Source organism: Pseudarthrobacter adonitolis (genome assembly GCF_055412845.1).
The window spans coordinates 1-57,671 of the sequence record NZ_JBVAYW010000022.1; the positions used below are offsets into that span (position 1 = coordinate 1).

Annotated in this window: 39 protein-coding genes and 1 pseudogene; 25 read left to right on the plus strand and 15 right to left on the minus strand. The window is 66.3% G+C overall.

What is annotated here, in order from left to right:
• Positions 1–611 (plus strand): CBM96 family carbohydrate-binding protein (locus ACZYZ4_RS16590; RefSeq protein WP_463862631.1); only part of this gene is annotated, 611 nt, incomplete at its 5' end.
• A gap of 544 nt (positions 612–1,155) precedes the next feature.
• Here the strand turns inward: ACZYZ4_RS16590 and ACZYZ4_RS16595 are convergent.
• The 3 genes from ACZYZ4_RS16595 to ACZYZ4_RS16605 are packed head-to-tail and all read right to left on the minus strand — an operon-like array spanning position 1,156 to position 6,414.
• Positions 1,156–2,718: an FAD-dependent oxidoreductase gene (locus ACZYZ4_RS16595; RefSeq protein WP_463862633.1), complete on the minus strand. Its 1,563-nt coding sequence runs from the start codon at positions 2,716–2,718 to the stop codon at positions 1,156–1,158.
• The gene (locus ACZYZ4_RS16600) at positions 2,715–4,940 is read right to left on the minus strand and encodes a molybdopterin oxidoreductase family protein (protein ID WP_463862635.1); all 2,226 of its coding nucleotides are present in this window, start codon (positions 4,938–4,940) and stop codon (positions 2,715–2,717) included. Before ACZYZ4_RS16600 ends, ACZYZ4_RS16595 begins: the two co-directional genes overlap by 4 nt.
• A 1-nt stretch (position 4,941) precedes the next feature.
• Complete coding sequence (locus ACZYZ4_RS16605; RefSeq protein WP_463862636.1) at positions 4,942–6,414, minus strand: MFS transporter; 1,473 nt, start codon at positions 6,412–6,414, stop codon at positions 4,942–4,944.
• Positions 6,415–6,685: 271 nt separating this feature from the next.
• Here ACZYZ4_RS16605 and ACZYZ4_RS16610 point away from each other — a divergent pair, with 271 nt between their 5' ends.
• Positions 6,686–8,098 (plus strand): MFS transporter, encoded by a 1,413-nt coding sequence (locus ACZYZ4_RS16610; protein ID WP_463862638.1) that lies wholly within the window; start codon positions 6,686–6,688, stop codon positions 8,096–8,098.
• Between the two features lie 147 nt (positions 8,099–8,245).
• Here the strand turns inward: ACZYZ4_RS16610 and ACZYZ4_RS16615 are convergent, their stop codons facing one another.
• The 6 genes from ACZYZ4_RS16615 to ACZYZ4_RS16640 all read right to left on the minus strand — a co-directional run bounded on the left by ACZYZ4_RS16615 (position 8,246) and on the right by ACZYZ4_RS16640 (position 15,384).
• Positions 8,246–8,977: a glutamine amidotransferase gene (locus ACZYZ4_RS16615; RefSeq protein ID WP_463862640.1), complete on the minus strand. Its 732-nt coding sequence runs from the start codon at positions 8,975–8,977 to the stop codon at positions 8,246–8,248.
• Positions 8,978–9,073: 96 nt separating this feature from the next.
• On the minus strand, positions 9,074–9,514 hold the full coding sequence (locus tag ACZYZ4_RS16620) for a YybH family protein (RefSeq protein ID WP_058929593.1): 441 nt from the start codon (positions 9,512–9,514) through the stop codon (positions 9,074–9,076).
• A 19-nt stretch (positions 9,515–9,533) separates the two neighbouring features.
• Positions 9,534–11,354: an acetyl/propionyl/methylcrotonyl-CoA carboxylase subunit alpha gene (locus ACZYZ4_RS16625; RefSeq protein ID WP_463862643.1), complete on the minus strand. Its 1,821-nt coding sequence runs from the start codon at positions 11,352–11,354 to the stop codon at positions 9,534–9,536.
• A 129-nt stretch (positions 11,355–11,483) separates the two neighbouring features.
• Positions 11,484–12,170, minus strand: a complete 687-nt coding sequence (locus tag ACZYZ4_RS16630; protein WP_463862645.1) for a Maf family protein — start codon at positions 12,168–12,170, stop codon at positions 11,484–11,486.
• 9 nt (positions 12,171–12,179) lie between these two features.
• Positions 12,180–14,705: an MMPL family transporter gene (locus ACZYZ4_RS16635; protein WP_463862646.1), complete on the minus strand. Its 2,526-nt coding sequence runs from the start codon at positions 14,703–14,705 to the stop codon at positions 12,180–12,182.
• A gap of 1 nt (position 14,706) precedes the next feature.
• A complete protein-coding gene (locus ACZYZ4_RS16640; RefSeq protein WP_463862648.1) occupies positions 14,707–15,384 on the minus strand; it encodes a TetR/AcrR family transcriptional regulator in 678 nt (225 codons plus the stop codon).
• A 208-nt stretch (positions 15,385–15,592) separates the two neighbouring features.
• On the opposite strand from ACZYZ4_RS16640, the pseudogene ACZYZ4_RS16645 reads away from it, so the two are divergent.
• Positions 15,593–16,448, plus strand: a pseudogene (locus tag ACZYZ4_RS16645) (Na+/H+ antiporter NhaA); the annotation flags it as partial.
• Between the two features lie 78 nt (positions 16,449–16,526).
• On the opposite strand, the gene ACZYZ4_RS16650 reads toward ACZYZ4_RS16645, so the two are convergent.
• Complete coding sequence (locus ACZYZ4_RS16650) at positions 16,527–18,050, minus strand: SulP family inorganic anion transporter (RefSeq protein ID WP_463862650.1); 1,524 nt, start codon at positions 18,048–18,050, stop codon at positions 16,527–16,529.
• Positions 18,051–18,229: 179 nt separating this feature from the next.
• Here ACZYZ4_RS16650 and ACZYZ4_RS16655 point away from each other — a divergent pair, with 179 nt between their 5' ends.
• The 3 genes from ACZYZ4_RS16655 (at position 18,230) to ACZYZ4_RS16665 (ending at position 21,301) form a co-directional block, all read left to right on the plus strand.
• A complete protein-coding gene (locus ACZYZ4_RS16655) occupies positions 18,230–18,613 on the plus strand; it encodes a MerR family transcriptional regulator (protein ID WP_463862652.1) in 384 nt (127 codons plus the stop codon).
• A 160-nt stretch (positions 18,614–18,773) separates the two neighbouring features.
• Complete coding sequence (locus tag ACZYZ4_RS16660; RefSeq protein WP_463862654.1) at positions 18,774–19,682, plus strand: ABC transporter ATP-binding protein; 909 nt, start codon at positions 18,774–18,776, stop codon at positions 19,680–19,682.
• Positions 19,682–21,301: an efflux permease Rv1217c-related protein gene (locus tag ACZYZ4_RS16665; protein WP_463862656.1), complete on the plus strand. Its 1,620-nt coding sequence runs from the start codon at positions 19,682–19,684 to the stop codon at positions 21,299–21,301. Before ACZYZ4_RS16660 ends, ACZYZ4_RS16665 begins: the two co-directional genes overlap by 1 nt.
• Positions 21,302–21,789: 488 nt before the next feature.
• On the opposite strand, the gene ACZYZ4_RS16670 is transcribed toward ACZYZ4_RS16665, so the two are convergent.
• The 4 genes from ACZYZ4_RS16670 to ACZYZ4_RS16685 all read right to left on the minus strand — a co-directional run bounded on the left by ACZYZ4_RS16670 (position 21,790) and on the right by ACZYZ4_RS16685 (position 26,990).
• Positions 21,790–23,253 (minus strand): dicarboxylate/amino acid:cation symporter, encoded by a 1,464-nt coding sequence (locus ACZYZ4_RS16670; RefSeq protein ID WP_463862658.1) that lies wholly within the window; start codon positions 23,251–23,253, stop codon positions 21,790–21,792.
• A gap of 234 nt (positions 23,254–23,487) precedes the next feature.
• Entirely contained in the window at positions 23,488–25,173 is a 1,686-nt protein-coding gene (locus ACZYZ4_RS16675; protein WP_463862660.1) for a DUF885 domain-containing protein, read from the minus strand.
• Between the two features lie 9 nt (positions 25,174–25,182).
• Positions 25,183–25,410, minus strand: coding sequence for an acyl-CoA carboxylase subunit epsilon (locus tag ACZYZ4_RS16680; protein WP_463862662.1), 228 nt, complete (start codon positions 25,408–25,410; stop codon positions 25,183–25,185).
• Positions 25,407–26,990, minus strand: coding sequence for an acyl-CoA carboxylase subunit beta (locus tag ACZYZ4_RS16685; protein ID WP_463862664.1), 1,584 nt, complete (start codon positions 26,988–26,990; stop codon positions 25,407–25,409). Before ACZYZ4_RS16685 ends, ACZYZ4_RS16680 begins: the two co-directional genes overlap by 4 nt.
• Before the next feature lie 235 nt (positions 26,991–27,225).
• On the opposite strand from ACZYZ4_RS16685, the gene ACZYZ4_RS16690 reads away from it, so the two are divergent.
• The 14 genes from ACZYZ4_RS16690 to ACZYZ4_RS16755 all read left to right on the plus strand — a co-directional run bounded on the left by ACZYZ4_RS16690 (position 27,226) and on the right by ACZYZ4_RS16755 (position 53,381).
• Entirely contained in the window at positions 27,226–28,143 is a 918-nt protein-coding gene (locus tag ACZYZ4_RS16690) for an SDR family oxidoreductase (RefSeq protein ID WP_463862666.1), read from the plus strand.
• 67 nt (positions 28,144–28,210) lie between these two features.
• Positions 28,211–29,119, plus strand: a complete 909-nt coding sequence (locus ACZYZ4_RS16695) for a biotin--[acetyl-CoA-carboxylase] ligase (RefSeq protein WP_463862668.1) — start codon at positions 28,211–28,213, stop codon at positions 29,117–29,119.
• Positions 29,112–29,711 (plus strand): PH domain-containing protein, encoded by a 600-nt coding sequence (locus ACZYZ4_RS16700; RefSeq protein ID WP_463862670.1) that lies wholly within the window; start codon positions 29,112–29,114, stop codon positions 29,709–29,711. The genes ACZYZ4_RS16695 and ACZYZ4_RS16700 overlap by 8 nt, the downstream gene beginning before the upstream one ends.
• Positions 29,701–30,825, plus strand: a complete 1,125-nt coding sequence (locus ACZYZ4_RS16705) for an adenylate/guanylate cyclase domain-containing protein (RefSeq protein WP_463862672.1) — start codon at positions 29,701–29,703, stop codon at positions 30,823–30,825. The genes ACZYZ4_RS16700 and ACZYZ4_RS16705 overlap by 11 nt, the downstream gene beginning before the upstream one ends.
• A gap of 119 nt (positions 30,826–30,944) precedes the next feature.
• Positions 30,945–37,127 carry an Ig-like domain-containing protein gene (locus tag ACZYZ4_RS16710; protein ID WP_463862673.1) on the plus strand — a complete coding sequence of 2,061 codons (6,183 nt, stop codon included), beginning with the start codon at positions 30,945–30,947 and terminating at the stop codon, positions 37,125–37,127.
• Between the two features lie 31 nt (positions 37,128–37,158).
• Positions 37,159–38,130, plus strand: a complete 972-nt coding sequence (locus tag ACZYZ4_RS16715) for an AAA family ATPase (protein WP_463862675.1) — start codon at positions 37,159–37,161, stop codon at positions 38,128–38,130.
• A 53-nt stretch (positions 38,131–38,183) separates the two neighbouring features.
• Positions 38,184–39,515, plus strand: coding sequence for a DUF58 domain-containing protein (locus ACZYZ4_RS16720; RefSeq protein WP_463862676.1), 1,332 nt, complete (start codon positions 38,184–38,186; stop codon positions 39,513–39,515).
• The gene (locus tag ACZYZ4_RS16725) at positions 39,512–42,118 is read left to right on the plus strand and encodes a transglutaminaseTgpA domain-containing protein (RefSeq protein WP_463862678.1); all 2,607 of its coding nucleotides are present in this window, start codon (positions 39,512–39,514) and stop codon (positions 42,116–42,118) included. The genes ACZYZ4_RS16720 and ACZYZ4_RS16725 overlap by 4 nt, the downstream gene beginning before the upstream one ends.
• 218 nt (positions 42,119–42,336) lie before the next feature.
• Complete coding sequence (locus tag ACZYZ4_RS16730; RefSeq protein WP_463862679.1) at positions 42,337–43,662, plus strand: RDD family protein; 1,326 nt, start codon at positions 42,337–42,339, stop codon at positions 43,660–43,662.
• Positions 43,659–44,561 (plus strand): PP2C family protein-serine/threonine phosphatase, encoded by a 903-nt coding sequence (locus ACZYZ4_RS16735; RefSeq protein ID WP_463862681.1) that lies wholly within the window; start codon positions 43,659–43,661, stop codon positions 44,559–44,561. The genes ACZYZ4_RS16730 and ACZYZ4_RS16735 overlap by 4 nt, the downstream gene beginning before the upstream one ends.
• 1 nt (position 44,562) lies before the next feature.
• Positions 44,563–46,311, plus strand: coding sequence for an FHA domain-containing protein (locus ACZYZ4_RS16740; RefSeq protein WP_463862682.1), 1,749 nt, complete (start codon positions 44,563–44,565; stop codon positions 46,309–46,311).
• Positions 46,308–48,173 (plus strand): serine/threonine-protein kinase, encoded by a 1,866-nt coding sequence (locus ACZYZ4_RS16745; RefSeq protein WP_463862684.1) that lies wholly within the window; start codon positions 46,308–46,310, stop codon positions 48,171–48,173. The genes ACZYZ4_RS16740 and ACZYZ4_RS16745 overlap by 4 nt, the downstream gene beginning before the upstream one ends.
• Before the next feature lie 61 nt (positions 48,174–48,234).
• Positions 48,235–48,939, plus strand: a complete 705-nt coding sequence (locus ACZYZ4_RS16750) for a hypothetical protein (RefSeq protein WP_463862686.1) — start codon at positions 48,235–48,237, stop codon at positions 48,937–48,939.
• Positions 48,936–53,381 carry a type VII secretion EssC family protein gene (locus tag ACZYZ4_RS16755; RefSeq protein WP_463862687.1) on the plus strand — a complete coding sequence of 1,482 codons (4,446 nt, stop codon included), beginning with the start codon at positions 48,936–48,938 and terminating at the stop codon, positions 53,379–53,381. Before ACZYZ4_RS16750 ends, ACZYZ4_RS16755 begins: the two co-directional genes overlap by 4 nt.
• Before the next feature lie 383 nt (positions 53,382–53,764).
• On the opposite strand, the gene ACZYZ4_RS16760 is transcribed toward ACZYZ4_RS16755, so the two are convergent.
• Entirely contained in the window at positions 53,765–54,004 is a 240-nt protein-coding gene (locus ACZYZ4_RS16760) for a hypothetical protein (protein WP_463862689.1), read from the minus strand.
• Between the two features lie 108 nt (positions 54,005–54,112).
• On the opposite strand from ACZYZ4_RS16760, the gene ACZYZ4_RS16765 reads away from it, so the two are divergent.
• The 5 genes from ACZYZ4_RS16765 to ACZYZ4_RS16785 all read left to right on the plus strand — a co-directional run bounded on the left by ACZYZ4_RS16765 (position 54,113) and on the right by ACZYZ4_RS16785 (position 57,653).
• Positions 54,113–54,331 (plus strand): DUF2283 domain-containing protein, encoded by a 219-nt coding sequence (locus ACZYZ4_RS16765; protein ID WP_463862698.1) that lies wholly within the window; start codon positions 54,113–54,115, stop codon positions 54,329–54,331.
• A gap of 217 nt (positions 54,332–54,548) precedes the next feature.
• Positions 54,549–54,800, plus strand: coding sequence for a hypothetical protein (locus tag ACZYZ4_RS16770; protein ID WP_463862690.1), 252 nt, complete (start codon positions 54,549–54,551; stop codon positions 54,798–54,800).
• A gap of 398 nt (positions 54,801–55,198) precedes the next feature.
• Positions 55,199–55,849 (plus strand): hypothetical protein, encoded by a 651-nt coding sequence (locus ACZYZ4_RS16775; RefSeq protein WP_463862691.1) that lies wholly within the window; start codon positions 55,199–55,201, stop codon positions 55,847–55,849.
• A gap of 83 nt (positions 55,850–55,932) precedes the next feature.
• Positions 55,933–56,778, plus strand: a complete 846-nt coding sequence (locus ACZYZ4_RS16780; RefSeq protein ID WP_463862693.1) for a S26 family signal peptidase — start codon at positions 55,933–55,935, stop codon at positions 56,776–56,778.
• Positions 56,775–57,653 (plus strand): LamG domain-containing protein, encoded by an 879-nt coding sequence (locus ACZYZ4_RS16785; RefSeq protein WP_463862695.1) that lies wholly within the window; start codon positions 56,775–56,777, stop codon positions 57,651–57,653. The genes ACZYZ4_RS16780 and ACZYZ4_RS16785 overlap by 4 nt, the downstream gene beginning before the upstream one ends.
• Positions 57,654–57,671 lie beyond the last annotated feature (18 nt).

Below are 57,671 nucleotides of genomic sequence, written 5' to 3' on the forward strand. Positions count from 1 at the left end.
CGGCGGGTACGACGTACACGGCGACGATCAAGGGCGGCACCGCTGGGGTGAAGGATGCTGCCGGTAACGCGTTGGCGGCGGACAAGACATGGACCTTCACCACGGCTCCCGCGGGCGGCGGCACATCGGAGACCGTCACTCTCACGGCCACCGCTGACAGCTACGTGTCCAACGGGACGGGGCTGGCGCTGACGAACTATGGCACGAGCACCATATTGGGTGTGGACAACAGCCCGGTGGAGGTCACGTACTTGAAGTTCGACCTGTCGGCGTACGCGGGTAGGACGCTGGAGAGTGCGACGTTGCAGCTGCGTAGCGCCGGGAGTGGGTCGACGGGTACGCAGAACGTCAAACTGGTCGCTATTGACGACTGGACCGAGGGTGGGATCACGTACACGAACCGTCCGGCGCTCGGCACCAGCATCGGCACGCTCGGCCCGACAACGACCAATACCAACTACAGCGTTCCGCTGACGGTCAGTGGCCTGACCGGTGAGCTCGGCCAACAGCTCTCACTGGGCTTGGACTCCAGCAGCAGCGACGGCCTGGACCTCAACTCCAAGGAGGCCGGCAGCACGGTCGCACCCAAGCTGGTGCTCACGGTGAAGTAGGTCGCGGCTGGCATCAGACGCAAAGTGCTGGGACCTCATCCGGGAGGATGCGGTCCCGGCACTGCTTTGTACACCTGCAATCGGTAAGCCCAGTGGTGATGCGGCCTGGTGTAGCAGCTCAGCGCCACATTGAGATTTCGGCGGCGGCGTGCTGGGGCGCCTGCCCGTGCCGGAGACCCGCTGGCTCGATGTGCTGGCGAAGTGGGCGAGTCAGCGAAGGAAGTTGTCCGGCCCGGCGAGGCTGAGCAGAACGTCCCCACTGTCCCCGAGCAGGCCGAACTGGACCATTTTGCGGAGTCAATCTGCGTTCCTTAGACGATGAGTACGATCTGACGTCAGTAGCGAAACGGTTCTCGTCCCCGAAGAACGAGCTCTATCACCACCACAGCTTCGCCACCCGGCAGGACGCGAGGCGGGCGGCCATGCGCCAACTTGTTCTGGGCCCGGTCGGCACCTACCACGGCAACGTTGCCAAACGCGGACGTCCCCGGACCGCGTATACCACGTTTGAATAAATTTAGGCCTTTCCTGCCGTCAGGACAGCTCAGGCGGCGGGAGCCGCCTGGAAGTGTTTTTCGATGAGCCCCTTGATGTCGTCGTGGCAGCCGCCGCAGCCGGTGCCGGCCCGGGTTGCCTTGGACACCTCGGCCACCGTGGAGCAGCCATCCGCCACGGCACCCTGGATCTTGGTGCCGCTGACTCCGGCGCAGCGGCACACGGTTCCCTCCGGATCGGCGGGACCGGACGCGGCCAGCTGGTCCGGGCCGTCCAGGCGAAGCAGCAGGGACCTGTCGGCCGGCAGTTCCGCGCCGCGCTCGAACAGCCCCACGAGCTCCGCGGCGGTCCGCGGCATGCCCACGGCTACAAGACCTTCCAGCACTCCGCCACGGGTGGTCATCTTGACGTAGCGGCCATGCTCGGGATCGGCCCACTGGGCGATCTGCAGACGCTGCCGGCCGTTTACGGCGCCCGCGGTGAGCGCCTCTTCATCCCACGGTTCGGCACCGTTGTCGCCGGCGACGGCCATGTTCATGCCGCGTGCCTTCAGGACAATCACGCCGGCTTGTTCCTGGGGCAGCTCCTGCAGCGCGTCGGCTTCCTCCTGTGTGCCGGTGGCCAGCAGCGTCAGGTATTCGGCCAGCCATCCGGCCTGCCGCCACCCTGGACCCACCAGGCCCAACGGGCCCTTGGCGTTACGGCATTCCGGGCACGCCGGATCCGGGCAGCGCACCTCGGCACAGTCGCCGATCGCGAAGATGTGCGGCTCGTGGTGGGCACGCAGCTGGTGGTCCACCAGGATGCCGATGCCGGTGGACAGGCCGCAGCCCTCGGCGAGCTCGGTCCGGGGACGGACGCCGCAGGAGAGGACCAGGAGATCGCCGTCGATCGCCGAACCGTCGTTGAGCAGCAGCGCCGAGAACCCGCCGTCGGGCGCGTTGTGCTCCACCCCCGTGGACCGGGCGTTGCCGGCCATCCGGACGCCGCAACGGCGCAGGCTGGCCGCGAGGACCGCCCCGCCGCCGCGGTCGATGTTGCGTCCCAGCGGGTGCGGCCCGTTGTGCACCACCGTGACGGTGGCACCTTCCTCGGCAGCGGCAAGGGCTGTTTCGAGGCCAAGGACGCCGCCGCCCAGCACCACGACGCGCTTGCCGCCGTCCACTGCCTGCTTGAGAACGGCGGCGTCACGGAGGTCACGGAGGGCGGTGACGCCGGCCGGAAGGACGGGGGAGGCCGGGTCCGGGTTGATGCCGGTGAGGTTGGGGATGACGGGCCGGGAACCGGTGGCGAAGACCAGACGATCATAGTGGGCGGTGGTGCCGTCGGTGAGGATCACCTGCTGGCGGGCGCGGTCCACACGGCGGACCCGCACGCCAAGCCGGACGTCCACGCCGTCCGATGCCAGGGCGGCCGCGTCGGAGAGGGCCAGGGCGTCGGCAGTGGTGCGTCCGACGCCCAGATCGGCTACCAGCACACGGTTGTACGCGGCTTCGGCTTCTTCGCCCACCACTGTAAGGCTGACGTGCCCGTCGCGGACCGCGGGCAGCAGTTCATCGATCAGGCGGGCAGCCGCCGGGCCGAAACCAACAACGACTATCTGCTCACTCATGATGCCTCCGATGTCTGAAGAACACTGTTCTGAAGCGCGTTTGCGACCGCCCGGACCCACACCTTGTTGAACTTGAATTCGGGCATCCCGGAAATGGGATCCGTTGCCGCCTCGGTGAGGCGATTGGCGCTTTCAAGTTCCGGAAAATGGAACGGCAGGAAGACTGTCTCGGGACGGATCGCGGTGCTGAGTTCCGCCCGGCAGACCACCTCGCCGCGTTCATTGGCCACCGAGACTAAAGCACCCTCGGTGATGCCCAAGGCGGCCGCGGCAGCGGGGTGGATCTGCACTTTCGCCCCGGGCTGGGTGGCCAGCAGCTCGGCCACCCGCCGGGTCTGCGCCCCGGACTGGTAGTGCTCCAGGAGGCGGCCGGTGATCAGGGTCATGGTTTTCGCGGCCGGGTCCGGGTTGGTGGCCGGCGTACGACGGCGGCGGGGAGTCACCGGGGTCATGACCGCCTTGCCGCCGGCGTGGGCAAACGTGTCCAGGAACAGCCGGGGCGTGCCGGTGCTCCCCACAGGGTAGGGCCAGTAGGCGGCTTCGCCGCGGTCCAGCATGGCGTAATCAATGCCGGAGTAGTCGGCGTGCCCGCCGGCCGAGGCCAGCCGCAGCTCCTCAAAGACCGTTTCCGGATCTTCGCTGTACGTGGACGGGGCCTCAAGCGCTTCAGCGAGCCGGGCCATGATCCACAGTTCACTGCGTGAGCCGGCGGGCGGCTGCAGGGCCCGGCGGCGGCGGAGCACACGTCCCTCCAGGTTGGTGAGCGTGCCTTCCTCCTCGGCCCACTGCAGGACCGGGAGGATGAGATCGGCTTCGGCGGCGGTCTCAGACATAAAGAAGTCGCAGACCACCAGGAAGTCCAGGCTGCGGAGCCCGGCGATGACGGCGTTCGCGTCGGGGGAGGCCACCGCGATGTTGGAGGCGTGCACAAAAAGGCACCGGACGCCGTCGGGCTGTCCCAGCAACTTCAGCAACTGGACGGCGGGCAGTCCCGGCCCGGGAATGGTTTCCTCCGGGACGCCCCAGACGCCGGCCATGTGGGCGCGCGCGGCGGGGTCGGTGATCTTCCGGTAGCCGGGGAGCTGGTCGGCCTTCTGGCCGTGCTCGCGGCCGCCCTGGCCGTTGCCCTGGCCGGTGAGGGTGCCGTAGCCGCTGCGGCGTGAGCCGGGCAGGCCCAGCAGGAGGCTGAGGTTGATCGCGGCGGTGGCGGTGTCCGTGCCGTCCACGTGCTGTTCCACACCGCGGCCGGTGAGGATGTAACTGCCGCCCTTGCCCGCGCCGTCGGCGAGCCTGCGGGCGGTTTCCCGGATGAGCGCCGCCGGGACGCCGGTGAGGGACTGGACGCGTTCGGGCCAGAACGAGTTGACGCTGCGGACCACGGCCTCATAGCCGGTGGTGCGCGCCGCGATGAAGTCTTTGTCTGCCAGGCCCTCGTGGATGATCACGTGCGAGAGACCCAGCAGGAGGGTGAGATCCGAGCCCGGCAGGGGCTGGAGGTGAAGGCCGCCGCCGTCGGCGGTGAAGTTTGCTGTGGCTGAACGGCGGGGATCCACCACGATCAGCCCGCCGGCGTCGCGGGCGCCCTGGAGGTGCTGCACAAACGGCGGCATGGTTTCGGCCACGTTGGAGCCGAGCATCATGATGGTGCTGGCCGAGTCCAGGTCTGTCAGCGGGAACGGGAGGCCGCGGTCCAGGCCGAAGGCGCGCATCCCGGCGGCCGCGGCGGAGGACATGCAGAAGCGGCCGTTGTAATCGATGCGTGAAGTGCCGAGGGCCAGGCGGGCGAACTTGCCCAGCATGTAGGCCTTCTCGTTGGTCAGGCCGCCGCCACCGAAAACCCCGACGGCGTCTGCACCGTAGCGGGCCTGCGTGTCCTTCACAGCGGTGGTGACCAGCGCCAGGGCCTGGTCCCAGCCGATGGGGCGATGGACGCCGTCGGCCCCCTTGAGGAGCGGTTCGGTGACCCGTCCGGGGTGGTTCAGGAGCGTGGCTGAGGTCCAGCCTTTGCGGCAGAGGCCGCCGCGGTTGGTGGGGAAGTCCCGGCCGCTGACTTCGAGGAGGGGGGCTTTCAGGGTGGCTTCCGCAGCGGCCAGCGCCGCGGATTCAGCCGGCACGGGGACTGACCCCGGCTCGGAAGCCGGGGCCAGTTCCGCTGGTGACGTGAGCGTCATGGCGCACTGCAGGGCGCAGTAAGGGCAGTGCGTGTCGGCGCTTTTGGTCATGTTAGACGTGTCCCATCGCGTTTCGGTTGGCGTTGCGGATGTAGCAGAACCAGCAGACGGCCAGCATCACTACGTAGGCTCCGACGAAACCGTAGAAGGCCGGGGTGTAGGAGCCGCTGGCGGTGTTGGAGGCGTTCAGCACCTGCGGGATAACGAAGCCGCCATAGGCGCCGATGGCCGAGATGAGGCCGAGGGCCGAAGACGCGAGCCGCTGGGTTTGCACCGTGCTGGCACCGGACTTCGCCGCCCGGCTGGATGTGGCGAAGATGATGGGGATCATCCGGTAGGTTGCGCCGTTGCCGAAGCCGCTGGCGGTGAAGAGCATCAGGAACAGGACCAGGAAGAGCCAGAAGTTCTTCAGCGGCAGGGTCCAAATCATGGTCAGGGTGATGACGGCCATGGCGGCAAACGCTGCGACAGTCATCCGGGCCCCGCCCATGCGGTCAGCCATGCGTCCGCCGTAGGGGCGGGCGAGTGAACCGACCAGCGGGCCGAGGAAGGCGAGCGAGAGTGCCACGGTGCCGACACCGATGGAGGAGAAGGCCGGGAAGTAGTCCTTGATGAGCTTGGGGAACACGCCGGCGAAGCCGATGAACGAACCGAAGGTGCCGATGTACAGCAGCGCCATGATCCACAGGTGCGGTTCCTTCAGTGCTGCGACCGAGCCGGCCACGTCACCCTTGGCGCTGGTGAGGTTGTCCATGTACTTCCAGGCACCGAAGGCGGCGATCAGGATGAAGGGGATCCACATCCAGCCGGCCATCGGCAGGTTGACGCTGCCGACGGCGAGCAGGGTGATCGCAATCGGGACCGCGAGCTGTGCGACGGCGGCACCCATGTTGCCGCCGGCGGCGTTCAGGCCGAGGGCCCAACCCTTCTCCCGTGCGGGGTAGAAGAACGTGATGTTGGCCATGGAGCTGGCGAAGTTGCCGCCGCCGAAGCCTGCAAGTGCTGCCACCAGCAGCATCACACCGAACGGGGTTTCCGGATTGGAGACGCAGAGTCCCAGGCCGACGGCGGGAATCAGAAGGAGGAGCGCGGACACGATGGTCCAGTTCCGGCCGCCGAAGCGGGGAACCATAAAGGTGTAGGGGATCCGGAGCGTGGCGCCTACCAGGCTGGGCATCGAGATCAGCCAGAAGATTTCCGAGGTGGTGAACGTGAAGCCGGCTGCCGGAAGCTGGACCACCACAATGGACCAGAGCTGCCAGACCACAAAGCCGAGGAACTCGGCGAAGATGGACCAGTTCAGGTTGCGGCGGGCGATGGCTCGGCCGGCGGACTCCCACTGCTCCTTGTTTTCGGCGTTCCAGTTGGCGATCCAGCGGCCAGGACGGAATTCCAGGGCGGGGGCGTCGGTTGTACGTGCGGAGGGCTGCGCGCTGGCGGATGAGGACACGCCTCCGTGCAGCGGGTCGGTGTCTATATCTACGGAATTGCCGGTGCCGGCATTTGCGCTGCGGTCAACAGTCACGGTGGACCTCCTCATGGGGGATGTTGTTCTTCCACGGTAGAGAAGGTGCGTTTCACGGACGGTCGCGGTTTGTTAACGCGCTGTGACATTTGCCTATCGGCAGCCGGCCAGCGGCGTGAGGAGAGTTAACGGACCGAAGAATGAGACATGAGCCACAAGTCCACATGGTGGACCTTTTGTCCATTGACTGGATAGTCGGAACTAATATTGAGCTCTAACTACTGCATGCCGGACCTTACCGGGCCCGGCCGGTTCTCAGGAAAGTGTTCATATGTCATCTACCAAAACCACCGCGGAGCCAGGATCCCCCAAGGCGGTGAACTCGCGCGGCCGCGTGATTGTGGCCAGCCTGATCGGCACCACCGTTGAGTTCTACGATTTCTACGTCTACGCGACCGCCGCCGTGCTGGTCTTCCCGGCATTGTTCTTCCCCAACCAGAACGAGACCACCCAGCTGCTCAGCTCCTTCGCTGTCTTCGGTGTGGCCTTCGTTGCCCGCCCGCTGGGATCCATCGTCTTTGGCCACTTCGGCGACAAGTTCGGCCGCAAAGGCACCCTGGTGGCCTCGCTGCTGACCATGGGCATTGCCACCTTCCTGATCGGCTGCCTGCCCACCGCGCTCGTCCCGGGCTGGGAATTCTGGGCTCCGGCACTGCTCGTTGTTATGCGCTTCGCCCAGGGCCTCGCCCTCGGCGGCGAATGGAGCGGCGCTGCCCTGCTGGCTACCGAAAACGCCCCCGCCAATAAGCGCGCCATCTACGGCACGTTCCCGCAGCTCGGTGCACCCATCGGCTTCATCATCGCCAACGTGATCTTCCTGGTGGCCAGCTATGCACTGACACCGGCCGACTTCCTGGCCTGGGGCTGGCGCGTGCCGTTCCTGCTCAGCGCCGTCATGGTGATTATCGGCCTGTACGTCCGTCTCAAGCTGATCGAAACTCCGGCCTTCACCAAGGTCCTCGAATCCAATGAGGTGGCCAAGCTGCCGCTGGCCCGGGTCTTCAAGTCCAGCCGGCGTCCGCTCATCCTGGGCACGTTCATCATGCTCGCCACGTACGTGCTCTTCTACCTGATGACCACGTTCACGCTGACCTACGGCACCCGAGCCTCCAGCCTGGATGCCGCCAAGGCTGTCGCCGAGAAGGCCGGCAAGCCGATGTCCGAGGCCGCCGCGGCGGCGTTTGTTCCCGGCTTGGGCTTCACCCGCAACGACTTCCTCTGGATGCTGATTGCCGGCGTCGTCTTCTTTGGCATCTTCACCCTCGTTTCCGGACCGCTGGCGGAGAAGTACGGCCGCCGCAAGATGCTGCTGGCTGTCACCGGTGGCATCTTCGTCTTCGGCCTCCTGTTCGTCCCGCTGTTCAGCGGCGGCTTCGTGGGCACCATGGCGCTGCTGGTCATCGGCTTCTCGCTGATGGGCCTCACGTTCGGTCCTATGGGTGCGCTGCTGCCGGAACTGTTCCCCACCAACGTGCGCTACACAGGATCCGCCGTCAGCTACAACGTGTCCAGCATCCTGGGCGCTGCGGTGGCTCCGTTCATCGCCGTCGCGCTCTGGGAGCTGGCTGACGGCAGCCCGGTCCTGGTGGGTGTCTACCTGACCGCGATGTCAGTGCTGACGCTGATCGCGCTGTTCGTGAGCAAGGAAACCCGCGACCTGGACTACGAGAACAACGTGGCCTGACGCCCCGCCGTCGGACGTTCCAGCCCGGTTGTTGACAGAACTGCCCGGCGTGTTCCCTGATATTCCGGGGAGCGCGCCGGGCATTGCTGTGCCCGGGCGGGACTAAGCGGGCAGGAACGAACGACGGCGGGGCTCCAGCCGCCGCTGTCAGTTACCGTAGTAGGCCACGAAGTTCCGGAGGATCTTCATAGGTTCCGTGGCGGTGTATCTCCGGGCGTCAGCCATGAGCTCGTCGGCGGACTCCGGCGGGAAGTATCCGGCATGCCGGTAGATGTCGATCCTTGTGACCAGCCCCTCCGCGTCAAGTTCCGGGTGAAACTGTGTGGCGTACAGGTTCTGTTTGATGCGGAACATGTGGACGGGGCAGGCCTGGGAGGACGCCAGCAACACCGCGTGGGAGGGTAATCTGGTGCAAGCCTCCTTGTGCCCGGTGAAGGCGGTGAAACGCCGTGGCATCCCGTGCAGCAGCGGATCCGAGAGCCCGGCCTCCGTTAGCTCGATTTCCACCCCGCCCAGCTGTTCGCCAAACGTCCTGTCAATCATGGCGCCCTGGTGCGTGCCCAGCGTCCCCACGCCGTAGCAGGCGCCCAGAAACGGGAAGTCCTCAGCCACGATGCGGTCCAGCAGTCCGGCCAATTCCCGCTCCACGCGGTGCTGGGTCTGGCTCTTATGGTCGGCCGGGTCGCTGGATGTAAAAGGACTGCCGCCCACAATCACACCTGAGTATTCGGCCAGGTCCAGGTCCGGCAGGGGAGCCGCTTCAAGCCGGACACGTCGGAGCTGTTCAGGTGCCAGGCCGCCATACCTCAGGTACGCGGCGTACTCGTCTTCGGCGGCGGCGTCTTCGGCGCGGGAGGCCAGGAGCAGGAAGGGCTTCACACGCTAAGTGTGCCTTCGGCCGCAGCTCAACGCCAGAGCAGCCCCAGCGCGGGGGTGCGGCGCAAGGTCAGGCCGCACCCCGGCACCAGAGCGATGTCAATGGCTGGCAGGCTGCGCGAAGGATCGCCGGGACTGCGGCTGCGCGGCCGGGTCTGCGTGGCGGTGGACCAGCTTCCAGTAGCCTTCTTCGCGCCGGAAGATGCTGGTCACGCGGAGCGCAAATTCCTCCGGCGCTGCGGCGCTCTCCAGACGGGCCCGGAAGTGTTCCGTTTCCACCAGGTAGGCCGTGTCGCGTGCGGTGTAGGACGTGATGGTGTCGAACCCGAGCATCTCGCCGTCCTGGAACTGCCGGGACGCCTGATCCAGCCGCGCCTCCACCTGGGCCCAGCCACGTGCGATACCGCCGAACGGGTTGGCCAGCGTGACGTCGTCGAGCCTGGAATACAGGTCCTTGACGGCACCGGGATTCCCGCGCGTGATTTCCGGAACCGCCAGGTGGTACCGGTCTACTTCTTCTTCAAAACTGGGTGCAAGCATGGGGTGCCTCCGGCAGGGTCTAGTCTTCGATTGTGGCGATCACGGCGCCGGCCGAAACCGTCTCACCGGCCGCTGCGCTGAGTCCGGTGATGGTTCCGGAACGGTGCGCGGTCAGGGGCTGTTCCATCTTCATCGCTTCGAGAACCACCACCAGGTCACCCTCGGCCACAACGTCGCCGTTGGCCACGGCAACCTTGACGATGGTGCCCTGCATCGGGGAGGTCAGCGCGTCGCCCGCGGCGGCCGCAGCCGCACCGCCCGAACGGAGGCGCTTCTTGGACTTGCCGGACTTGGCTCCGGAGCCGGCGGCGGAACCCGCCCCGATCGAACCCAGGGAGGCGGGCAGGACAACCTCGAGGCGCTTGCCCCCTACTTCAACCACCACACGCTGGCGTTCACCGGCGTCGCCGCTGGCTTCAGCCGTTCCGTCCGGCGTCCAGGCGGGAAGGTTGTTGACGAATTCGGTTTCAATCCAACGGGTGTGGATGCTGAAAGGCCCAGCCGCGGGCGCAAAAGCGGGATCCGACACAACGGCGAGGTCGAAGGGGATAACGGTGGGGATGCCTTCCACCACCATTTCCTCCAGGGCCCGCCGCGAACGCTGCAGGGCCTGGGCACGGGTGGCGCCGGTGACGATCAGCTTGGAGAGCATCGAGTCGAAGTTGCCGCTGATGACATCGCCCTGCTCCACGCCGGAATCGATCCGGATGCCGGGGCCGGTGGGGTTCTTCAACGTGGTGATGGTGCCGGGGGCAGGCATGAAGTTGCGGCCCGGATCCTCGCCGGTGATGCGGAATTCGAACGAGTGGCCGCGGACCTCCGGGTCGCCGTAGCCAAGTTCCTCGCCGCGCGCCAGCCGGAACTGTTCGCGGACCAGGTCGATGCCCGTGACTTCCTCCGAGACGCAGTGCTCCACCTGCAGGCGGGTATTGACCTCGAGGAAGGAGATGGTGCCGTCCTGGCCCACCAGGAACTCGCAGGTTCCGGCGCCGAGGTAGCCGGCTTCCTTCAGGATCGCCTTGGAGGATTCGTACAGGCGGCGGTTCTGCTCTTCGGTGAGGAACGGGGCCGGTGCTTCTTCAACGAGCTTCTGGTTGCGGCGCTGCAGGGAGCAGTCACGCGTGGAGACGACCACGACGTTGCCGTGGGCGTCTGCGAGGCACTGCGTTTCGACGTGGCGAGGGGCGTCCAGGAAGCGTTCAATGAAGCACTCGCCGCGGCCGAAGGCCGCGACGGCCTCACGCACGGCAGACTCGAAGAGCTCCGGGATTTCTTCGCGGGTGCGGGCCACCTTGATGCCGCGGCCGCCGCCGCCGAAGGCTGCCTTGATGGCCACGGGCAGGCCGAACTTGTCCACGAACTCGAGGATTTCCTCCGCGGATTCCACCGGGTCCGCGGTGCCGGGAACCTGGGGCGCGCCGACCTTCTCGGCGATGTGCCGAGCCTGCACTTTGTCGCCCAACGCGGAAATAGCGGCAGGGGAAGGACCGATCCAAGTGATGCCGGCCGCGATGACCTTGGCAGCGAACTCGGCGTTTTCGGCCAGGAAGCCGTAACCGGGATGGATGCCGTCGGCACCGGACTGGCGGGCAACGTCGATGATCTTGTCCATCACCAGGTAGGACTCAGCGGCGGTGTTGCCACCCAGGGAGTAGGCCTCGTCGGCAAGCCTGACATGGAGCGCGTCGCGGTCCGGATCGGCGTAGACAGCCACGGAGGCAAGGCCTTCGTCGCGTGCCGCGCGGATGATGCGCACTGCGATTTCGCCTCGGTTTGCGATCAGCACCTTGGTGAGGTTCGACTGCACGGGACTAGCGGACTGCTCCAAATTTGCTGACAAGGCGTCTCCTTCTTTCCTTCAGGGAGCCTAGCGCGATTTTGTGGGGTCCGCCGATATTACTTGCGGTTTCCGCGTGTAAACGGGCGCACCTTTGTAGGGAACCTACAACTGGCCGGAAAATCGCCGCAATTACTCGGCGGACCACAGGTCCGTGATGCGTACGTTTGCGTGCCCGAGGAGACTGCGCAGCGTGGAGACTGACAGCCCCACGACGGCGTGCGGGTCCCCGTTCACCTTCCGGATGAACGCGCCGCCCAGGCCGTCGATGGTGAAAGAGCCGGCACAGTGCAGCGGTTCGCCGGTGGCGATGTACGCGTCGATCTCTTCCGGATCCATGTCCGTGAAGTGGACCTCGGCGGAGGCGACCGCCCCGAGCGTGGCGCCGGATCCTTGCGCCGTGATGTCGTCGTCGGGCGCTGCGCCGGTGCCTACCTCGGCGGGCTCGTCATCGGCCGCCGTGGCGCGGCAGTCCACCAGCCAGTGCCCGGTGTGCAGGACCCCGCAGCTGCCGCTCATCCGCAGCATCCGTTCGCGGGCGACGGCGGCCGTGTACGGTTTGCCGTGCGCCTCGCCGTCGAACTCGAAGACGGAGTCGCAGCCGATGACCAGCGCGCCCTCTGCTTCCGGCAACGCGGCCACCGCTTCGGCCTTGGCGCGTGCCAGCAGCAGCGCGGTATCGTGCGGATCCGTGACGCCGTAGCGGGCCTGGACCGCGTCCTCGTCCACGTCGGAGACCAGCACGGAGTGCCGGATGCCGGCGTCGGCCAGGAGCTTGGTGCGGGCGGGGGACTGGGAGGCGAGGATGAGGCGGGTCACCGTTTCAGCCTAGTGGACGGGCTCGGTCAGCTTCTGCGGCTCGTGTTCGCGGCGTTCCAGCCGGGCGCCCTCCACGTCCACATCCGGGAGGATCCGGTCCAGCCACTTCGGCAGCCACCAGGTCGTTTCGCCGAGCAGGTACATCACGGCCGGGACGATGGTCATCCGGACCACAAACGCATCCAGCAGCACACCGAACGCCATGGCGAAGCCCAGCGGCCGGACCATGGTCAGGTGGCTGAAGATGAAGCCGGCGAACACACTGACCATGATGATCGCGGCGGCGGTCACCACGGCGCCGGCATGGCTGAAGCCGATGCGTACGGCCTTTTTGGCCGGGGCGCCATGCATGTAGGACTCGCGCATGCCAGATGCGATGAACACCTGGTAGTCCATTGCCAGGCCGAACAGCACACCGATCAGGATGATCGGCAGGAAGCTCAGCACCGCGCCGGGATTGGCGACGTCGAACACGCCGCCCAGCCAGCCCCACTGGTAGACGGCCACCACCAGGCCGAACGCGGCGGCCAGGGACAGCAGGAAACCGCCGGTTGCCAGGAGGGGAACCACAACGGAGCGGAACACCAGCAGCAGCAGGATGAGGGAAAGCCCGACGACGATCGCCAGGTACGGCGGCAGAGCGTCCCCGAGTTTGGTGGAGACGTCGATGTTGCCGGCGGTTTGCCCTGTCAGGCCGATGGTGACCCCCGTTTCGGCCTGGATCTGCGTGCCGCGTTCGCGGAGTTCGCTCACCACCTGCACCGTGCCGGCCTTGGCCGGCCCCTCTTCCGGGATGACCTGGAATACCGCGGTGCGGCGGTCTTCGCTGAGCGCCACCGGCACTGTTGCCACCACGTTGTCCACACCCCGGATCAGGTCCGCGACGTCATACTGCAGTTCCTGGGCCTGGGTTTCGTCCAGGCCGGCCGGGAATTCGCCCACCACCACAATGGGGCCGGTGACGCCTTCGCCGAAGCTGCGCGCTGTGACGTCATAGGCCTGGTAGGCCTCGGAGTCCACCGGTTCGGAGCCGCCGTCAGGCAGCGCGAGCTGGAGCTGCGCGGCAGGCAGGGCCAGCGTCCCAAGCAGGAGAACGCCGGCGACGAGCGCCACGACGGGGTGCCTGGTGACCAGGCCGCCCCAGCCCCGGCTGCTCTTTTCCTCATCCCTGGCCTGGTCGGCAACCTCGTGGCCGGCCTCGGCGTTGTGAACCTCGGCCTTGGCCCAGGCCCGCCGGGAAATGATGCGCCGGCCGATCAGGGACAGCATGGCGGGGGTCAGGGTGAGCGCCACCAGGACGGCCACCGCGACGGTGCCGGCCGCGGCCAGGCCCATCACGCTTAGGAACGGCAGCCCGGGCACCACCAGGGCGGCGAGGGCAATGATGACCGTCAGGCCGGCAAAAAGCACCGCGTTGCCCGAGGTTCCGGTGGCGCGCGCCACGGATTCCTCGGGGTCCATGCCCGCCAGCAGCTGGGTCCGGTGCCGGTTGACGATGAACAGCGAGTAGTCGATGCCCACGGCGAGGCCCAGCATCAGCGCGAGCATGGGGGAGATGGAGCTCATCTCGAAGGCGCCGGACAGGGCGAACGTGATGCCCACCCCGACGCCAACACCGATGACGGCCATCAGCAGCGGCAGGCCCGCGGCGATGAGCGTGCCGAGCATCAGGATCAGGACCAGGGCCGCCACCCCGATGCCGATGATTTCGGCGGTGCCGAAGAGTTCTGAAATGTCTTCGGTGATTTCCTTGCTGGCCAGTGCCGTCACACCCGCGGACGAGGTCTCATGCGCGATGTCCTGCACCTGCTGGCGCACCGCGGGGGTGAGGGCGTTGATGGAGGTGTTGAACTGCACCTGGGCCACGGCGGCCTGGCCGTCCGCGGAGACGAAGCGGATCCCGCCGGAAGCTTCCGCCTGCCGCTTGCCCAGATCCAGCTTGGTCTGGGCGGCCTGAAGTTCCTGGGTGCCGGCGTCGAGCTGCGCCTGGCCCTGTGCCAGGGCGGCCTTTTGTGCTCCGAGCTGGGCCTCGATCATGGCTGCGGTTGCGCCGCCGGCGTCGAGCTGCTGCTCCGCGGCGTTCAGCTGCGCGGTGCCGGCTTCGAGCTCCGCGCGTGAGGCATCCAGGCGGGCCTGGCCCGCGGCAAGCTGCTGCTCGCCGTCGGCGATGGCCTGCCCGGCCTGGTCCAGCTGGGCCTGCGTGGCGAACGGATCCACGGTGGCCTTGACGTCAGGCAGGTCACCAAGCTTGGTCAGGGCGGCCGTGACCGCGGCGCGGCTCCCGTCAGTGAAGCCGCCTTCCGGTGCTTCAAAGACGATGGTCGCAGAGCCCCCCGACGCTGCCGGCAGTTCCTGCTTCAGCTTGTCCGCGATCCGCTGGGTCTCAGTGCCCGGAATCTGGAAGTTGTTGGACAGCGTGCCGTGGAAGGCGGCTGCGGAGCCGCCGACGGCCACCAGCCCCGCGAGCCAGAGCGAAATGACCAGCCAGCGGTGGCGGTAGGAGAACTTGCCGAGGCGGTAGAGCAGCAGGGCCATGTCAGAGCCGTTCTTTGAGGAGGGGAGTGGCAGTTGCAGAGGTGTTGGCTGCTGGAACTGGGCTGCCGAAGCCGGAGCCGAGGTGGCCCATGGCATCAATGAGCAGTTGGCGCAGGACAGCGAGGGATGCGGGTGAGAGGTCTGCGCCGCAGACGGCGAACCACACGTCCATGGCCGCCTTCCCGCAGGAGATGACGGAGCCTGCGAGGGCGCGCAGGTACAGTTCATCGACCACGGCGCCCGGGGTTCCGGCGAAGCGCTCGCGGGCCGCGCTAATGATCTCTTCGGTGCAGTGGTCCCACGCCTCAAGTTCGGACCGGGACAGGATCGCGTTGTCCTGGGTGAGGGTGAAGAGTTCAGCCAGGGGCGCCACCGTCATGGGATCGGCCAGCTGCATCAGGGCCGCGCGCGCGGACTCGAGGATGGGCTCGTCGGCGGGCCGCTGCCGGAATTGCTGAAGGGCGTTGTCCAGGAACCCGTGCGTCATGGAGGCCAGGGCGGCCTCGGTGCTGCTGAAGTAGTTGAAGAAGGTGCGGCGAGAGATTCCGGCTGATTCGGCGATGTCTTCCACCGTGAAGTTCCCGGGTCCCTGGGCGCGCAGCAGGGTCAGGGCGGCATCGGTGATGGCCTGGCGGGTGGCGGCTTTGTTCAGCTCACGGCGCGAGAGAAGTGCGGGCATGAAATTACACTACGTGCAAGTTTGCACGCCGCGCAAGTTAATTCACAGGAAGATGAAAGGTTCCCGACAGCTGAGCCTGAAGCTGCCGCCGGACACTGGAAGAGTCCCGTCTGGGACATCTTGACCGCCGTCACCGGACGGCAGATCCAGGAGACAAGAATGGTACGCACAAAGAGAATCGCCCTTGGCCTCCCGGCCATGGCGCTGGCTCGGTTCGCACCTGCCCAGCGCGCTGCGGATCTTCCTGCTGACTTTGGCCGTGGTCGATGACCTTCTGGCCATCAGCATTATCGCGGTGTTCTATTCCAGCGGCATCCAGGCCGGACCGCTGCTGCTGGCCCTCATTCCGCTGGCGGTTTACGCGTTCCTGGCTCAGAAGTGCCGCCGGTTCTTCGGCACCAGACCCGCTGCGGCGTGGGTGATCCTCCTTCCCCTGGGCGTGCTCACCTGGGCGTTGGTGCATGCCTCCGGTATCCATGCCACCGTCGCCGGTGTGCTGCTGGGTTTCGCCATCCCTGTGATCCGGTCGCAGGCCAGCGGACCCTCTGCGGGTCCTGGCCTCTCCGAGATCTTCGAACACCGGTTCCGGCCGATTTCCGCCGGGATCGCGGTCCCCGTCTTTGCTTTCTTCTCCGCCGGTGTCGCCGTGGGTGGCTGGGACGGTCTGATCTCCTCTGACTGACCCTGTAGCCATCGGCATCATCGTGGCGTTGGTGCTGGGCAAGCCGGTCGGGATCATGGGCACCACCTGGCTCCTCACCAAGGCAACGAGAGCGTCCCTGGACCGGTCCTTGAAGTGGATTGATGTATTCGGGGTGTCCCTTTTGGCCGGGATCGGCTTCACAGTTTCGCTCCTCGTGGCCGAGCTGAGCTTCGGACAAGGCAGCGCCCACGATGACCACGCCAAGGTGGGGATCCTCGCAGCGTCGCTGCTGGCGGCCCTCTTGGCCTCCGCAGTGCTGGTCACCCGGAACCGTCAGTACCGTGCCGTGGAGACGGAAGAGGCCATCGACACTGACCAGGACGGCATCCCGGACGTCTACGAAGAAAACCGCCGCCCGTGACCTGATCCGGTCCACACACCTGGGGGTCCCATGCCGGCTATGCGGCAGGGGACCCCCCAAGTTAAAGCGGCCGCGGGATCAGTGGCCGGCGCCGAGTTTCCCGCCAAGGCGTTCGCGCATCAGGACGCTGGCATCGTTGAGACCGATGATTTTCACGTCTATGCCGTGGTTGCGGTATTTCTCGGTGATCGCGTCCAGGGCGGCGATGGTGGAGGCGTCCCAGAGGTGGGAGGCGTGCATGTCGATGATCACGTGCTCGGGGTCCAGGGCGTATTCGAACTGGGTGTAGAGGTCGTTGGAGGAGGCAAAGAACAGCTCCCCGTCCACAACATAGGTTGCGGTCTCGTGCCCATCAGCTGTCCTGACGGTGCGTTCGACGGTGACGAAGTGCGCGACCCGGCGGGCGAACAGGACCATGGCGACAAGGACACCGCCGCCGACGCCGATGGCCAGGTTGTGGGTGGCGACGACCAAGATGACAGTGGCGACCATAACCAGGGTTTCGCTTTTGGGCATCATCTTCAGGGTGCGGGGGTGGATGCTGTGCCAGTCGAAGGTGGCCCAGGAAACGAAGATCATTACCGCGACCAGGGCGGCCATGGGGATGACGGAGACGAGATCCCCGAGCGCGACGACGAGGATGAGGAGGAAAACGCCGGCGAGGAAGGTGGAGACCCGGGTGCGGGCCCCGGAGGCCTTGACGTTGATCATGGTCTGGCCGATCATCGCGCATCCGCCCATGCCGCCGGTGAAGCCCGTGACGATGTTGGCCACGCCCTGGCCCCAGGCTTCACGGGTCTTGTGGGACCGGGTGTCGGTGACGTCGTCCACGAGCTTGGCGGTCATCAGGGATTCGAGCAGGCCCACGAACGCCATGGCGAGTGCGAAGGGGAAGATGATCTGCAGGGTCTCAAGGCTGAACGGGACGTTCGGGATGAACAGGGTCGGTAAGGATTCAGGCAGGTCGCCCTTATCGCCAACGGTCGGGACAGTCACGGAGGCAACGACCGTGATGAGTGTCAGCACGATGATGGCGACCAGCGGGGCCGGCACTGCCTTGGTCAGCTTCGGCAGGCCGAACACGATCGCAAGTCCCAACACAACGAGGGGGTAGACCAGCCACGGAACATTGATCAGTTCGGGAACCTGGGACATGAAGATCAGGATGGCCAGGGCGTTGACGAAGCCCACCATCACAGAGCGGGGAATGAAGCGCATAAGCTTCGCGACCCCCGAAACACCGAGAATGATCTGGAATACACCGGCGAGGATGACGGCTGCGACGAAGTAGTCCACGCCGTGGGACTTCACCAGCGGTGCGATGACCAGAGCAATCGCGCCGGTCGCCGCCGAGATCATGGCTGGGCGGCCGCCGACGAAGGCAATCGTCACGGCCATGGTGAAGGAGGCAAAGAGCCCGATCCGAGGATCGACGCCGGCGATGATCGAGAAAGCGATGGCTTCCGGGATCAGCGCGAGTGCGACGACCAGTCCGGCGAGAACTTCGATCTTGAGCCGGCGCGGGGACTTGAGGGTTTCCCGGACAGACTGCAACTGTTCAGGGGTATAAGCCGGGGAATCCCCGGCGGTTGTGACGGCCATTGCTGGCTCCGTTCATGGTCAGGAAGACGCAGCACGCGGCTTCGCTTTTTCGAAGATGAAGAGGGGCGCTGCTCTGCGCCGGAAAGAGCGGGAACTACCCTTGAACGTCTCACCACTCATCAGAAACTCTACCCTAACGTGATGGTAGAGTTTGGATCGGAACAGAACGGAGGCCCCTGATGACAACAAAGACAAGCACCAGCACGATGCACATTGGTGAACTGGCAGAACGGACGGGTCTGTCCCTGCGGACCATCCGCCACTACGACGACGTCGGTCTGTTGCCCGCCACGGCGCGGACCGACGGCGGCTTCCGGGTGTATTCGGAGGATGACTTCGACCGCCTCATGGTCATCAAACAGATGAAACCACTCGGGTTTTCGCTAGAGGAAATGGCCGAAATCCTCGGCATCCTGGCCTCAAGCGAGGCCACGGGCACCACGGAAGAAGCAAACGCGAGACTCTCCGACTTCCTGGCGAAAGCGGTCCATCAACGGGCCAAGATGGCCCGCAACCTGGCCCAGGCGGACGAGTTCATCCAGAGGCTCAACACACAGCCCTGACCGGCGGTTGCCCGGTGGCTCTTCCCTGGCGGGTTGGACCGGACGTAAGCTGTGGATCGGAGAGCCGGGAAGCCTGGTCGGCCCGCGGGGCGTCGTGCCTGCGGAACGCCGTGGCAGCCGCCTCGGTCGTTGTCGCTGGACCGAGGGAATGGAACCCGCCATGACATCAGCAGCAGATCCGGTCATTGACGCCACACGGCTCGTGAAGACTTTCGGCAGGACCCGCGCCTTGGACGGCCTTGATCTGCGCGTCGGGCCGGGCGAGGTCCACGGATTCCTTGGGCCCAACGGGGCCGGCAAATCAACAACCCTGCGGGTACTCCTGGGGCTCATCCGCCCGAGCTCGGGAACGGCGCGCGTGTTCGGGCTGGATCCCTGGCTGGACCCGATCCGCGCCCACCGGGACATCGCCTATGTTCCCGGGGATGTGAGCTTATGGCCGAACCTGTCCGGCGGAGAAGTCATTGACCTACTCACCGGGCTGCGCGGCGGGTCCGAGGAGCGGCTGCGCCGGGAACTGATCGATGAGTTTGAATTTGATCCGCGGCGCAAGGCCCGGACGTATTCGAAAGGCAACCGGCAGAAGGTGGCACTCATCGCGGCGTTCGCCCGCCCGGCCCGGCTCTATCTGCTGGATGAGCCCAGTGCCGGCCTAGACCCGGTGATGGATTCGGTCTTCCGCCGGCAGGTCCAGCGCGTCAGCGCTGACGGTGCGACAGTTCTGCTCTCCAGCCATATCCTCAGCGAAGTCGAGCAGCTGTGCGGCCGGGTGACAATCATCCGTTCCGGCAGGGCCGTGGAATCGGGGACCCTGGCTGAGCTGAGGCATCTGAAACTCACCCATTTCCGCATCGAGGGGGCTGATGCAGGCCTGCTGGCAGCCCTGCCCTGGGTGCAGGGCGTCCAGACTGACGGGGATGTTGTCGAGTTTGACGTGGACGCAGCCGACCTCGCACCTGTGTTGGACGCGGTGGCGGCGGCCGGGATCAGCGGTCTGAACGTTTCCCCGCCATCATTGGAATCCCTGTTCCTGAGCCATTACAGCGACTCCACCGGCCAGGTGCTCTGATGTCCGGCATCATGGCATTGGCGCTGGTCCAGGCACGCAGGGACCAGATCATCCTGCCCGTCTGGATCCTGGGCATCGCCTTTCTGGGATTCGCCGTCGCGGGCGCCGTGGCCACGGAATTCGCGGACGAGGCCGACAGGGCGGCGATCATCAATGTCGCGGCGGTGAGCCCGGCGTTCCTGTTCGTCCGCGGACTGCCCGACGGAACCGGCATCGGCTCGGTGGTGTTCTTCCAGGGCTATGCCTTCACCGCCGTGCTCGCAGGACTGATGAGCACGTTTCTGGTCATACGACATACCCGTACCGATGAAGAGCTCGGACGCGCGGAGCTCATCGGCTCCGTGCCGATCCCGCGGGCCGCGTCACTGACAGCAACCCTGATGCTGGGGGCAGCCGCGAATCTGGTGCTGGCTCTATGCGTGGCCGCCGGTTTCGCCGCCGCCGGACTGCCCGGACCTGGGGCAGTCACGGCCGGGGCCGCCGTCGGCGCTGTCGGGGCCTTTTTCGTGGCCGTCTCCGCGGCCATCGCACAGGTCATGCCCTCAGGGCGGGCCGCCAACGGCGCGGCCGCGGGTCTGGTCGGAGCAGCATATTTCCTTCGCGGTATCGGCGATGCGTTCGGCACACCGAGCGCAGATATGACCCAAGTCACCAGCGGATGGGTTTCGCTGCTCTCGCCCATCGGGTGGGGCCAACGCTCCCGGCCCTTCTCGACCGCCGATCCCGCACCGCTGCTGGTCTTGACGGCGGCGGCCGCCGCCCTGGCCGTTACCGTACTCGTGGTCAGAAGCGGCCGAGATCTGGGCGCCAGCCTGCTGTCTGAACGTGCCGCCAGGGAGCGTGCCGGCACCGGGGGTGGCTCGTTCCTGGGCCTGGCTTGGCGCCAACAGCGGCCCACCCTGATCGGCTGGTGCCTTTTCGCAGCCCTGCTGGGAGGAATCGCCGGGGGGCTCGGGCCCGTGGTCAGTGACGTGATTGGCGGCAATGAATCGCTCCGGGACCTGATCCTCCGGCTCGTCCCTGGCAGCCGGGCGGAGATCATCGATGTGTTCACCGCTGCCCTGCTGGGCATCGCCGGTGTCCTGGCCGCGGCCGCCGGTATCCAGGCGGTGCTGCGGCTCCGCGCAGAGGAAGCCGAGGGCCGGGCCGAACTTCTCTTGGCCACACCCCGCTCCCGGGCACGGTGGCTTGGCGCGAACCTGTTACTTGCCGCAGCCTCGGTGGCGGTGATGGCCGTCGTCGCCGGGACCGCAGCGACCATCGGCCTAACTCTCTCCGGCGTGGCGAACGGCCCGCCGGGCCTTCTGGTGGCTGCTGCCTTGGCGCACGCCCCGGCCGCCGCCGTGTTCGTCGCGGCAACGGCGGTCCTCTTCGCAGCCGTGCCCAGGGTGAGTATTCCGTTGGCGTGGGGCATGTTGGCTGGCGGCCTGCTCCTGGGTCAGTTCGGTGAACTGCTGCGCCTGCCTGCCTGGCTGCAGGATCTGAGCCCGTTCCGGCACTCCGCGGCGATGCCCGTCGAGCCGTTCGACCCCGCAGCTGCCCTGACCATGTCCGCTATTGCCCTCGCCGGGACTGGGATCGCTGCCTACCTGCTCCGGCGACGCGACCTCACCCCGTGATGCCGAGCAGCCGGCCAGCCCGCGCGGAACGTTCCTCCGCGGACATTGGTCCGACGTTCTCGCCACGATCACAGTCATGGTCTCCTCGGACGCGCCCTGCCACTGCTCGGCTTCATCCTCCTGGACACCGGCAGGCGAAGACAGCAGCGCCTGTCTGGAGCCCTGACGAAGAATCTCCGCCAAAGTCAGGAAGCTAATCCAAGTCTGAGGACATGAGTCTCCGGCCACGTCCCCAAGGTCGCATTTGTCTTCGAATGACCGGCCCCAAAGTGTGACCACGCGGGCCCCGGCCCCTCTTGCCATGACCTCGCTGTTAAGTTCAAAGCACAGCTGTTGCGACGTTGGTTAGAAACCGCGCTGTCCAGAACGGGGTCATCGGAGGTGGCGGCCGCTAGCGCAACGCTGGGCTGAGCGAACCCGGCACGGAACGGGAGAAGTCCCCGGGACCACCTCCCGGGGACTTCTCCTGGTGCTGTTCCAGCGGGGCGTCAGGCCTTCGCGTCGGCCAGTTCGCGTCCGGCTTCCGGCGCGTCAGCACCTCCGGCGACGGCGTAGGGATCCGCAGCGGAGGAGTCGGCGTCGTCGTCCACAAACGGAGTGCCGTTTCGGGGAGCGTTGTAGAGCGCCTCGTCGAGCATGCCCTGGCGCTTGGCCACGATGGTGGGCACGAGGGCCTGGCCCGCGACGTTGACCGCGGTGCGCCCCATGTCCAGGATGGGGTCCACAGCGAGCAGGAGTCCGACGCCGGCCAGGGGCAGTCCCAGCGTGGAGAGCGTCAGGGTGAGCATCACCACGGCGCCGGTGGTGCCGGCCGTTGCGGCGGAACCGAGGACCGAGACGAGGGCAATGAGGAGGTAGTGGCTGACGTCCAGCTGGACGCCGAAGAACTGGGCCACAAAGATGGCGGAGATCGCGGGGTAGATCGCGGCGCAGCCGTCCATCTTGGTGGTGGCGCCCAGGGGCACGGCGAAGGAGGCGTAGGCGCGGGGAACACCCAGGCTGCGCTCTGTGACGCGCTGGGTCAGCGGCAGGGTTCCGATCGAGGAGCGGGACACAAACGCCAGCTGCACGGCAGGCCAGACCCCGGAGAAGTACTGCTTCACGGACAGGCCGTGCGAACGGATCAGTGCCGGGTAAACCACAAACAGCACCAAGGCCAGGCCCACGTAGATGGCGAAGGTGAACTTGCCGAGCGCGCCGATGGTGTCCCAGCCGTAGACGGCCGCGGCGTTGCCGATCAGGCCAACTGTGCCGAGCGGGGCGATGCGGATGATCCACCAGAGGACCTTCTGGATGACGGCCAGCGCCGAAGCGTTGAGGTTCAGGAACGGCTCGGCAGCCTTGCCCACCTTGAGGGCGGCGACGCCGATGGCGATGGCAATCACCAGGATCTGGAGCACGTTGAAGCTGACGGAGGTGCTGACCGTGGTGGCCGCGTTGGCGCTTTCGGTCACGGTGGAGCTGGCACCCAGGCCAAGGAAGTTCTTGGGGAACAGCCCGATCAGGAAAGACCACCAGTCACCGGACTTACCGGCGTACTTGGCCTCCTGGGTGATGCCGGTGTTGGCGCCGGGCTGCAGGAGCACGCCGAGGCCAATGCCGATCACGACGGCGATCAGGGAAGTGATGGCGAACCAGAGCAGGGTGTTCCAGGCCAGCTTGGCGGCGTTGGAGACCTGGCGCAGGTTCGAGATCGAACTCACCACGGCGGTGAAGATCAGCGGAACCACCGCGGTCTGCAGCAGCGAAACGTAGCTGGAGCCGATGGTCTGCAGCGTGGCGCCGAGGCCGTTGGGGGCCTCCTTGGTGCTGCCCGTGTACTTGGCAAGCAGGCCGAGTCCCAGGCCCACGATGAGGGCGGCGATGATCTGGAAACCGAACGAGCCAGCCCACTTGGGCAGCTGGAAGCCGGTCTTTCCTGCGGATTCGGGGGTGCGGGTTTGAGTGCTCACCAGAACACGCTAGGCCCGAGCTTCGTAGCACGGCGAACACATGTTGAGAAATGTTACGCCACTCCATCGCCACAACAAGCCAAGAATCCCCGCAAATCCGGCGCCACTCAAGGCAATTGTGAAGATATTCCCGCCCCGGATGTGGTAAGGGTCTCACGTTCGGAGCGGCCGTGATGACGCGGGATGAACTGCACTCTCGCTCGAGGAAGGGGGCCCTCCCGGCCCCGGAATTGACTAGCCGAGCATCGCCCGGCGGAGGGTATCGAGGCCTACGGAGCCGACGTTCAGTGCCTTGGTGTGGAAGGCCTTGAGGTCGAAGCCGGGCCGGGTTTCGAGGTCGGCCCGGATCTGTTCCCAGAGGCGCTGTCCCACTTTGTAGGACGGGGCCTGGCCGGGCCAGCCGAGGTAGCGGGTGAATTCGAATTTGAGCTGGCCTTCGCTGATGGGCAGGTTCTGCTTGAGGAAGTCGTAGCCCGCCGCCGCGGTCCATGTTCCGGTGCCCCAGCGTTCGGGGATCTCAAGTTCCAGGTGGACGCCGATGTCGAACACCACACGGGCCGCCCGCATCCGCTGCATGTCCAGCATGCCCATGTGGTCGCCGGGGTCGGCCAGGTAGCCGAGTTCCTGCATGAGCTTTTCGGCGTACAGGGCCCAGCCCTCGCCGTGGCCGGACGTCCAGCAGATGTTGCGCCGCCACTTGTTCAGCAATTCCCGCCGGTACGTGGCGGTGGCCACCTGCAGATGGTGGCCGGGAACGCCTTCATGGAAAACCGTGGTGGTTTCGGCCCAGGTGGTGAACGTGTCCTCGCCGGCCGGAACTGACCACCACATCCGGCCGGGACGGCTGAAGTCATCCGTCGGGCCGGTGTAGTAAATGCCACCCTCGTCCGTCGGGGCGATAAGGCATTCAAGCTTCTTCATTACGTCCGGGATCTCGAAGTGCACCCCGGCCAGCTCGGCAACTGCCTTGTCCGAGAGCTCCTGCATCCAAGCCTTGAGGGCCTCCGTGCCCTTGAGCTGGCGTGCCGGGTCATTGTTGAGGACGTCCTTGGCCTCCGCGATGCTGGCCCCTGGTTTGATGCTGGACGCGACTTTTTCCTGCTCCGCGATGAGCCGGTCGAGTTCCCGGACTCCCCACGCGTAGGTCTCTTCGAGGTCGACGGCGGCGCCCAGGAAGGAGCGCGAGGCCAGTGCGTAGCGTTCGCGGCCGACGGCGTCCTGCAGCGGGGCGGCAGGCAGCAGTTCCGTGCGGAGGAACTCCGCGAGCTCCCGGTAGGCACCGCGCGCAGTTGCAGCGCCGGCGTCGAGCCTTTCCTGCGTTTCGCTCGGCAGGGGACCGTCGACAGTCCGGGCCCCGGCGGCGAGCTTGGCGAAGAAGCCGTCTTCGGCGGCGTATTTTGCGGTCTGCTCGATGACGATGGAGACCTGGCGTTCGGCCGCGACCTTGCCCGCATCCCGGGCCTGGCGTAGGGATTCGATGTAGCCGCGGAGAGCGCCGGGGACGTTCAGTGCCCGGCCGGCGATATGCTCCCAGTGCTCAGCGGTTTCGGTGGGCATCAGGTCGAAAACGGCCCGGATGTCCTGTGCGGGGGAGGCGATGTTGTTCAGCTCCGCCACATCCCAGCCGGACTCGTGGATTTCCAGCTGGAGGCCCAGACGTTCCCGCATGGCGTCCAGGGTGACCGAGTCAACGTCGTCCTGGGGCGCCAGGCCCTCCAGGGCGGCAAGCGCCTTGCGGGCTTCCGCTGCGAAACCGGCGATGCCGGCGGGAGAGTAATCCGGGTACTCGGTTTCGTGCCCCGGGAGCCCCAGTGTGGTGGCAAGCGACGGGTTCAGGTGGATGAGTGTGTCGGTGTAGTCATCCGCCACGGCATCGATGGCGGTGTGCGGACGGGCGGCAGGGGCGGCTTCGGTAGTCACCACACGAGCCTAACCCCGGCTCCGCCTCCACGCGCCGGGTCCCGGCGTCGGGGCGAGCCGCAACTGCTGGCGGCGCACCCAGTCGCGGGCGGTGGGCTTCCCTGCGGCCACGGCGTCCGAGCTGCCCAGGGAAAGCACGACGGCGGTCAGCGCCGCGAGCTCCTCGGCCGACGGTTGCCCTTTGACCACGGAGAGTGCGGGTTGCGGGGCCTCAGCCGCCGGATTGTCCGCACTCACAGGGGGATGTTCCCGTGCTTCTTGGTGGGCAGGCTCGCCCGCTTGTCGCGGAGAGCGCGAAGGCCCTTGATGATCTGGCCCCGGGTGTCGGACGGTGCGATGACCGCGTCCACGTAGCCCAGCTGGGCGGCCTGGTAGGGGTTCAGCAACTCCTCTTCGTACTGCCGGATAACGTCGGCGCGCCGGGCCTCAACGTCCCCGCCGGCATCGGCAACTGCGGCCAGGTCCCGGCGGTACAGGATGTTAACGGCACCCTGGGCGCCCATCACGCCGATCTGCGCCGTGGGCCACGCCAGGTTCAGGTCCGCTCCGAGCTTCTTGGAGCCCATCACGATGTACGCTCCGCCGTAGGCCTTGCGGGTGATGACCGTCAGCTTGGGGACAGTGGCTTCGGCGTAGGCGTACAGCAACTTGGCGCCGCGGCGGATGATGCCCTGGAACTCCTGGTCCTTGCCGGGCAGGAAGCCGGGGACATCCACCAGGGTGATGATGGGGACGTTGAAAGCGTCGCAGTTCCGGACGAAGCGGGCGGCCTTCTCCGAGGCTGCAATGTCCAGCGTGCCGGCGAACTGCAGCGGCTGGTTGGCCACGATCCCCACGGTGTGTCCCTCAACGCGGCCGTAGCCGATGATGACGTTGGGGGCATAGAGGGACTGCATCTCCAGGAAATGGGCGTCGTCCACGATCTGCTCGATGACGGTGCGCATGTCATACGGCTGGTTGGCAGAGTCCGGGACGAGCGTGTCCAGGGCGAGGTCGTCGTCGTTGATCTCCAGCTCCTGCTGGTGCTCCAGCACCGGGGCCTCGGAGAGGTTGTTGGACGGCAGGAAGTCCAGCAGTTCGCGGACGAACTCTATGGCATCGGCCTCGTCGGAGGCCAGATAGGTGGACGTGCCAGTGTTGGCATTGTGCTGGCGGGCACCGCCGAGGGATTCCATGTCCACGTCTTCGCCCGTGACGGTCTTGATGACGTCCGGTCCCGTGATGAACATGTGCGAGGTCTTGTCCACCATCACCACGTAGTCCGTGAGGGCGGGGGAGTAGGCCGCGCCGCCGGCGGACGGTCCCATGATGAGCGAAATCTGCGGCACCACGCCGGACGCGTGGACGTTATTGCGGAAGATGTCGGCAAACATGGCCAGTGAGGCCACACCTTCCTGGATGCGGGCACCGCCGCCGTCGAGGATGCCCACTACCGGGCAGCCGTTGCGCAGGGCGAATTCCTGGACTTTGACGATCTTCTCGCCGTTGACCTGGCTCAGCGATCCGCCGTACACCGAAAAGTCCTGGCTGTAGACCGCCACGGGACGGCCGTCCACGGTGCCGTAGCCAGAGACGAGCCCGTCGCCGAGCGGCTTCTTCTTTTCCATGCCGAAGGCGGTGGAGCGGTGCACGGCCAGCGCGTCAAGCTCCACGAACGAGCCCTCGTCCAGCAGGAGGTCCACGCGCTCCCGGGCGGTGTTCTTGCCGCGGGCATGCTGCTTTTCGATGGCTTCGGGGCCGGAGGGTTGTTCTGCACGGGCCTGGCGGTCGCGGAAATCGGCGATCTTTCCCGCTGTCGTTGTCAGATCGTGGCTCATCAAGTGTCTCCGGCTCTGTAGCAGATTGGTGCTGTAACAATGTGGTGCTGCGTGCGGTGTTGGGTGGCAGGTCAGTCGCGGGATTTAAGTAGCTTCCACACAAAAGACGAACCCTGCTGGCTAGTCTAATGACGCATCTGCGTGGGACGACTGTAGAAAACCTACAATTTTCCGCACTTTCCAGCGGCCAGCCGCATGTTACTCGCTAGTAACATACCTCGGCTACAGTGGAGCCATGACTTCCAGCAACGATGCAAGGTCCACTGCCGCAGCGCCGTACCAGGCCACCGGGTCCCTTCAGGGCCGCACCATTCTGATGTCCGGCGGCAGCCGCGGCATCGGGCTGGCCATTGCCACCCGGGCGGCGCAGGACGGTGCCAATATTGTCCTTATGGCCAAGACCGGCCAGCCCCATGCCAAGCTGGCAGGCACTGTCTTCAGCGCCGCCGAGCAGGTGGAGGCCGCCGGGGGCCAGGCCCTGGCCATCGTGGGTGATGTGCGCAGTGACGACGACGTCGCAGGAGCCGTGGCGGCCGCCGTCGAACGCTTCGGCGGGATCGACATCGTGCTCAACAATGCGTCCGCGATCGATCTTTCCACCACCGACGACGTGGACATGAAGCGCTACGACCTGATGCAGGACATCAACGTCCGCGGGACATTCCTGCTGTCCAAGCTGTCGCTGCCCGCCCTGCGCAAATCGGCCCACGCACACATCCTGACGCTGTCGCCGCCCCTAAACCTTGACCCCTACTGGGCAGGCAAACACCTGGCGTACACGATGGCCAAATACGGGATGAGCCTCACGACGCTGGGCCTTGCCGAAGAACTCAAGGCCGACGGCGTCAACGTCAACTCTCTCTGGCCGTGCACCCTCATCGATACCGCGGCCATCCGGAATATGCCCGGCGGCCAGGAAATCGTCCAGGCCGCCCGCGGACCGCAGATTATGGCCGACGCAGCCCACGCCGTTCTGACCGGCAGCAACCTGGCCGGTACTCACCTGGCCGGCGCGCACGGGGGCAGCGGGCGTGCGCCCAGCGGCAACTTCTATACGGACGAACAGGTGCTCCGCGCGGCGGGTGTCACCGACTTCCGTCCGTACAGCCTCGGGGCAGCGGAGGATCGGCTGGTTCCGGACATATTCCTCTGAACCGCGGTTCCAGTCATGTGGCCGCCAAAACGGCCAGCGGCGGCGCCTGAATCGATAGGATTCAACCATGGATGACTCACGCACCCCAGGAAATCCGTTGAATCGCGGAGCCTTGGCGGACCAGGATTTCCTTGCGGCCACGGGCATCGCCAAGGTGGTGGTGGTGGACTCCACCGGCTCCACCAACGCGGACCTGCTGCGCTCGGTGACGGTTGAGCCCAAAGAGTGGCCGGACCTGTCAGTATTGACGGCCGAGTACCAGACCGCTGCCCGGGGACGCCTGGACCGGCGGTGGGAAGCGCCGCCGATGAGCTCGGTGTCGGTGTCCTTGGTCCTGCGGCCCGCCAACGCCGAGGGAAGGCCCCTGCCCACCCAGACGTATTCGTGGCTGTCACTGCTGGGCGCGCTGGCGCTGCGGGAGACGCTGCTTAAGACCGCGGGCATTCCGGCCGAGCTCAAGTGGCCTAATGACGTACTGGTCCGGGGCCGCAAGATCGCCGGGATCCTGGCCCAGCTGGGGCCCGTGGGGGACGGTTCCGTCCCTCCGGTCATTCTGGGGACCGGCCTGAACGTGACTTTGACCGCGTCGGAACTGCCGGTGCCCACAGCGACGTCGGTTGCCCTGGAGGAACCGCTGACTGTTGATCGGACCGTGCTGCTCAAGAGCTACCTCGCCCATTTCGCAGTGCTCTATCGCAGCTTCTGCAATGCCGACGGCGACCCCACCGCCGGGATTGCCGGCGGTCCTTCGCTGCACAAGCGGGTGGAGTCCGTGATGGTGACGCTGGGCAAGCAAGTGCGCGCGCAGCTGCCCGGTGACCACGAGATCATCGGGCACGCTTCGAGGCTGGACGAGTACGGCTCGCTCCTGGTGGTGGACAAGGACCGCCGCGAGCATGTGGTCACCGCTGGCGATGTGGTCCACCTGCGCCCGTGGAGCCCGCCGGGTCAGGGCGCCGAAAGCGGCTATGCGTAAAGGCCTCGTGCCGGGCGAGCAGGTCATTACGATCACCCGCCCGCAGCCGAGGAAACTGGCCGGCCCGGCCGCAGCCTTCATTGCGGCGCCGGCCGCTGCAGCTTTTGCCAGTGCCTGGACCGTGCGGGGCGAGGCTACCCGGCTGGTGCCTTTGGCTTCCGCCGACTGGACACCGTGGATCGTCCTTGCATGCGTCTTGGCCGCTGCATGGATATGGTTGGCCTATTGCCTGCCTCGGCTGCTGCGGTGGCAGGCAACCCGGTACATCCTCACGAGCCGGCGGCTTGTTGCCCGCTACGGCATGGTGCGGCGCCGGGATGAGCAGGTCAACCTCGCGTCGATCCGCAACGTGACGGTCCACCAGTCGGTGCTGCAGCGCATATTGCGCTCGGGGAATATATCCTTGGAAACCGGGCACCAAGGTGTGGCGACTATCCAGGACGTCCCGGAAGCAGCACGGTTCCGGGACTTCGTGCTGGATGCGATTGACGAATTGCCTGCGGGCGGAGGCCCGGGGACTGATGAGATATCGGCTTACACAGACGAAGCGTTGCCGTGGGATTTGAGAGAAGGTGGAGACGATGAACGATGAGGACCAGCGGGAAGAAGCGGACCTGCCGGCTCCCGCCGTGCCCGAAACTGCCCACCCGGCAACAGGCACACTGTCTCCCGAACGAGTGGCTGCCAAAGCTCTTGAGGCCCGGCTGTTGGGCGGCGAGCGGAAGTTGCGCCGCCGTGAGGTGGCCGCCGGGGCAGGGCTGTCGCTCCTTTCGGCCCGGAAGTTGTGGCGTGCCCTCGGCTTCCCGAACTTCGGCGACGAAGACGTCGCCTTCACCGAACGGGATCAGGCTGCGCTGTCCACCGTGGTTGACCTGGTCCGCACTGGGGTGCTGACCGAAGAGGCCGCCATCTCGGTGACCCGGTCCATCGGGCAGATGACAGACCGCATGGTGGTCTGGCAGATCGAGGCCCTGGTGGAGGACATGGTCCACGAGCAGGGCGTCACGGACGCTGTGGCCCGCAAACGCCTGGTGAAGGAACTGCCTTCCTTGCTGGACGCGCTGGAGGAGATGCTGGTCTATTCGTGGCGGCGGCAACTCAATGCCGGCGTTCAACGCCTGGCCGTGCGCGCCGAAGCCGGCCTGCAGGCCAGCGAAGAAGGCCGCGACGGCGATGAAGACGATGCCCCTCTGCCGCTGGCCCGCGCCGTCGGCTTTGCTGACCTGGTTTCCTATACGAGTCTCTCCCGCCGGATGAATGAAAAGACCCTCGCCCGGCTGGTCCAGCGCTTTGAGAACAAATGCGCCGAGATCATTTCCGTTGGCGGCGGGCGGCTGGTCAAGACAGTAGGCGACGAGGTCCTGTATATCGCCGAAACGCCGGCTGCCGGAGCCGAGATTTCGCTGGCCCTAGCACAGGCGTTCACCGAAGACGAGATCCTGCCGGAAGCGCGGGTGGCGATGGTCTGGGGCAGGATCCTGTCCCGGCTGGGGGACATCTACGGCCCAACGGTCAACCTCGCCGCCCGGCTGACCACCTTGGCGGATCCGGGAACGGTCCTGATCGACTCCATGACAGCTTCCGCGCTGGACCAGGACAAACGCTTCATTCTGGTTTCGAAGCCCGCGGAAAATGTCCGCGGGTTCGGCGAAATCCATCCGGTGCTCCTGACGCGCGGACAAGGAAAAGGCCTGGTCCTCGACTAGGGCGTTACCGTCCCATATATTTATCCACTTGATGGTGAATACCGCTATAGTCGGTTGTGCCCGGCTGCAGCGGACCGTACATCGGCCCGGCCGGAGTCTTATCTGGGGAGATGCCGGTCATGAAACTTCGCCGAACGGCGCGCGCCACAAATCCGCGTGCCACAAATGCGCGCGCAGGAAGCGGCGCGGGCTGGACCACCCGTCACGGAATCCTGCGTTCCCGCGGCAGTGCGGGCACGGCCCTTGCCGCTGCCGTGATTGTCCTGGTGACCGGTGCGATCATCTATCCGGGGTTCAAGACCACTGAGGTGGAGTTGAACGACGGCGGCGTGTGGGTAGTCAGCAAATCCAAGAATGCGGTAGGTCGGCTGAACTATCCGTCGCGTGTGCTAGATGGTGCGGTCACACCTGCGAGCACCACCTTCGATATTCTCCAGAATGCCGGGGATGTGTTTGTGGATGATGAGACGGGTTCGACGTTGAACCAGGTTTCTCCGGCGAACATGCGCCTGGGCGGGGATAAGAAGCTGCCGGGTTCGGCGGAAGTGAGTTTCGGTTCGGCAGTCATTTCCGTCACGGACGCGGCGTCGGGCAAGGTCTGGGCCGTGTCGCCGTCCACCATTAATGGTTTTGACCAGGAAGCATCCGAGCCTGTGATGGTGGGTTCCGAGGGCTTGGTCTCCGCGGTGGGTACCGATGACCGGATCTACAGCGCCGACCCCAAGTCTGGCGCTGTGACTGTCACGACGGTCAACACGAACGGCGAAGTGGTGTCCAGCGATTCGACTACGTGGGGTGAGCTTAAGGGTGCCGGTGATCTGCAGATCACGGTGGTGGGGGATAAGCCTGTGGTGTTGGATGCTGCTGCGGGGAAGCTGTTCCTGCACGGTGGTAAGCGGTTGCAGTTGGATAATGCGCGGGATGCGAAGCTGCAGCAGGGTGGACCGGCGAGTGATTTTGTGGCGATTTCGACGCAGAAGGCGTTGTTGAAGCAGCCGCTGGACGGGTCCACGGCGAAGACGGTCACGTTTGATGGCGAGGGTGTGCCGGCGGCTCCGGTGCAGTTGGCCGGGTGTGTGCATGCGGCGTGGTCCGGGGCGAACAAGTATGTCCGTGACTGCACCAATGATGCTGATGATAAGAACGTTGAGGTGCCCAAGGCGAGTGCGTCGCCGTCGTATGTTTTCCGGGTGAACCGGGACCTGGTGGTCCTGAACGATGTGAACTCGGGGAATGTGTGGCTGGTGAACCAGAACATGCAGCTGGTGAACAACTGGGACGACGTTGTTCCCCCCAAGAATGAATCCGATGAGCAGGACCAGGAATCGGCGGACAACAACACCATCAACGTCCTGCCGGACCGCACCAAACCGAACCGGCCGCCGGAAACTAAACCGGAAACCCTGGGCGTTCGTCCGGGGCGGACCACCATTCTCAGCATCCTGGACAACGATTCGGATCCCGACGGCGACGTTCTGACCGCCGCCGTCGGCGATTCAGGGCCCAAAGCCGGAACGCTGGAAAACATCTACGGCGGCACCGCTTTCCAGATCTCTGTTCCCGCGGACGCCAGGCCCGGGATAGAGACGTTCAGTTACAACGCTGCCGACGGCCGGGGACTTTCAGCCGGCGGACAGGTCAGCCTCAACGTGGTGGGACCGGATGAAAATAAGGCGCCTGTCTTCAAGCGCGGCGGAGACTCCACCACCATGCTGGTGGAACAGGGCAAAACGGTCAGCCAGAACATCCTCACCGACTGGGTGGATCCCGACGGCGACGACCTCGTCCTGCTGGACGCCAAGGCAGACAACGACCAGGACCAGGTCCAAGTCCGCCGTGACGGACTGCTGACGTTCCAGGACTCCGGAGCCACCGCCGGCAAGAAAAACGTGGAAGTCACCATCTGGGACGGCCGGGCAACGGTCACCGGAAAAGTTGTGGTGAACGTCCAGCCGCCGGGTGCCCTGGCGCCGGTGGTCAACGCCGATCACGTCACTGCCGTGGTGGGCCAGGACCTGGTGATCGCGCCCCTGAAGAACGACGTTGATCCCAACGGCGGTGCCCTCCGCCTGGCGCAGGTGGAGGCCAATGGTCCTGCCGAGCTGGGCCCCGTTACCGACGGCGGTACCTTCACGTTCCGCAGCACCACTCCCGGTCCCGTCTACCTGACTTACATCGCCAGCAACGGCCCGCAGAGCAGCCAAGGCCTGATCCGTGTTGACGTGGAGTCCGGCAAGGACGCCGGTGACCCCGTGGCCGTCCACGACGTTGCGCTTATGCCCACCGGAGGCAGCGTGCTGCTGGACCCGCTGGCGAATGACTCGGATCCGTCGGGCGGCGTGCTGGTGCTGCAGTCCGTGAAACTCCCGGACAACCCCACGGCTTCGGTCAGCGTGATTGACCACAGCGTCCTGCGCATCACCGATGTCCTGGGCACCAAGGACCCGTTCCTTTTTGAGTACACCATGTCCAACGGCAAGAAGTCAGCCACCGGCAGCGTCTCGGTGGTCCCCGTCCCGGCTCCCGCCGTCGTCGAAGCGCCCCAGCCCAAACCGGACGAAGTGAACGTCCGGGTCAACGACGTCGTCACCATCCCTGTGCTGGACAACGACACCCACCCGCAGGGCCTGGAGCTGAGCGTGGACCCCGTCCTGCCGCAGACAGTGGATGAACTGGACGGCAAAAGCTTCGTCTCCGAAAACACCGTGCGCTTTATCGCCGGGCCGCAGCCCAAAACCGTGCGCGCCATCTACAACGCCGTGGACCCGCAGGGGCAGAAGAGCGCCGCCGCCGTGACCATCCACATCCTTCCGCTGGAAGGGTCCCAGAACTCACGGCCCCAGCCTCAGAACCTGACCGCCCGCGTGGTGGCCGCCGGGACGGTGCGCATTCCCGTTCCGGTGGACGGCATTGATCCCGACGGCGACTCGGTGCAGTTGACCGGCATCGACAGCACTCCGGCCATGGGAACGGCCACGGTGGGCAGCAACTTCATCGATTTCACCGCTGCCGGTGACGGCGCCGGAACCGATACGTTCCGGTACAAGGTGGTGGACCGCCAAGGCGCCGTCAATACCGGCACCGTTACGGTCGGCATCGCCCCGCGCGGCGAAACGAACCAGAACCCCACGCCCGTGGACGACGAGGTCAGGGTCCGTCCGGGCCGACAGATCGCGGTGGACGCCACCGGCAACGACACCGACCCCGACGGCGACCAGATCCGCATCCTCACCGACGGTATCGAGGCCGATGCTGCCCTGCAGGCGACCGTCAGCCAGACCAGCGGACGCATCATCCTCCAGGCTCCCGGCGCCGCCGGGACAGTCAACGTCCGCTACACGATTGCGGATGACCGCGGCGCCGCCGCCCAGGCCGCCATCCGCGTGGTGGTGGATAATGACGTGCCGCTCAAGGCGCCGATTGCCCGGGATGACCGCGTGACCTCTGCCCAGACGATGGGCAAGACCGCTGTGGACGTTCCGGTCCTGAAGAACGACGAAGACCCCGACGGCGTGGGCGAAAACCTGAAGATCAACACCGAGGCCACGACGGCCCGGCCCGGCGCTGACGGGACCATGATCGTGGACCTCGCCGAGCAGCCGCAGCTCATCCCGTACACCGTGGAGGACGTGGACGGGCAGAAGTCCACCGCAATCATCTGGGTGCCGGGCATCGGGCAGCAGGTTCCTACCCTGGCCAAGGAAGAAGTCATCGAGGTGATCTCCGGCCAGTCCGTCACGGTTGACCTGAACGAGTGGGTCAAGGTCCGGGAAGGACGCTCCCCGCGGATCACCCAGACTGACCGGATCAAGCTCATCGGGGCCGACGGCGGTGACCCCACCGGAGGCAGCGCGACCTCGCTGAAGTACACCGCGGGTGCGGACTACGTGGGACCCGGCTCGCTGAGTTTCGAAGTCACTGATGGCTCCGGTCCGGATGATCCCGGCGGACTGAAGTCCACCCTCAGCATCCGCACCAAGGTCCTGCCGGATCCAAACCGGAACAACGCCCCCACCCTCCTGGGCGCCAACGTTGAGGTGCCCAAGGGCGAGTCGGCCGACCTGGACCTGAGCCGGCTGACGTCGGACCCCGACAGGGACGACCTCGAGAACATGAAGTACGAACTTGTGGGTGGCAGCCCTGCCGGCTTCAACGCCCGGATCGACGGAAAGACCCTCAAAACGTCCGTTGACGGTTCAACGTCCACCGGCACATCGGGTGCCGTCCAGATCAAGGCGAAGGACTCCCGCGGCCTCGAAGCCACTGCCACCTACCAGCTGGCAGTGACAGCTTCCAACCGGCCCAAACCCGTGGCCAACGATGACTTGGAGCCCAGCGCGGCGGCCGGGAAGCCGGTCACCGTGAAGGCCCTGGCCAACGACTCCAACCCGTTCCCCGAGACGGCGCTGAAGATCATTTCGGCAGCGACCGAAACCGGCAGCGGCAATGTGGAGGTATCGGGCGACTCCGTAGTGGTGACGCCGGCTCCGGGCTTCTCCGGGTCATTGGTGGTCTCCTACACGGTTGCGGACAAAACCGCGGAAGCATCACGGCAGGCAACAGCCCGCATCCGCCTCACCGTCAAGGACAAGCCACTGGCTCCCACCACACCCCAGGCGCAGAGCGTGGGGGACCAAACGACCCTGCTCAACTGGTCGGCACCGGCAGACCGCGGCTCACCCATCACCAAGTACACGGTGTACGGCGAATCCGGTTTCAGGCAGGATTGCCCCGCCAACACCTGCACACTCAACGGGCTGGTCAACAACACGAAGTACCACTTCGAGGTGACGGCCACCAACGAGTTCGGCGAATCTGACCGTTCGCCCGCCTCGGCGGAAATCAGGCCCGACGTCAAGCCGGACACCCCGCTGGCGCCCTCGCTGAAATTCGGCGACAAGGAGCTGTCCGTGAACTGGGTGGCACCGGCCAGCAAGGGGTCCCCGGTCAAGTCCTACGACCTGGAAATTTCGCCGCCACCCGCAGGCCAGAACGCCCAGATCCAGAACCTGACTGCGGTCAGCTACGTCTGGAAGGGACTCCAGAACGGGGTGTCCTACAAGGTACGTGTCCTGGCCAGGAATGATGCCAAGGAACCTTCCGAGTGGAGTGCATACTCGGCAGCTGTTGTGCCGGCAGGTATTCCCGTCACTCCGGCTGCTCCCTCGGCCTCGCAGGCCGGATCCGTGGGAACACAAACCCAGCTGAAGGTCACCTGGACTGCTCCGAACAACAACGGTGACGCCATCTCGGCCTACACCCTGACCACGTTGCGGGGCGGTGCCGCGGTGGCCACCCAGCAGGTCGCCGGAACCACCCAGAACGTCACCGTGGACAACTCCGAAGCGGGCTATACCTTCACAGTGTCCGCAACTAACAAGGCAGGCACGTCCGGCACCAGCGCGCAATCCGCGGCCATCCGGGCGGTGGGCAAGCCGGGCATGGTCAGCCAGCCGACGGCCACACTGGTTGACACCGACAACAACGGCGGGAAGATCGATGTGAGGTTCGCCGGATTGACCGATGCCCAGCGCAACGGATCGGCCCCCGGCGAGATCTCGTACATGTACCGGCTGACCTCGGGCGCCGGCAGCGGAAGCATTCCTGCCGGTGGGGGTGTGGTGGCCGCAGCCAACGGTACCGATACCGCCGTTGTGGTCTGGGCTGTCTCTTCCCGCAGTTCCACCGCCGGTGACGCCAGTCCCGCCTCCAACACAGTGAACCCCTATGGGCTGGCCTTTGCACCGACGGTGACGGGCAGCAACAGCAGCGGTGTGGGGGACAGGACGGTTTCCTGGACCTGGAACCAGCCCAGCGGCAACGGACGTCCCGTCACGGGCTACCAGTACAGCGTGGACGGCGGCGGCTGGCAGAACACCGATCAGCGGTCGTTCTCCAAGACCGTGGGCTACAGCGAGACGGTCCAGCTCCGGGTCCGTGCCGTCAGCGCCAACCAGCCAGGCGGCATCGGCCAGGACACCTCCCGCAGCGGGGCCGAACCGCCGCCGCCGGCGCCGACGTCCTGGGGCGTCTCGGCGACACCGGTCCGTACCTGTACCGAACCCCGGTACGGGACGGACAGCTACCGGGACACCAACCCCGATCAGTGCATCAGCCCTGGCAAGTGGTTTGATACCGGCTACACGGCGCAGACCGACTCCTACGTTGTCTGGTACCAGAGCTCGAACAACCCGAGCGGAATCTGGTACCACCTGACCAGCGGCGGCGCTTCAGGGAACTATGCCAGGTGCGACACAGTTTCACTTGGCTGCAACCCGCCCGGGGGAATGCCAAAACGATGACCACTCAGAACCGAAGAAGAGGACTTACTCCATGACCATGACCACCGAGCAGGCCGAATGGTTTGCAGGCACTTTCGACAAGCTCGTTGCCAACGTGGGACAGGCTGTCCTGGGCAAGGACCATGTCATCCGGCTCACCTTCACTGCGATGCTGGCGGAGGGCCATGTGTTGTTCGAGGATGCTCCCGGCACCGGCAAGACCATGCTGGCCCGGGCCATGGCCGCCACCGTCCAGGGCTCCAACAACCGCATCCAGTTCACCCCCGACCTCCTGCCCTCGGACGTCACGGGCGTGACCATCTACGACCAGAAAACGCAGAAGTTCGAATTCCACAAGGGACCCATCTTCAACAACATCGTCCTGGCCGATGAGATCAACCGTGCTTCGCCGAAGACGCAGTCGGCACTGCTGGAGGTCATGGAGGAATCCCGGGTCACCGTGGACGGCGTCACCCACGAGGCCGGCCGGCCGTTTATGGTGATGGCCACCCAGAACCCGATCGAGCAGGCCGGAACCTACCGCCTGCCCGAGGCGCAGCTGGACCGCTTCCTGATCAAGACCTCCATCGGCTATCCGGACCACGCCTCAACGGTCCAGCTGCTCGGTGGCTCGAACCTGAAGGACCGCTCCAAGGAGATCTCCGCAGTTATCACCACCCAGGCCGTGGCGGACATGGCTGACCTCGCTGCCACCGTCCACGTGGACACGGCGGTCCTCGAATACATTTCCCGGCTCTGCGAGGAGACCCGCAACGCGCCTGAGACCCGGCTGGGCGTTTCCGTGCGTGGCGCCATCGCCATGGTCCGCGCCGCCAAGGTCTGGGCCGCGGGGCAGGGACGGAACTTCGTCCTGCCGGACGACATCAAGGAACTGGCCGCCGTTGTGTGGACGCACCGGTTTGTGATGGACCCGGAGGCCGAGTTCTCCGGCGCCACCCCCGAGGCCGTCCTGGCCCGGGTGCTGTCCGACATCGCGGCACCGCAGCAGCGCGCTGCCGTCTGAGGCTCCGACGGAGTTCCAGACCACCACCGACCAGCGCGAACAAAGGCACCATTATGTCCAGCAGCACTCCGTTGACCCGGCTTGCTGAACGCCTCCGGCAACCCTTTCACCGGGACGGCAGACCCACCAGGCTGCATCCCTCGTCCGTCTGGGCCGAGGCCACCAGCACCGCCGCCCTCGCCCTCACCCCGGCGTGGGAGAAGGTCCGCGGCCTGTGGCTGCGCTACGTATGGCCTGTCCTTTCGGTGGTCAGTGTCCTGGGCTGGTCGGTTCTGGCCGCCGCCATCCTGCTGTGGACCGCCGGCCAGGCCTTCGGCTGGCAAGAGGCCAAAGCCGCGGCCATCGCCGCATTTGTCCTTTTCCTGATCGCCATCGGGTTCATCCTCGGCCGGTCCTCCTACGGCGTGATCCTGGACCTTGCCCGGACCCGGGTGGCGGTGGGGGACAGTGCGGTAGGAAGCATCGCCGTCTCCAACACCTCGGCCCGGCCCCTGCTGCCGGCCGCCCTGGAACTGCCGGTGGGTAGCGCCACCGCCGTCTTCCACCTGCCCAGGATGAAGCCTGCGCAGGTGCACGAGGACCTTTTCACCATTCCAACCGCCCGCCGTGCCGTCATCGTGGTGGGACCTGTCCGCTCCGTCCGGGCCGACCCCCTGCACCTCCTCCGCCGCCAGGTGCTTTGGACGGAACCGGAGGACCTGTTCGTGCACCCGAAGACAGTGGCCCTGGCCGGTTCGGCCGCAGGCTTCATCCGCGACCTCGAGGGCATGCCCACCACAGACCTCTCCAGCGCGGACGTGTCGTTCCACGCTCTGCGTGACTACGTACCGGGCGATGACCGGCGGCACATCCACTGGAAGACCACCGCGCGGACCAACAAGCTGATGGTGCGCCAGTTCGAGGAGACCCGGCGCGCCCACCTGGCCATCTCGCTGTCCATTAACACGGACGAGTACGCATCAGAGCAGGAATTCGAAATGGCCATCTCCGCTGCTGCCTCGATCGGCCGGCAGGCCATCCGCGAGCAGCGCGAGCTGGACGTCCTGACACAAAAGGGGCCCTTACGCTGCGAAACCGGGCGGAACCTGCTGGACGACATGACACGGATCGCCGGGGCACCCATGCGCCGGACCGCCGTCGACCTCGCCCGCTCACTGGCCGACACCGTCCCCAACGCGTCGGTGGTCTTTTTTGTGGTGGGTAGCAACGTGACACCCTCCCAGCTCCGTTCGGCCGCTGCCTCCGTGCCGCTCGGCGTCAGGAGCCTGGCCGTACGCCTCCAAATCGGTGCCGCCCCGGGCCGCGCCAACATCGCGGACCTGACAGTGCTGACCCTCGGCGACCTCGCTGATCTCGCCATCGTCCTCAGAAAGGCGGCCGCATGAGCTCCGCACCGGGCCTCCGGACCCGCCCGCAGCAGCGGCAGCACGAATCATCGTTCGCCGACGGCCAGCCGGTCTGGCATTTTGTGCTCGACGCCGGCGCCCTCACCGTCCTGCTGGGGTTGGGCCTGCTGGGCTTCAGCCTCAGCTTCGGCGGCGACCCCTATTACCTGGTCTCGGGCTTCGGGGGCATCTTCCTGGGCCTCGGCATCGCCGCCGCCAACGCGCACCTGCGCCTGGGGTTGCTGATTACCACAGCCCTCGCGCTGGGGGCCTACCTGGTGTTCGGCACGCTCCTCGCGGTCCCGGATGCAGCGATTGCCGGTTTTGTGCCCAGCCTCGACTCCTTGCGGACTCTGCTCCTGGGGGTTGTGTTCGCCTGGAAGGACATGCTCACGGTGGGCGTTCCGGTGGGGTCTGCCGGCGGCGTCCTGATCGTCCCGTTCCTGAGTTCGCTGCTCACAGCACTGGTTGCCGGCATCCTCACCTGGCGGCTGAAAAGCCCGTACTGGCCGCTGCTTCCCGTGCTGGTGCTGTTCGTCACGGGCATCGCCTTCAGCACCAACGCTGCTTTCCTCACGGTGGAGCGCGGCATCGGGCTTACCGTCATAGCGATCGCCTGGGCCACCGTCCGCCGCGACGCGCTGCGGCTCAGCGACACCCGCAAAGTCTCAGTCAACCGTCCGCAGACCGATGCCGCCACAGCCCAGCGGGCCAAGCTCCGCCGGCTGGGCACCGCAGCTGCCGTGATCGCCGCTAGCGTGGCCGTTACCGCGGTGGCGGCGCCCCTGGTCACCGCCGGCGGTGACCGCAAGGTCCTGCGCAACGTGGTGGTCCCGCCGTTCGATCCCAAGGACTACATCACGCCCCTGGCAAGCTTCCGGACGTTCGTCAAGGACAAGAAGGACGACTCCCTGTTTGTGGTCAGAGGACTGCCCCGGGACGGCCGTGTCCGGCTGGGGGCTTTGGATGCCTTCAACGGCACCAACTACAACATGGACCCCAACGGCTCCGGCAGCTTCAGCAAGGTGGGGGACACCGAATCCATCAACACCCTGGCCGATACCTCGGGCATCGTCCCCTCGAATGACTACTCCATGGACATCACCATCGAGGACTACCAGGGCTACTTTGTCCCGGGAGGCCGGAAGACCACCGGCCTGAGCTTTGACCAGAGCGCATCCGCGGCGGCGTCGGGTCTGTACTTCAACGCGGGCACCGACACCGCCGTGACCACACAGGGCCTATCCAAGGGCGATTCCTACAGCGTCCAGGCGTCCGATCCCGCCAAGCTCGAACACGGCCAACTGACCCAGTACGACTTCGCGAAGATTACGCTGCCGGACGCCGTCGAAGTCCCGCCGGTGGTGGGGTCGCAGGCCAACGACCTCTCAGCCGATGCGCCGACCCCCATTGACCGGGTCCGCCAGATTGAGGCGCATTTCCAAAAGACGGGCGCCTTCAGCAACGGGCTGGTGGCCGACGGCCAGTTGCCCAGCGTCTCCGGCCACAGCTCGTCGCGGATCAGGACCCTGCTGACCGCCAAGCAGATGCTCGGCGACGACGAGCAGTATGCCGTGTCCATGTCGCTGATGCTCCGCCACCTTGGCATCCCGTCACGCGTGGTCATGGGCTTCTACCCCGATCCGACCAGCCCGGAGAACGGCGCCGGCGAGGTAAAGATCACGGGCAAGGACGTCCACGCCTGGGTTGAAGTGGCGTTCGACCGGGTGGGTTGGATCAGCTTCGACCCCACGCCGCCCAAGGACAATGTCCCCATCCCGCCGGACCCCGAAAACAAGTCCAAACCCAAGCCGCAGGTTCTGCAGCCGCCGCCCCCGCCGCAGGAACCGGCCGACCTGCCGCCGGATTCCTCACCGGACGCCCTGGACGCCGATGAGAAGAAAAACAATCCGTGGCTCTTCTGGGGTGCGCTGCTCGGAGCCCTGGGCATTGCGCTCATCCCGCTGGCCATCCTCGCCCTGCCGCTGCTGCTGATCGCGCTCCTTAAATCACGACGCCGGAAGGCCCGCCTCACGGAGGGGCACCCGGCCCAGCGCGTGGGAGGCGGTTGGAACGAGGTGGTGAGCCTCGCCACGGACATGGGCGCCGGCATCGACACCCGTGCAACCCGGCGCGAAAGCGCAGTGGTGCTCGCTGACTCGTTCCCGGCCACGGGGCGGACCACCACCATGCTGGCGCACCGTGCGGATGCCTCCATCTTCGGCGCCGGCCAACCGAGCGAGGAGGAGGTCCGGGAATACTGGACCATCGTGGACGGCTCGCTGAAGGAGATGACCGGGACCGTAGGGTTCTGGCGTCGCCAGCAGGCCCGCTTCTCGCCCCGATCGCTGCTGGCTGATGGCCGCAACGCCCTTAAGTTGCGTGGCGCCAAGCTCGGGTTGGGTCCGCTGGTGCGTCCGTCCGGCCAAAGTTCCACCGGATGGCGCTCCGCCGCCGGTAGGGTGGAGACCGGCCCGGACGCTGCCGTAACCCCGAATCCTGCAGTTCAGGAAAGCGGACCCGGGACGACGGCGGCGGCTTCCGAACCTGATGACTCCACCGTTCTGCGGAACCCTGGCAGGAAGAACCCCACTGAATCATGATGAACGAGGCCGAGCGCTGCCAGCGGTGCCAGCAACTGATCCGGGGCGGCGCCACGTTCTGTACTGCATGCGGGGCTCCCCTGCCCAACAGGGCAGCACGCAGCGGACGCAACGTGGACCATGCGCAGCGGGCCATGATGGAGCGCGCGGCGGCGCACGCCAGCCGGAATCCCGGTACTATCCCGGTAGTACAAACGGCTCCAGGGGGAGGAACGGGAATGGCAGCCAATCTTGAGCTTGTTCCAGCCACGGCGGGGAAACGGCTCGGCGCCGCAGTGCTCGACTGGCTGGCCCCGGTCGCGGTCCTGGTGGTGACGTTCGCCATCGGGTTCGCGGGAATCACCCGCACGCAAAGCGGCGGCTTCATCATCTATGACACCGGTTCGCTGGTGCTGTTCGGCGGCATCGGCCTGGGGCTGACACTGGTCTATCTGGTGGTCCTGCTGGGCATGGAAGGCCGCTCCGGGAAGACCCTCGGCAACCATGTTATGGGCATCCGCAGCGCCGACAAGGATGGTTATGCCCCCGGCGCCGGAGGAGTGTTCCTGCGCGGCCTCATCACGGGCGCGGGCATCATCCTGACGCTCCTGGCCGCCGTGGCCATCGTCATCTTCAAATGGTTCGATGTGGCCGTCTTCATCCTCGGCCCGCTGCTATTGATCGGCGCCGTGTGGGCCGTGCTGGTGGTGGTTTCCAACACCTGGGACCGCAATGGCAGGCTCCGCGGCTGGCATGACTCCGCGGCCAAAACACTGGTATTCGACGTTAAGGACGGCCGCAACCCCATTACCTCCGGCGGCATCCAGGGCCCGTACAGTTTCGCCCCCCTGGACCTGCCGCCTGTCCAGCAGGTCGCCTCACCCGTTGCGGGGGCCGCGAAGGCGCCGCAGGTTGTGGACTCCCAAGCGCCCGTGACGCAGCCACCGGTGCAGCCGTGGCAGCCGCCTGCCCAACAGCCGTCCGCCCAACAGCCGCCGGTCCAGCAGCCCGCGCCGGGGCAGCCCTACGCACTGCAGCCGTACGCGGCTCAACCGTCATCCGCACCTCCGTCGTTCGCACCGCAGCCGTACGCGCCGCCGTCGCCCGCTCCTTTTCAGGCGCCGCACGCGCAGGCCGCAGCCCCGGCGGTTCCCGCGCCAGCCGCCCAGTCCCATCCCGACGACGACCTCGACCGCACCCAGGTGCGCGGCGGCGCAACGTATGCGGCGCCCGTCGCCGTGCTGCGGATAAAGCTCGACGACGGCCGGGACTTCCAGCTCGACCGCAACGTTTTGTTGGGCAGGAACCCACTGGGCCAAGCAGGGGAACAGCAGGCCCAGTTGCTGGGGGTCAATGATCCCGGCCGCTCGATCTCCAAGACGCACCTCCACCTGCTGACCGACGGTGCCGGCATTTGGGTGACGGACCGAAATTCCACCAACGGCAGCGGCGTCACCACGCCGGACGGCCGGCGCACGCCACTGCAGCCGGGTGTGCCCGCTTTTGTCAGCCCGGGATCCACTGTCCACTTTGGTGACCGTTCCTTCCACCTAGGACAGGCATGAACTCTCAGCCCGCCAGTGACTCAGCCGACGCAGACCACGGAACCGGCCTCAGCCTGAGTTACGGTTACGGAACGGACCGCGGGCTGCGCCGGGAATTGAACGAGGATTCCTTCATCGCCTCCGACCCCGTCTTCGCCGTGGCCGACGGCATGGGCGGACATGAAGCCGGCGAGATTGCCAGCGGGATGTGTGTCCGCGCCCTGGCTGCCATGCCGCAGCTGGCTACCGGGGAGCGCAGCGTCACGGCGGCGGTGCTCCAGCAATATCTGCTCCGCGCCGACAGTTCCATCCGGGAGGTGACCGGTGCCCGTGCGGGGACCACCCTCACCGGCGCGGTGGTGGTGGAACAGATGGGCATGCCGTACTGGCTGGTCATGAACATCGGGGATTCGCGCACGTACCGGCTGAGCCAAGGGCACTTCGAGCAGGTCAGCGTGGATCATTCGGAGGTTCAGGAACTCGTGGATGCCGGTGAAATCACGCCTGAGCAGGCCACCGTTCATCCCCGCCGCCACGTGGTCACGAGGGCGCTGGGCACCGGGGACGAGACCGAAGCCGATTACTGGCTCCTGCCCGTTGAAGAAGGCGACCGGATCATGGTCTGCTCGGACGGGCTCAATGCCGAGCTGACGGATGAGCACATGTTCCGGATCCTGAGCACCGTGGGCCACCCGCAGGACGCGGTGGATGCCCTGATCCAGGCCGCGCTCCGCAACGGCGGAAGGGACAACGTCACCGTCATTGTGGTGGACGCCAGGAACGTGATGAACGACGGCGGCATCGCCACCACTGCGCCCCGCCCCGCCGCTGATGCGGCAGAGGAGGTCACGCTGCCCCGGGCACGGATTGTTGACGCCAGCCGGCCGGCCGGCCAGGACAACGAAAGAGGGGAACACTGACATGGCCACCGCAACGTACGCCGCGGGCACCTGGCTCGGCGTTGTCCGGGCCAACACTGTGGTCCTCCTGGGACCAGGGACCCCGCCCGCGCTGGTCCAGTCCCTGTGGGAACTGCTGGCGGACGCTCCGGAAGTCCACGAGGTGCTCCACGCCGTCACCAGCAGCTTCGGCGTTTCCCTGGCGCAGATACCGTCGTTCGGGATAGTGGATTCCGGTGACGCGCTCCGGATCTTCCTCCGCGGCGACCTGGACCTGACCGTGCAGCTGCCCGGCGGCCCCGTGGACCTGAACGGGCGGGACGTCACCACCTGGACGGAACGCCGCCTGGACACACCTGAGGGGTACCGCCTCACTGTGGCCGGGGACAGCCAGCCCGGACCTGTTTTGCCGCTCAGCGAAGGTATCGTCCTGCTGGAGTCGCTGACAGTGTCGCTCACCGGTATTCCGGTGGACGAGATGGCGTCCCGTTCTGCCACGCCCGCTAAGGTCGAGGCACCCACCCCTATCGGCGCCGTCGCCCTGGTAGTGGACTCTGAACCGGTCCCTGAAACCGAAACGGTGCCTGCATCCGAACCAGCGCCGGAAACTGAAGTGGAACCGGAACCTGAACCGGAGGCGAAGCCGGAACATGACCGGGAGGTCTCGGCCGAAACGGTGATGGGACTCATGGACGATGACTCCAACTTTGCGGCTGAAGCGCCGAAGCCCCATGCGGACCTGGAGTCCGAGCCGGACCCGGAGCCCACCGCTCATCGTGAGGTCCCAGCCCACGAAATGACCGGTAGCTACGACCACCTCTGGGAAAGGACTGTTGTCCGCCGCATCGAAGACGCAGCCGTCCGCGACGAACCCGAAGAAGATCACAGCGCTGCTGCGGCACCTGTCGACGCGGCCCAGGCACCCGTCGGTGCGGCAGAGGCGGACGCTGCAGGGCAGCCGGACGCAGCGGCCAGCCTGGCCCCGGCTCCGCCTGCCCACGAACTGGCAGGTCCACCTCCCACACCGCCTGCAGCCGCCGCAGCGGCCGCCCGGATGATCGGCGGACTTATCGACTCGGTCCCGTGGCGGACGGGTGGGAGCGCGCCCACTGCCCAGGCTGCGCCGTCGCCCAATCTGTCGCCGTCGAATCTGCCCCCGGCGGTCGTGCCGGCAGAAGTGCACGCCGAAATGCCGGCAGCAGACGCGGACACCTTCGACGACGGTGACCACGACGGCCACACGATCATGAAGAGCGACCTCGCCGGAATGGCCGCGCATCCCGCCCCGGTTCCGGAACCGGATTCCGCCGCCGGCCCCCTGGTGCTGGCCCGCGTCTGCGACCGGGGACACGCCAATCCGCCCACCCATGCGCAGTGCGCTGCCTGCGGCTCGCCGCTGCCCGCCGATGCCGTCCAGGTGGCCCGTCCACGGCTGGGCCGGATGCGGGTCTCGACGGGTGCACTGGTTGACCTTGACCAGTCGCTGGTCATTGGGCGTCAGCCGTCGGTTTCCCGCGTCCAGGGTGGGGTTATGCCGCGGCTGGTCCAGGTGGCCAGCCCCAGCGGCGACATCTCGCGCTCGCACGTCGAAGTGAGGCTGGAGGGCTGGCATGTGATGCTCTGCGATCTCAAGGCCACAAACGGCACGGTCCTGGTCCGTGAGGGCCAGCCGCCCCGCCGCCTGGCCCAGAACGAGATGGCCATTCTGCTCGACGGCGACATCGCCGAATTGGGTGACGATATCTCACTGCGTTTTGAGGAGATTCTTTGAGTTCCAAACGGCCAGTTGCGCCGCCGCCCCACATTCCGGGGTTTACGTACATCAGCCTGCTCGGCTCCGGCGGATTCTCAGACGTCTATCTCTACGAACAGGACCGGCCGCGCCGGAAAGTGGCGGTCAAGGTCCTTCTGTCGGACCTGAAGACCGAGGGCGCGCGGCGCAGGTTCGAGTCCGAGGCCAACCTGATGGCCCAGCTCTCCTCCCACCCGTACATTGTCACCATCTTCGAGGCCGAGGTGACCGAGGCGGGCCACTCCTACCTGGCCATGGAGTACTGCTCCAGGCCCAGCCTGGACGTCCGGTACCGCCGTCAGCGCTTCAGTGTTGATGAGGTACTGGCCGTCGGGATCCAGGTGGCCTCCGCCGTCGAGACCGCCCACCGGGCCGGCATCGCCCACCGGGACATCAAGCCCGCAAACATCCTTGTGACGGACTACAACCGGCCGGCCCTGACGGACTTCGGGATTTCGGGCACCCTGGGCGGCGACGCCGACGAGGACGCCGGGATGTCCATTCCGTGGTCGCCGCCGGAACAGTTCGCGGACGGGCCCGTGGACGGCGTGATGGTGGATGTCTGGGCGCTGGGCGCCACGCTGTACACACTGCTGGCCGGCAGGTCGCCGTTTGTGATGCCCGGTACCGATAATTCCCAGCGCGAACTGATCTCGCGGATCACCAGCGCGGCACTGCCGCGCCTGGGCCGGGCCGACGTTCCGGAGTTACTGGAACGGGCACTGTCCACGGCGATGGCGAAATCCGCGGCGTCCAGGTACTCCTCAGCCCACGCGTTTGCCCTCGCCCTGCAGCGGATCCAGGCCGAATTGAACCTTTCGGTCACGCCCTTCGAGGTACTCGAAGAGCAGCAACTGGAAGAGAACCACCCGGATGACGGCTTCGAGGAAACCCGCGTCCGCAGTATCGCGGCCATCGATCCGGAGCGCACCGGCAGCGCCCCTACCTTCCCGGCACGCACCCGCCCGCAACGCCCCGGAACCGGTGCGCCGCCGTCGGGCTTTCCTGCTGGCGGATTCCCCCCGGCCGCTGCAGCCTCGGCAGGACTCCGGCCGCAGGTTCCGGGCAACCTGTTTGCCGGCCAGCAAGACGGACAGCAGGACGGCCAGCGGGACGGCGGCGACCAGGCCAGCAGCAACCCCGCAGGCGAGTGGGCGCATGCCACGATGCTCCGCGGCAGTGCACCCGCCGCCGAGTACGGCTCAGCGCCGGACGCAACTGTCCAACGTCCAGGGCTCCTTCCTGCACAGGCCGGCCAGCAGTCCGGCCAACGAACAGGACAGCAGGCAGGCTACCAAGCCGGCCGGCCCGGCGCGCCCGGCCACCGGGCGGCGGGGGCCGATCCGGAGATCGACGCGACGATCAGCCGTCCGGCGCCGGTCACGGAAAACACCCCGGAGGCGTCGCCCGACCACCGCAAGCGCAACGTGTGGCTCGCCGCAGCAGGCGGAACGCTGCTGGTCCTCGCCACCATTGTCGGAATCGTGCTGGCGTCCTCGGCGCCGGCACCGAAGGTCGAAGAAACCGGCCAAGTCAGCAAACCCCCGGCGGATGCCCTGGACAACGGGACAGTTCCCGACGTCGCGGACCTGGCAGGGACGGTGGACGCCACCGGTAAGGCAACCTACACATGGACCAATCCGCAGCCGAAGTCGGGTGACGCCTACAAGTGGCGGGTCTACGCGTTGGGCAGCAACGGCGAGTACCAGTCCACTGCCGAGCCAACCGCCCAGATTGCGTTGAATCCGACGGAACCCACCTGTGTCCAGGTGATGATCGTCAGGAGCGACGGCGCGTCCTCACCTTTGGAAGAAGACTCGATCGCCTGCATCCGCAAGTGAGGGCAGAGCAGACCGGAATCGTTAGCGAACACGGGCACTGCCCGACGAGGAGGCACGGAAAATGGGGGATCTAGCAATAGATTTCTGTGGTGAATGGTACGAACCCTCCGATGAGGAAATCTTCAACATCGGCCGCGAAGGCGACCTTGAAGTGGACGACAACCCATACCTTCACCGCCAGTTCCTGCAGGTGGCCCGCTACGACGGGATCTGGTGGCTGAGCAACGTGGGTGGGATGCTGTCCGCCACGGTCGCCGACGGGTCCGGTGGGATGCAGGCCTGGCTGTCGCCGGGTGCGCGCATCCCGCTGGTGTTCAGCCACACGAACGTCATCTTCACTGCCGGGCCCACCACGTATGAGTTCGCCGTCCACCTCAAGACGCCGTCCTTCCGCCAGGAACCACGCGAGGATGACAGCAACGGCGACACCACCATCGGCCCCGTGGTCTTCACCGACTCCCAGAGGGCCCTCATCGTGGCTCTGGCCGAACCCATGCTGCGGCGGGACGGGACCGGGTTCAGCGCCATCCCGTCCTCCGCTGCAGCTGCCAAGACCCTGGGCTGGGCACTCACCCGGTTCAACCGGAAACTCGATAACGTCTGCGACAAACTCGACCGCGTGGGCGTGGTGGGTTTGCGCGGCGGCGGTGGGAAACTGGCCACCAACCGGCGAGCGAGGCTCGTCGAACACGCCGTCACGTCCCACCTGGTCACCCCCGATGATTTGTACTTACTGGAAAAGATGAGGGGCGTGGACGAAGGATGAGGATCCGGCTGACACTCCGCCGGGACCCGGCGGAAACCAAGAACCTGGCCGTCACCGTTGACGGCCTGGCCACAGTGGCGGATATCGCCACCCAGCTTTGGGCCGCGGACCCCGACCGGAAAGGATCGCCGGCGCCGGAGAACCTTTCGCTTCGCATCGACGAGGCCTTTGTGGGCGGCGGCATGCGCGGCAGCGTCCTGACCCGCACGGACAACCTCCTGGAGTCGGGCCTGCGCCCGGGCTCCGTGGTGTCACTGACCGAGGTCAGCGAACTTTTCAACGCACCCGGTGCCAACCGCGGACCCGCGGCAGCCACCCTGCGGATCCTTTCCGGGCCCGACGTCGGCCAGGAATTTTCGCTGCCCTCCGGCACCAGCTACATCGGCCGGGACCGGGACGTGGACATCCGGCTCTTGGACCCGCTGAGCTCCAAACGCCACGCCCGCATCACCGTGGGCGAGAGCGTCGAGATAGTGGATACGAACTCTGCCAACGGCCTCCTGATGGACGGCCTGCCGGTCACCCGGGCCACCCTGAACTCCTCGGACACGGTGACACTGGGGGAGACCACCATCACGGTGGTGCCGCTGGGACGCAACCAGGCGGCAGCGCCGACGTCGCCCCTTGTCGATTTCAACCGCTCCCCGCGGGTGGTTCCCCGCTTTGAGGCCCCCAAGCGCGTGCCACCGGCCGGACCCAAACGTCCCGACCACCAGCCGTTCCCGTACATCATGCTGATGGCGCCGCTGCTGATGGGCGGCATCATGTTCGCGGTCACGCGGAACATACTGTCGGTGGTGTTCATGATGATGATGCCGCTGTTCATTGTGGGTCACTACGTGGACCACAAGATGCAGACCAGGCGCCAGCAAAAGGAACAGCTTAAGCAGTTCCGGGAGTCCATGGCTGCGTTCCGGCAGGACATCACCGAACTGCAGCACGTGGAACGTGCGGTCCGCCTGCAGGAAGCGCCGTCGGTCAGCGACACCGTGGATTCCATCTACAAACTCGGTCCGCTGCTGTGGACCCACCGCCCCGAGCACACCGGTTTTCTGGGCCTGCGGTTTGGGCTCGGCACCGGTACATCACGCATCCTGTTCGAGGAACCCAACAGCAACGACACCGAAGCTGAATTCATGCGCGAGATCCAGGACTGCCTGAAGCAGTTCAGGGACATCGAGGGTGTCCCGGTGGTCTCCCAGTTGCGCACGGCCGGGTCCTTCGGCGTGGCCGGAGCCCGGGGCCTGGTGGACGACGTCGCCCGCGGCATGGTCCTGCAGTTTGTGGGGCTGCATTCGCCGGCGGAGGCCGTGGTGACAGCCATTACGTCGGCGCAGTCCCGGCCGCGCTGGGACTGGCTGCAGTGGCTGCCCCACGTAGGCTCCGGCCACAGCCCCCTCAACGGCGACCACCTGGCCGCCGGTTCAGCAAGCGGTTCCTCCCTGGTGGCCAGGCTCGAAGACCTACTCGACGCGCGGGAAGCCATGGCCAAGCGCTCCGCACCGGAACACCGGGGATCCGTGGACCCGGCCAAGGACGAGATCCCGGCTCCGGTGCTGCCGGCTGTCCTGGTCATCGTCGAGGACGATGCGCCCGTGGACCGGGGCAGGCTGACCCGACTCGCCGAGCGCGGGCCGGATTCCGGCGTCCACGTGATGTGGGTGGCCACCGACATCCAGGCACTTCCGGCTGCCTGCCGGGACTTTATGGTGGTGGACGGCGAAAACGGCACCACCATCGGGCAGGTGCGGCTGGGACGGCACACGTACCCCGTGAGCTGCGAAAGCCTCGACGCCGAACTGGCCGCACAGCTGGCCCGGATGCTGGCGCCCGTGGTGGACGTTGGCAAGCCGGTCAGCGACGACTCCGACCTGCCGCGTGCGGTGTCCTACGCCACCCTGATCGGCAAGGACTTCCTGGATAACCCGCAGGCCGTGGCGGAGCGCTGGGTCGAGAACAATTCCGTCCATGCCTCCGCGGTCCCCAACCGGAAGGACAACGGAACCCTCCGCGCGCTGGTGGGCTCCAAGGGCCTTGAGCCGCTCTACCTGGACCTGAAGAACGAGGGCCCGCACGCGCTGGTCGGTGGCACCACCGGCGCCGGTAAATCAGAGTTCCTGCAGTCCTGGGTCATGGGCATGGCTGCCGCTTACAGCCCGGACCGCGTGAGCTTCCTGTTTGTGGACTACAAGGGCGGGGCGGCGTTTGCCGATTGTCTCAGCCTGCCCCACACCGTGGGCCTGGTCACGGACCTGTCCCAGCACCTGGTCCGGCGCGCCCTGACATCCCTCCGTGCGGAGCTGCACTACCGCGAGCACCTGCTGAACCGCAAGAAGGCCAAGGACCTGCTGGGGCTCCAGCGCGAGGCCGACCCGGAGGCGCCGCCGTACCTGATCATCGTTGTGGACGAATTCGCGGCGCTGGCCACCGAGGTCCCCGAATTTGTGGACGGCGTAGTGGATGTTGCTGCCCGCGGCCGGTCCCTGGGCCTGCACCTGATCCTGGCCACGCAGCGTCCCGCCGGCGTCATCAAGGACAGCCTGCGCGCCAACACCAACCTGCGGGTTGCCTTGCGCATGGCGGACGAGGACGATGCCACCGACATCCTTGGCGTGCCTGATGCGGCGTACTTCGACCCGTCCATCCCGGGCCGCGGCGCCGCCAAGACCGGGCCCGGGCGAATCCAGGGCTTCCAGACCGGATATGCCGGCGGCTGGACGACGGAAAAGCCCCAGCGTCCGCAGATCGACATTGTGGAGATGGCCTTCGGATCAGGGCCCAGCTGGGAGGCCCCGGCCCCGGAAAAGCCCGTCAAGGAAGCTCCGGCCGGCCCCAACGACATCGCCAGGATGACCACCAACATCGTCAGGGCCGCGGAGTCGCTGGCCATCCGGCCGCCGCGCAAACCGTGGCTGGACGAACTTGCCAAGACGTATGACTTTTCCAAGCTCCCGAACCCCCGGACGGACGAACGGCTGCTGCTGGGCGTGGCGGATGATCCTGCCCGCCAGGAACAGCCCACCGTGTTCTACGAGCCGGACCAGGACGGCAACATGGCCATCTACGGCACGGGCGGCTCCGGAAAGTCCGCTGCCCTGCGCGGCATCGCGATTGCCGCCGCCGTCACGCCCCGCGGCGGGCCCGTGCACATCTACGGGATAGATTGCGGCTCGTCCGGGTTGAAGATGCTCGAAGAGCTCCCGCACGTCGGCGAGATCATCAACGGTGACGACGTCGAACGCGTCGGCCGATTGCTCCGCCTGCTTCGGGATATCGCGGACGAGAGGTCCGCCCGGTTCGCCGAGGTCAGGGCGTCCACCATCGTCGAATACCGGACGCTGGCCAACCGCCCGGACGAGAAGCGGATCTTCGTGCTGCTGGACGGCATGTCGGCGTTCCGTGAGACGTACGAATTCAGCCGCCTGTCCGCGCTCTGGGATATCTTCCTGCAGCTGGCCACCGACGGCCGTCCCCTGGGGATCCACCTCGTGGTCACCGGTGACCGGCCCAACTCCGTACCGGCGTCGTTGCTGGCTTCCATCCAGCGCCGGCTGGTGCTGCGTCTGACTTCCGAGGACGACTACATGTCCATGGACGTGGCCAAGGATGTCCTCACCAGCTCCTCACCGCCGGGCCGCGGCATGCTGGGCGGCTACGAGGTCCAGCTGGCCGTCCTCGGCGGCAACTCCAACCTGGCGCTGCAGGCCCGCGAAGTCCACAAGCTCAGCCAGGCGATGCTGCGCCAGGGGCTGGAATCGGCACCAAGAATCCAGCGGCTTCCCGAACAGGTGGATCTGGGTGTGCTGCCTGCCGGCAGCTCGGACCTTCCCGTCATCGGCGTCGACGACGAAACCCTGCAGCCGGCCGAGATCATGGCCCAGGGACCGCTGCTACTGGCGGGTCCGCCAGGGGCGGGCAGGACAGTGGCGCTGGTAACCCTGGCGTACGCGCTGCGCCGGTCCAATCCGGACACGGAGCTGGTGTACATCGGCTCGCGCCGGTCCGCCGTAGCGTCGCTGCCGCTCTGGAACCGTTCGGTGGTGGGTGCCGATGACCTGTCTGACGTCATCGAGGATCTCACGGAGCACTCCTCCGGGAACCCCGGGAAGCTGGCGATCTTCATCGAAGGCCTGACCGAGTTCACGGATACCGTTGCGGAATCGGGCGTGTCGCAGCTCGTGACGGCGTCCATCAAGGCCGACCAATGGGTCATCGGGGAATCGGAAACGTCAACCTGGTCCTCCGCCTGGTCCCTGGCCCAGCCCTTCAAATCCGGACGTCGGGGCCTGCTCATCAATCCGGGCGACATCGAAGGGGACAGCCTCCTCAACACGTCGCTGGGCCGGGTCAGCCCGGAGTTCATACCCGGCCGCGGCTACATCGTGGGACGCGGCAAGGCACGCAAACTGCAGATTGCCCTGCCGCCGGAAAACAGGGGCTGAGCCGTTGCCTTCCACAGGCCCGTAAATCCACTGGATTTGAGGGTCCGTGGCGCGTTGTAGGAGACTCCCGGAAACACTGTTTCGCCGGCCCTGCAGCCTTGGCTGTGTCGTCCCTGCTCAGTAGAAGCCGGGCACGACGGCAGTCACCCCGGCGACGTAACGGCTTGGATGCTTCTATATTCGTCAAGCTTTGGCGGGCGTGGAGGGTTGCCGGTCCCGGTGCTCAGACAAATACCGAGTTGGCAGCGCTGGGTCAGTTACATCTTCATTCCGTCATCAGGCCAACGAGAAAGACGCTACGGCCTGCCACACAAAGCGTCGGTGACGGGAAATAGAGACGCTGATTAGATTGCGACGTAAGGAACGCTCTGAATCCGGGCGGATCAGCCAGCGTGGCCGGCTCGGTAAGCTTTGAGAGCATCGTCTCTGATCCAAATTCTGGTCAAGAAGACGTCCAGAACGACTGACACCACGACGGCGATCCAGCCGATCCACGTAGGGGCGAGGCCCGCAAATTCCAATGCCATGACTGCAAGGATCACGGCACCAGAGGCGTAGTTGTAGATGCGCCGCCCGGAAGTGGCGCCCAGCGCTTCTTGCCGCTCCCGAATGTAGTTCAGCATTTAGTCCCTTCAGGGGACGCACGGGGTAAAGTCCGCCGGAAACCGGGGAACATCTTTGACAACAAGATCGGCAATATCATTACCGTGACGAAGGGGTAGACAGCGAAAATTACCTATGACAAAGAAGCAGACGCCGCATACGTCCAACTCGTCGATGAAATCATTGATGGTGAGGCATCGACGCAGTTACATTCGATAGAGACCCCCGGGCAGAAAGGCGAAATCATTATTGACTTTGATGCCGAAGGGTACATCCTGGGCCTGGAGATTCTAGGGGCGAAGGATGTGTTGCGCGAGGAAATTCTCGCCCTGGCCCAACGTCCATAGCAGGCATGGGGGGGCAGCGTGGACGTGCTGCCCCTATCCATTTTCGTCCATTCAGCCATGGCTATATGTCATCTTCACAACTTTCTCCGTACTGGCATATTGTGCTGAATCTTCTTGCATGGAGCCTTGTTGGCGCCTGGATCGGGCGCACTGGGCCACCCGGGTCAAGTCAAAAACATTGTTCCGGGTCATCTCGGTTCTACTTGTCCTGACTGCGGTGCTGCTGTTCGTCACCCACTTCTTCGCGATTGATCCCTTGATGATTGACCCGGTTCCGCGTGCGTTACTTGGGGTCGCTGCCGGTGCCCTCATCGGTGTTGTCGCTGCTCTGATGGGCGTGGCCGGTGGTGAGTTACTGATCCCGACGATCGTGCTGCTCTATGGCACCGACATCAAGATCCCCGGCAGCCTGCCGCTGGCATCAATCGCGGGAACTGTGCCCGGCGGACTGCTCCTGGCAGCCAGGTAAAGACTTACAGACATGGGAAACGTGGCCGCGGTTTGGTCAGTCGGCCTTGGTACTGTGGGCAGTCCCGCCGGTCCCCCCAGTCCGGTGGGACGTGCATTTGCCCGACCCACTTCCTTGGATGTGGGTCGGCCGATGGGTTATGTCGGGGGCCGGTGCGGCGAGCCGGTCGGACAATGGGGTTACCGGCAGGTAGTGTAAGTGGGGCGCCAGCGGTGCAGCCGTTCTGGCCCGGATGCCGGGCCGATCATTCATGGACGGCGCAGCTTAGACCGCGATCAGCGGATATTCGTGAACCATCACCGGATATCTGCGCGCCATGGACAGGCCGGGGGACCACGTCGCAAGGGTGCCCTGGTGGGGTCCTTCCCGTCTACGTCCGACTGCTGAAAGAAGCTGCCATGAACGATTCCACCATGCCCGCCAAGAAGAACCGCCGCATCGCCCCGCTGGCGCTCATCGCCGCCGCCGCCGGCGCGGGGCTGCTGTCCCTGACACTGACCGGGACGCTGTCAGGGTTCGCCGCGAGCATCACCAACAGTGCCAACACCGCGGGTTCCGGGACCCTAGTGATGCAGGAACAATCCACTGGCACCACCCCTGTCACCTGCACGTCCAATTCCGGCGCCGGCGGCGTCGGGACGAACACCGCGACGTGCGCGTCGATCAACAAGTTCGGCGGCAGCACGGTTCTGGTGCCCGGCAACATGGTCAGCACCGACATCACGATCAAAAACATCGGCACGGCCAACGCCGGCACCTTCACCCTGACCCCCGGCGCGGCCTGTGCCCAGTCCAATAACGGCGCCGTCAACGGCTCCGCGACGGACCTGTGCGCGAAACTCAAGGTCGTCATCACCGCCGGCGGCACGTCCATCTTCAACGGCACCGCCGCCACCCTCGCCGGGGCGCCCGCGATCAGCATCACCCCGGCCCCGGCCGCCGGCGTGAGCGTCCCGGTCAACATCAAGGTCACCCTCGACGCGGCGGCGGACAACACCTACCAGGGCCTGGCCGCCTCGCTGCCGCTCACCTGGGCGTTCGCCAGCTAAGAAACATACCGTGCGGTGCCGTGCCGGAAGACCTGATGCCGGCACAGGCACCGCACCTCGTCCCCGCACGGAAAGGTAATTCCATGGCGACTCCCGCAGGGCTACGGGTCCGCGGCATTGCCCTGCCCGCCGCCGCCGTGCTGGCAGCGGGGCTCGTGATCGTGGCGTTCCTGTTCTTTCTGGCCGGGTGGCGCTGGTTCGTAGTCTCCACCCCCTCCATGGGCCAGAGCGCGCCCGTCGGGTCCCTGATCCTGTCCGAACCCGTGCCCGCGTCCGGGCTGCACCTCGGGAACGTCATCACCTTCACCCCGCCCGGCCGGCCCGGAACGGTCTACACCCACCGCATCACCGGGACCGACAAAACCGGGGGAATCACCACCCGCGGTGACATCAACGGAACCAACGACCCCTGGGCCCTGACACCGCAGAACATCCTCGGCCGGGCGATCCTCCTGCCCGGCTGGGGCTGGCTGGTCAAGTCCGTGCCCCTGCTGCTGGCCGGAGGCCTGATCCTGTGGGCGGTGACCACGTACTGGATCCGCGGCCGGTGGCAACGGCCCGTCCGGCTCTTCGGGGCCTGCGCCGTCGTTTCCCTCACAGTCATCCTGCTCCGTCCCTTCATCGGGATCACCCTGCTGGAGGTCACCACGGACGAATCGGGAACCCGGGCCAGGGTCGCCTCCACCGGGCTGCTGCCCATCACCGTCCGGGCCGGGCACGGCAGCACCGCAGAGCTGGCCAGCGGCCAGGTCAGCGAACTCACCGCCAACGACGGCGAGGGCTACTACCACCTCTCCTCCTCCGCCGATCTGCCCTGGTGGGGCTGGATCATCACCGCCCTGGTGTGCCTGCTGCCCGTCTTCTGGGTCCTCGGCCGGGGCCTGCGCTCCGGCGGTCCCCAGGAAACACCTGACCGGGTGCCCGGATGACCACGGAACCGGGCGGACCCCTGCTCCGCCGGACCCTTCCGGCCGCTGCCCTGGCCCTGGCCCTGGTGATCGGCTTGGCCGCGCTGACCATCCCCTCGACTACCGGCGGGTATCTGGCACGGATCACGAACAGCACGAACACCTCGGGCACGGCCCCCTACTTCACCTGTCAGGGCGCCATGGCAGCGGACAAGGCCTCCGCGATCTTCGCCTACCGGCTCGCCGAACCCTCCGGGGCCGCCGTGGCGGCGGACTTCTCCGGCAAAAACAACCCCGGCACCTACCGCGGCACCATGAGCTCCGACACCACCTCAGCGAACCGGCCCTGCACACCCCGGGACTCCGGCGGATCCTACGCCCTGACCGGCACGTCAACGTATGTTTCGGCAGGAAGTTCCACCGCCCGGGCCTCCACGAACACCTTCACCCTCGAGGTCTGGTTCAGGACAAGCACCGCAGGCGGGCGGCTGATCGGCTGGGGCAACACCGCCACCGGGACCTCCACCGCCTACGACCGGCACATCTTCATGAACAACGCCGGCCAGCTCGTCTTCGGGCTCTACCCCGGCACCGTGAAGGTCATCACCACCCCCGCCAGCTACAACGACGGGGCACCCCACCACGTCGCCGCGACCCTGTCCACCGCGGGGATGAAACTCTATGTCGACGGCCAGCTCGCCGCGCAGGACCCCGCCACCACCACCAGCGAAGCGTTCAGCGGGTTCTGGCGCATCGGCTACAACAACCTCGCCGGCTGGGGCCCCAACGAACCCACCAGCCATGCCTTCACCGGCAGGATGAGGTACGCCGCCGCCTATACCACCGCGCTCACCCCGGCCCAGATCACGGCCCATTACACCGCCGGACGGCCCTGAGGCCGGTACCGGTTCAAG

Excerpts from the sequence above, each read along its gene's own strand:
- ACZYZ4_RS16595 (WP_463862633.1), bottom strand. The coding sequence starts at position 2,718 with ATGAGTGAGCAGATAGTCGTTGTTGGTTTCGGCCCGGCGGCTGCCCGC.
- ACZYZ4_RS16600 (WP_463862635.1), bottom strand. The coding sequence starts at position 4,940 with ATGACCAAAAGCGCCGACACGCACTGCCCTTACTGCGCCCTGCAGTGC.
- ACZYZ4_RS16610 (WP_463862638.1), top strand. The coding sequence starts at position 6,686 with ATGTCATCTACCAAAACCACCGCGGAGCCAGGATCCCCCAAGGCGGTG.
- ACZYZ4_RS16620 (WP_058929593.1), bottom strand. The coding sequence starts at position 9,514 with ATGCTTGCACCCAGTTTTGAAGAAGAAGTAGACCGGTACCACCTGGCG.
- ACZYZ4_RS16635 (WP_463862646.1), bottom strand. The coding sequence starts at position 14,705 with ATGGCCCTGCTGCTCTACCGCCTCGGCAAGTTCTCCTACCGCCACCGC.
- ACZYZ4_RS16640 (WP_463862648.1), bottom strand. The coding sequence starts at position 15,384 with ATGCCCGCACTTCTCTCGCGCCGTGAGCTGAACAAAGCCGCCACCCGC.
- ACZYZ4_RS16650 (WP_463862650.1), bottom strand. The coding sequence starts at position 18,050 with ATGGCCGTCACAACCGCCGGGGATTCCCCGGCTTATACCCCTGAACAG.
- ACZYZ4_RS16655 (WP_463862652.1), top strand. The coding sequence starts at position 18,230 with ATGACAACAAAGACAAGCACCAGCACGATGCACATTGGTGAACTGGCA.
- ACZYZ4_RS16660 (WP_463862654.1), top strand. The coding sequence starts at position 18,774 with ATGACATCAGCAGCAGATCCGGTCATTGACGCCACACGGCTCGTGAAG.
- ACZYZ4_RS16665 (WP_463862656.1), top strand. The coding sequence starts at position 19,682 with ATGTCCGGCATCATGGCATTGGCGCTGGTCCAGGCACGCAGGGACCAG.
- ACZYZ4_RS16685 (WP_463862664.1), bottom strand. The coding sequence starts at position 26,990 with ATGAGCCACGATCTGACAACGACAGCGGGAAAGATCGCCGATTTCCGC.
- ACZYZ4_RS16690 (WP_463862666.1), top strand. The coding sequence starts at position 27,226 with ATGACTTCCAGCAACGATGCAAGGTCCACTGCCGCAGCGCCGTACCAG.
- ACZYZ4_RS16695 (WP_463862668.1), top strand. The coding sequence starts at position 28,211 with ATGGATGACTCACGCACCCCAGGAAATCCGTTGAATCGCGGAGCCTTG.
- ACZYZ4_RS16700 (WP_463862670.1), top strand. The coding sequence starts at position 29,112 with ATGCGTAAAGGCCTCGTGCCGGGCGAGCAGGTCATTACGATCACCCGC.
- ACZYZ4_RS16705 (WP_463862672.1), top strand. The coding sequence starts at position 29,701 with ATGAACGATGAGGACCAGCGGGAAGAAGCGGACCTGCCGGCTCCCGCC.
- ACZYZ4_RS16710 (WP_463862673.1), top strand. The coding sequence starts at position 30,945 with ATGAAACTTCGCCGAACGGCGCGCGCCACAAATCCGCGTGCCACAAAT.
- ACZYZ4_RS16715 (WP_463862675.1), top strand. The coding sequence starts at position 37,159 with ATGACCATGACCACCGAGCAGGCCGAATGGTTTGCAGGCACTTTCGAC.
- ACZYZ4_RS16720 (WP_463862676.1), top strand. The coding sequence starts at position 38,184 with ATGTCCAGCAGCACTCCGTTGACCCGGCTTGCTGAACGCCTCCGGCAA.
- ACZYZ4_RS16725 (WP_463862678.1), top strand. The coding sequence starts at position 39,512 with ATGAGCTCCGCACCGGGCCTCCGGACCCGCCCGCAGCAGCGGCAGCAC.
- ACZYZ4_RS16730 (WP_463862679.1), top strand. The coding sequence starts at position 42,337 with ATGGCAGCCAATCTTGAGCTTGTTCCAGCCACGGCGGGGAAACGGCTC.
- ACZYZ4_RS16735 (WP_463862681.1), top strand. The coding sequence starts at position 43,659 with ATGAACTCTCAGCCCGCCAGTGACTCAGCCGACGCAGACCACGGAACC.
- ACZYZ4_RS16740 (WP_463862682.1), top strand. The coding sequence starts at position 44,563 with ATGGCCACCGCAACGTACGCCGCGGGCACCTGGCTCGGCGTTGTCCGG.
- ACZYZ4_RS16750 (WP_463862686.1), top strand. The coding sequence starts at position 48,235 with ATGGGGGATCTAGCAATAGATTTCTGTGGTGAATGGTACGAACCCTCC.
- ACZYZ4_RS16755 (WP_463862687.1), top strand. The coding sequence starts at position 48,936 with ATGAGGATCCGGCTGACACTCCGCCGGGACCCGGCGGAAACCAAGAAC.
- ACZYZ4_RS16760 (WP_463862689.1), bottom strand. The coding sequence starts at position 54,004 with ATGCTGAACTACATTCGGGAGCGGCAAGAAGCGCTGGGCGCCACTTCC.
- ACZYZ4_RS16775 (WP_463862691.1), top strand. The coding sequence starts at position 55,199 with ATGAACGATTCCACCATGCCCGCCAAGAAGAACCGCCGCATCGCCCCG.
- ACZYZ4_RS16780 (WP_463862693.1), top strand. The coding sequence starts at position 55,933 with ATGGCGACTCCCGCAGGGCTACGGGTCCGCGGCATTGCCCTGCCCGCC.
- ACZYZ4_RS16785 (WP_463862695.1), top strand. The coding sequence starts at position 56,775 with ATGACCACGGAACCGGGCGGACCCCTGCTCCGCCGGACCCTTCCGGCC.